The following is a 57,671-nucleotide window of genomic DNA, read 5'->3' on the forward strand; positions in this document are numbered from 1 at the left end:
GTACAAGGGGTATTCTATTCAGCCCATCCTAGTATAGAAGGGTGGGCTGTAGTGCTTTAAAAGGCTTAATATGACTGAGAAGCAAGTCGTAACCAAGTTCGATCTTTTAATTTTTCTAAAAGAACAGGAGCCTCAAAAAAGTCAGAAAGATTATCATTGGTTAAAACTGCACTTGTTTTTCCAGAAGAATGAACTTCTCCTCGGCGCAATAATAGGGTATGACTGAAAATCGGTAGGATTTCCTCTGTACGATGGGTTACATAAATCAATGTAGGAGCATTTTTTTCCTGACTGAGGTTTTCGATGATAGAAAGCAACTGTTCTTTAGCAAAAATATCTAGTCCTGTACAGGGTTCGTCTAGGATTAATAAGCGTGGTGAGGACATGAGTGCCCTTGCAATAAGTACCTTCTGCTTCTCCCCTTGGGATAGAGACGCATAGGAGCGTTTTGCTAGATGGCTGCAATTTAAGCGTTGTAGTAAATCTTTAGCTAAGTCTTTGTCTTCTTGTTTTGGTTCATCATATAAACCTATTAAAGCAAATTTACCGCTTATAACGATCTCTTCCGCAGACTCCTTAACATAGAGCCTTTCTTGCAAAGCTGTACTCACCCAGCCAATAGACTTTCTTAACTTTCTTAGATCAGACTCTCCAAAGGTACTGTTAAGAACTTGCATTTCTCCCTTAGAAGGAAATATGTATCCATTCACCATATTTAAAAGGCTTGTTTTACCTGAACCATTTAATCCTAAAATAGCCCAATGTTGACCTGATGATACAGACCAGTTAATTTCCTTTAGGATATAATTTGAATTTCTTATAAGTGAAACCTGTTTTGCTTCAATAACCAAGTTGATTCTCTCCTTTTCATAGCTTCGTTTGCTAAAACGAATGTGCTATGGTTATTTCTTTATTTTTTTATATTATAATAAATTTTCTGAACAAAGTCATCCCATTCCTTTTTAAAAATAACAAGTTACTCGCTTATACAATTTTTCTTGTTATTAAGAAGAAAATTAAAGATATTGCGTACCAAAATTTTAAAGGATGGTAATACCTCTTAAGGATTGGTAGTAAATAATCCTTTGAAAAATTTGCATATTTGAAGGTAGAAATTTGCAAATTATAGGATTTTTTCACTGGAAAGAACTTTGGTCTTATCAATCTTTGAAATGCAATAAGTGGGCATATTTGATTTTCACCACCGCAGTAAATCATTATATAGCACAAATAAACTGGCTTTACAGTCATGCTGGAGAAGGGTGTGTAGAGAACATGAAGGTTGAAATTACATGGTAAAAGTGGTAAAATTAAACTAATAATTTTCAGACTTTTCGTTAAATTAATGCAACCTTTAAATATTCGCAGGAAAAAATGATAATTACTTAGGAAGGGTAGGATGAATCATGATGTGGAAAGAGAAATATAAAATTGGCGTACCGCTTGTTGACCAGCAGCATGAAGAACTCTTTAAACGTGTATCAGAGTTTATTCAGACGGTTCAAAAAAAGGGTATATGGACAGAAAAACTAGATAAGGTTAAAGAAACCATGGCTTTTATGCAGGAATATGTAGTGGTTCATTTTCATGATGAAGAAGTATATCAAGAGGAAGTTGAATATCCTGAACGAGAGAGCCATAAGCAGGATCATACTCAGTTTAAAGAAGCAGTAGGAAATTATGTGAATCGATTTAAAGAAGAAGGTTATAGTGAAGAACTTGTTCAGGAATTTAGTGGTAAACTTGTGGCTTGGTTGATTATGCATGTTGCCGCAAAAGATCAAAAAATCGGAGAGTATGTAGATGCTCAAGAGAGAGGAGAATTATAATGAAGGCAGAAAGTGTAAACTCCTTTTTTCAAGCAACAAAGGATGTGTTTCAATTAATGTTGGATATCGGTATTGAACAAGGAAAACTAGGGATGGTAGAAAATATGATTCCTAGTAAAGATGCTAACGTTGTTCTAGGCGTAACGGGAGACCTTAGTGGGACAATCTTATTTAGCTTTCCCCAAAAGATGATTTTAGAAATGGTGAAGATTATGTGTGGTATGGAAATGGATGAAATTGACAGCTTTGTCTCCTCTGCTCTTGGAGAAGTAGCTAATATTATCGGTGGTAATGCAGCCACAATGCTGGCAGCAAACAATTATAAATGCGATATTGTGCCACCACAGATTTTTGTGGGAGAGTACAAGTCTTTTTCTATGGCCAATGAAAAAGCTTTGTTATTGCCGCTAAAAACTTCAATAGGAGAGTTCGATATTAATATTTTCTTGAAGGAAAAATAATTTATCTAGTCAAAGCAGGAGATGAAATTTTACTAAATCAAATACTATATCTGAATTGTAAAGTTTTTGCTGGATTTAATAAGGTTTGATAAGAGGAGCAATAGAATGAAGATAAAAAAGGTTATTTTACTATTTGCTTTTTTTAACATAGCATTATTCAGTACCTTTAGGTATTCCTATGCTGACGCATCTATAGGCTTGGCAATAAAAAAAACAGCAGCGATATCAGCGGGAGAGATAATTATTGTAGGAGATGACATAGACTATCCACCCTATAGTTTTCTAGATAAAAAAGGTAATCCTGCTGGTTTTAATATTGAATTGGCACAAGCTGCGTTAGAGACGATGGGATTAAAAGCTGAATTCAGGTTGGGCAGTTGGAAAGAAGTAAGAAGACAACTGACAGCAGGGGAAATTCATATGATTTCCGGCATGTTTTATTCGCCGGAGAGGGAAAAAGCCTATGATTTTACTACAAGGCATACAGTTACTAGCGGGGATATTTTTACTAGAGAGAAGAAGAAAATCTCTGATATAAAGGAACTAGAGGGACAAACTGTAGTAGTACAGGAGGATGACATCATCTATGAACATTTAGTAAACCAAAATCTTAATATAGCGTTTGTTTCAGTTCCAACTGTTGCAGAAGCTTTGAGGTTAGTTTCTGTAGGAAAGTACGATTATGCAGCAGTACTAAAGGTTCCAGGACATTATATTATTGATGATCTTGGGTTTTGGAATTTGAGGGCAAATGACGTAGATATTCTTCAAAATGATTACTGCATGGCTGTAAGGAAGTATAATGACGACTTACTTTTTGCACTAAATGGAGGATTAAAGATTCTAAAGGCTACAGGTCAATACCAAGAAATTTATGATAAATGGTTAGGGGTATATGAAGATAAAAGTTTTTGGGAAGAAGTTAAAGAGTATGCTTGGCTTATAGGTTTTATAATGACAAGTTTAATTTTACTAATTTTTGTGGTTCTTATTTTAAGAAGAATGGTAGCCATAAGAACGAAGGAGCTTGAAGAGGCCAACAGAACCCTGAATAAAAATCAAAAAGAACTAAATGCTTATAATCAGGAAGTGACAATGGCCTATCAACAACTAACAGCTTCAGAAGAGGAGTTAAGGGCGCAATATGACGAAATACAAAGTTATATTGAGAAATTAGAAAATCTTAAACAAAAATATCAGATAGCCATTCAAGGTACCAACAGTGTAGTGTGGGAATATGATTTAGAAGATAAAACCATCTATTTATCAGAAGAGTTTAAAAGTACCTATGGTGTAAAGCTAAATGAAAAAGAAAAAATAGAAATAGTTTTTAATGAGCTTTTTAGAGTGGAGGAAAAAGAAAAACTAATAAAGGAATTTATTGACTATAAAGAAGGAAAAAAAGAAGAAATATATAGTCAAGTGAAAATTAGAGACAAAGACAATCAGCAGCAATGGATTTTAGTCCGAGGAAAAGGCGTTCTTGATGAAAATCGAGAATTAAAGGTGATTAACGGAATTATTCTTGACATAACAAAATTAAAAGAGCAGGAAGAATATATAAAACATCTTGCTTATCATGATCCTGTGACCAATCTACCCAATCGCATCATGTTTATGGAAGAGTTAGAAAGAGAGATAAGTGAAAATCAATGCGGGGCTGTAATGTTATTGGATCTCGATAATTTTAAAGGTGTTAATGATACTTTAGGGCACGTATATGGCGATAAATTATTAAAGCGAGTTGCAGAAGAACTTTTAAACATTAAGGATGAAAAGCTATTTATATCAAGATTTGGAGGGGATGAATTTCAAATTCTGGTAAAAAGAGAAACAGAAGCAACTGAAATTGAAAATTATGCTAAGCGGATAAGTAAGATATTTGAAGAAAGACTGATGATTAAGGAAGAAACTTATGTAAGCTGTAGCATAGGAATTACCCTTTATCCTTTTGATAGCAACGATGTTACGCAACTGATTATGAATGCAGATATTGCTATGTATGATGCAAAAAACTCAGGAAAAAGCAACTATAAGTTTTTCAATCAAAAGATGACGGATAAATTAAAGGAAAAAATACAGATAGAAACGACTTTAAGAGAAGCGATAAAGAAAGAGGAATTAAAACTATTATATCAGCCTCAAGTATGTGGTCTTACAGGAAAGGTGGTAGGTTTTGAAGCTCTTTTAAGGCTAAAATTTCATCCTATATCTCCAGCTATTTTTATACCGGTAGCAGAAGAGGCTGGTATTATCATTGACATGGGAAGATGGGTAACAAAAGAAGTAATTAAGCAAATCGCTGTGTGGAAAGAAAAGGGCATAAATACAAAGCCAGTAGCTATTAATTTCTCTGCAAAGCAGTTAAATGATTTTAAGTATATCGATTTCTTAGAAGATCTACTTAAAAAGAATAATGTAACTCCAAAAGATATAGAAATAGAAATTACTGAAAGTATCTTTTTAGAAAACAAACAAGAAACAATGATATTTCTGAATAACTTAAAGGCATTAGGAATAAAAATTGCATTAGATGACTTTGGCACAGGTTATTCTTCCCTTAGCTATCTAACTTTTTTACCGGTAGATAAAATAAAGTTGGATAAATCTCTCAACGATAAATTCCTGCAGTTAGAGAATATCGCAGTTATGGAGAGCATTATTTCCCTTGCGCATAGCTTAAACTTAAAGGTTGTAGCAGAAGGTATTGAAGATATAGAGCAGCATGAGCGGTTAAAGCTAGTGAAATGCGACTATATCCAAGGATATCTTTTTAGCAAACCATTGGAAGTGGAAGAAGCAGAAAATATCCATGATTATCGTTTTTTATTATAGAAGAATAAATAGATATGTTGCAACCGAAGATCAACTACCTTGAAGCAGTTATAAAAACATGTTACTATAGATATACACTTATGAATTAAGTCGCGTTGTATATAAAATTTTAATTGTTTTTACTTGTTGCAGCAAAAAGTGAGGAGAATTATGGATATATATAGACAGCTAAAAACATATTTTGGCTATGATAGGTTTAAAAAAGGTCAAGAAAAATTAATCGCAGGAATATTAAAGGGAATAGATGTATTGGGAATTATGCCTACAGGTGGAGGTAAGTCTCTTTGTTATCAACTTCCGGCGGTGACTTTAGAGGGTGTTACCATCGTTGTTTCCCCTCTTATATCTCTTATGAAGGATCAAGTAGATGCGTTATATGAAATGGGTATTAAGGCCGCCTGTATTAACAGTACCCTTCAGACCAGCGAATTAATAGAAATTACCAAGGAAATAAAGGCAAACCAATATAAAATCGTATTTGTAGCACCAGAGCGGCTAAATAGCAGTAGTTTTATGGATATGATAAAGCATATAAAAATCTCTTTAGTGGCTATTGATGAGGCCCACTGTATTAGTCAGTGGGGTCATGACTTTCGCCCAAGCTATCTTGAAATTCCTAGATTTATTGGCAGGTTTAGAAATAGACCTGTAGTAGCGGCTTTCACGGCAACAGCTACAAAGGAAATTATTGCAGAAATAAAAGCACTAATAGGGTTGCAGGATCCACTAGAGGTTACTACAGGATTCGATAGGCCTAATTTGTTTTATCAGGTAACGAAAGCAGGAAATAAGTTTGCTTATCTATGCGACTATTTAGAGAATAACTTTCAAGAGGAGTCAGGGATCATCTATTGTTCAACAAGAAAAACAGTTGAGGCACTGGTGAAAAAACTAAAGGAAAGAGGAATTTCTATCAATGGTTATCACGGTGGGATGCAAACGGAGTTACGGCAGAAAAATCAAGAGGATTTTATGTTTAACAGGGTTAGAATCATTGTAGCCACCAATGCATTTGGCATGGGGATAGACAAACCAGATGTTAGATTTGTAATACACTACAATATGCCTAAAAACATGGAAGCTTATTATCAAGAGGCAGGCAGGGGTGGTAGAGATGGAGAAGAAAGCCATTGTATTCTAATGTACTCTCCTTCTGACGTTGTAAAACAAAAGCTGATGATAGCCAATGAAGAAATTGCACCTGAACGAGAAGCATTGCAGTATAAAAATCTACAATATCTTATTGATTTTTGTCATACCAATGATTGTCTTAGAAATAAAATATTAAGTTACTTTGGAGAAGAGGTAATTAGTGACAATTGCGGTAAATGTAGCAACTGTTTAGATCAGTCGGAAATGGTAGATATTACCGTTGAATCTCAAAAGGTGTTGTCCTGTATCTATAGAGTTAATCAAAAATATGGTGTAAATACTGTGATTCAGGTTTTGAGGGGATCAAAAAATAGAAGAATCTTGGAACAAGGTTTAAATCAAGTATCCACCTATAATATTATGAAGGACTATAGTGAAAAAGCAATTAGAGAAATTATTATGACTTTATCTGCTAGAGAGTATATTCATATTACAACGGATAAGTTTCCTGTGTTAAAACTAACCTCCAAATGTAGGGAAGTGCTGCAGGGAAAAGTAAAGGTATATCATAAAAAGGATTTGATTGAAAACAAACCATCGGAGAATAAAAAAGAGGGATTAGATAAAAGGGCAATGGATGATGCTTTTGATGAAGAACTATTGAGGAAATTAAAGGAGTTAAGGTATACGATAGCGGCGGAACATGAATTACCTCCCTTTATGATCTTTCATGATAGAACTTTGAAGGAAATGGCATCTTGCTTTCCTCAGGACAAAGAGGCTTTTCTGAAAATAAATGGTGTAGGAGAGAAAAAGTTTGAAAATTATGGTGAGAAATTTATTCTTCTTATTAAAGACTATTGTATTGATAAAAAAATAGATACAGCTTTAGAGGAGAATGAACTGGATCAAGAAGCAGCATATGATAGATATCAATTAACCTATCATTGGTATCTAGAAGAATTATCTATAGAGAAAATTGCTGATAAAAGAACCTTAAAACCAGCCACCATTATTCAGCACTTGAAAAGGTGTCAGGAGAATGGCCTTGTTGTTGATTGGGAAAGATTTATGTGTGATGCAGAAAAAGAAAAAGTAGTTATGGAGGCAGTGAAAAAAATAGGTTCCCAAAGGCTGAAGCCTATAAAAGATGCTTTGCCTGAGGACATTAGTTATGAGGATATTCGTATAGTAATTATAAAAAATGCACTTTAAGATCAATGATGTCTGCTAAAAATCCCATGATACTCAACGTAATATCATGGGATTTTTAGCGCTTTGATAGCTATATTCCAGTGAATGGAGTCTTTATCGATTTCTTGTTTAATCTATTTAAACTAAGGTCAACGACACGGGTGGAAATGAATAAAATAATCAGCATAAATACTGCAGATAAGACAAATATCCATTCTATGCCGACTTTTTCTAAAACGATACCATTGACATAAGTACCAACAGCACCACCTACAAATAAGTTAAAAGATACCAGTGACATAACTGTTCCTCTGAGTTTAGGCATAAGACCTTGCGCTGTAGTGACTAACGTGGAATGGATAGATACAAAGGCATAGCCAAAACCAAATAATGAAATAGAAAGCAAAATTGGTGAATGAGAAAAAGATAAGGATACTAAAGATATTGCTCCTAAAATTGCAGCATAAGGAACAAATTTAGTATCTAGTATTTCCCTTAGCGTACTTGCTTTTCTCCCTCCCAACACTGTAGCAGCGCCAAAAAAGGTAAGAATCAAGCCTACCTTGAGAATATTATAGCCGGTATTGTTTTGAATAAATCGGCCTGAATAGGTAAAGGTTCCAAAAATACTAAAACCAATTAGAAATATGGTTCCTACAACTTGAATAAGTTCTCTATTGCTAAAGGCTTCTTGGTAAACCTTCCGAAGGTCTAACTGTTGCAGTACACCAGGTTTTTTTTCCAAGGTTTTGAGCATGATAAATGCCATAACTAATTCTAACACACCATAAATAAAATAGACTGCCCGCCATGAAGCAAAATATGCGATAGCACCTCCTATTGCGGTTGCTGAAGCACTTCCTAAAAACATCATGCCGAAGAATTTACCAAGCATTTTTTGTCTATTAGCATCCTGAGAGCTTTCTCCTATAAAAGCAATTGAAACAGGAAAAATCCCCGCTCCAAAAGCACCATTACAGGCACGAAAAATAATTAAAGAAGTTAGATTAAAAGAAAAAGCGCCTAAAATACTAAAAATTGCAGTACCAAAGGCTGCTATATTGATGACCCTTGTCTTGCCGTAACGATCTCCTAGAGGGCCAAAAAAAATCGTAAAAAATCCAAAACAAAGCATGTATGATGTCACAGAAAGAGCTGTTTTAGCAATAGGGATTCCTAGGTCACTAGAGATGTTGATCAATAACGGGGCAACAGCATAATTATCGCCATTGGCCAAAAAACCCATGATGCCCAATACAATTAGCATTTGAGCAAATTTTTTTGAGTCATTTTCCAAAATACTCGCCTCCATATCAATAATTTCATAAAATTTCCAACAACTTAAGCATAAATAATAATAAAGATGCTGTCAACACATTTAATGGGATATTTAACAAATTATTTTAAGGCTTTTCTATAATAAAATTGACTACTAAATTAATTTATGATAAACTAAATCCGACTATTCATATGTGAAATACATAGTATTAATAAAGAATGGAGGATGGTTCTATGGAGATACAAGAAAAATTTCATAAACTCCAAGAGATTATAAGAGGGCTTGAAAGTGCTGCTATTGCTTTTTCTGGTGGAGTAGATAGTACTTTTTTATTAAAGGTAACACAGAATGTATTGGGAAAAGATGTAATTGCAGTGACTGCTAGATCCTCTACATTTCCAGAAAGAGAATTTAAGGAAGCTAAAGCATATGCAGAAAGTATAGGGGTAAAACATATTGTTATTGTATCAGAGGAGCTGGACATAGAAGGGTTTTCTAAAAATCCCACCAATAGATGTTATTACTGTAAACATGAACTTTTTTCAAAAATACAGGAGGTAGCTTTAGATCATAATGTAAAGGTTGTTTTAGATGGTTCAAACTACGATGATATAGGGGATTATCGTCCTGGAATGCAGGCAGCAAAAGAGCTTAAAGTAGTTAGTCCTTTAAAGCAAGCAGCTTTGACAAAAGAGGATATACGCATCCTTTCTAAAGAAATGGATATACCTACATGGAATAAACCCTCCTTTGCTTGTCTTTCTTCAAGGTTTCCCTATGGACATGAAATCAATAGAGAAAAGCTGAAAATGGTGGAATTAGCAGAACAATTCTTGCTAGATAAAGGTTTTAGACAGGTAAGGGTAAGGCATCATGGAGAAATTGCTAGGATAGAAGTAGAGAAAAAAGAAAGAGAAAAGATTTTTGATTTGCAGTTGATGGATGAGATTGGCAACAAACTAAAAGAAATAGGTTTTCATTATGTTACAATAGATGCTTTGGGCTATAGAACAGGCAGTATGAATGAAGTGTTGACAGAAGGAGATAAAGTATAAGAATCCCCCCATTTTCTTACGAGATACATTAAGGAAGTGGGGGGATTGTCATAAGCCTAAATTATGTTAGAAAAGAGGGGATCATCTCCTTTAATTTTCAGTTGTGACAGGCGTAGCAATTTCTTTTTTTGGAGCAATAATGAAGAAAGCGTATCTTATCAAAACATAAAGAACCATAAGGATAGACCAAAATTCTAAAAATTTTACTAAATAATTTAACATTTCTATTTCTTTTCCGTTATTCATTAATAAGTTGTTTGTTCCCTTCATAGCAATGCCGCTGATGACAAAGGGGAAAGTAAAGGCGGAATAACTAGGATAAAATTTCAATTTCAATATTTTAGGCATATATAATAGCACAAAAAACAGCATTAATAAGGCTAGAGAGGCTAAAAAAACGATCATCATCATATTTTTTTCTGAGAATGCATTTAAATAACCAGCTAAACAGAGACTAGCAGGAGCTGCAAAAATTACCATGGTCGGTAGAGCAGCTTCAGGAATTTCTTTGATGATGAAAACCCGATAAAGTACCAAAGGTAATAGCACTAAGTAAGAAATAAAACCAAACCAAAAGATAAGTTGTCCTAAACTAGTAAAACCATAGACTGGAGCTGTTACACTTCCAACGACAATCCCAACGTATACAACAAAATAGCTTGGAAAAACTTTTTTGATATTAAATTTTAAAAGATATTTCTTCGTGAAATGAAGCATTAAACAGATATGAATCAATAAACCTAGAATCCAAACGCCAAGGGCTATTGAAGGTAAATAGGTTCTGATATAGGTAGATAAAATCATTAATCCCATGGAAAAAGTAGGGCTTACACTGGCTATAACAGGATTTTCGAAGGCTTCAGTGAAGGACTCAGGCTGAGCTGAAACCTTTATCGTAAGGGCGCCAAGTATCATTATAGATATTAAACCAAAAATATTTCGATAGATGTTACCATAGGATAAAACTAAGTTTCCTGTTGCTGCTAAAGCCAACATCAATCCTGCTATAGGAATGGGTATTTTCTTAATTACCTTATTCATGTCTTCACCCCGCTAGTCATCAATATTTACAAGCTGTAGTTCTCTTACCACCATACAGGCCAGCTTTTCAGCGATTTCTCCTGTAAAGGCTACACATTGGTTTTTGTGTTCGCCTGATGCCATATCCATACCATGGGTTAGAATCTTACAGCATAAGTGTTTATGATTATCTTTGAAGCTTTGCTGCAATTCATTGGCTAATTCCAGAGTTTTTTGAACCTTTGAATCGCCGCCTTTTGTTCTCCCAAAAAAATAGCCTAGCATCATGATACCGCCGGAAACGGCACCGCAGACACATTTTGATTTTCCTATACCTACAGGAAAGCCTGAAGCCATAGCGATGATTTCTTCTGGCATATCAATTTCAAAATTGCTTTTAATGGAGCTAACGATAGCTTCTGAACAGAAAAAGTCTCCTTTTCTATAAAGTTCTTCTGCATCACTTTTAATTTTTTTAATACTCACTTCCTTTTTCATTAGTAAAGACCTCCTTGAATTAAAAAATAATTGTTTTCTAGTGAGAAAAATAGTGTATAAATAAGAAATATCATCTAAAGTATATCATAAAAAAAATTAAATACGAATCGAATTGTTTGATACTACTTATCAGGAGGATTATAATAATCTATAGTTATTTATTGGAAGTTTCTGAGGGGAAATGTGTATACCAACAGCGAATGAAAATTAAAACAACCTCTATACTATATTCCATAGTATAGAGGTTGTTTTAATGCATTTAATGCATATGATTATGTACACCTGCTAAGAAGGCTTTAGAAGCTAATTCATATTCTTCATCACTTTCAATATTATTTAGCTCTGGATTTCCCTCTCTTTCCACCAGTCTGTAGAGTAATGCTGTTTCTGAGCTTTGAGGCAGTACAGCAATATACTTCTGATCGTTGACTTCAAAAATATCCAGTACATCACATTCTATTTCTGTATTATCCACAAGCGTTAAATGAATTTTTTTATGCTGTAGATGTTTGGTAGATAGATGATCACAATCACAATTATTCAAACAATTTCCCATAAATTTTTTCTCCTTTTTCAAATTTTTTTAGATTATTGCCACAATGGAAGAAAATTATAACTTGAGTTGTGCAATGATTTAATGTAATAGTGAAAATTAAATATATACGCTTATTTCGTTTAACGCTAAAACGTCTTCCAGTAAAAGGTCCTAAAATTTACACCTTGATTAATCTTTAAACATGCAAATTTTTTAACTATTAGCAAAAGTAATTTCATAATAGTGGAACTTATGGAAAAATATGATTTGCCAAAAAAAATAATTCAGCGTATAATTTTATATAAAATTATTTTACATAGAAAGGAATAGGACGATTCGATGACTGTGTTTCTATTTATCTTGGTTAATAATATTATACCCATTTTTTCACTAATAGCGCTAGGTTATTTTTTAAGTAAAAAATTTGATTTAGATATAAACACATTAACCAAATTAAATTTTTACGCTTTTCTGCCTTGTTTTACTTTTGCAAGCCTATATACCACGAAGATTCCTTCGGATATGGTAAAAGTACTGATGGTTACCCTTCTTCTTATATTGGTGAACATGTTGGTGGTTAGATTTATTTCACAAATATGTCATTATGATGAGGGGATGAAAAGTGCCTTCACCAATTCTGTTTTGTTTTATAATACAGGAAATATAGGGGTGCCTTTGGTGACGCTGGTGTTTAGTAGTCCTCCCTTTGTGGTGAACGGTGAAACCCCCTATTTAAGCATTGCTCTTACTGCACAAATTATGGTTTTAGTGGTTCAAAATATCACTACCAATACCTTTGGTTTTTTGAATGCCGGTCGGGTCTCTGCTGATTGGAAAGTATGTATTTATAAGGTTCTAAAAATGCCAACCATCTATGCGATTCCTTTAGCATTCTTATTAAAAGCTATACCCTATGATGTGACACAAACACCTGTCTGGCCTGCCTTTGAATATGCTAAAAATGCGCTAGTACCTATTGCACTTATTACCTTAGGTGTGCAGCTTTCACGCACTGCCTTTGAATTTAAAAACAAAGATGTATATCTTGCCACAGCCATAAGGCTGATTGTAGGGCCGTTGTTGGCTTTGCTGTTTATTTATCTATTTGATATGGAGGGTATTGTTGCGCAGGTAGTTATGATTTCATCGGCATTACCTACTGGAGTAAATGTTGCTCTTATTGCAGTAGAATGTAACAATCTGCCTGATTTTTCCTCTCAGACGGTAATGATCACCACATTATCTAGTGCAGTTAGTCTTGCTGGGGTAATTTATATGGCGAGAATTTTCTTTCCAGTATAAGGGCGGTGTAAGGAAGGGATATAGGGTGATAATATGGCAATGATTCCAAATATTAAGAAGCGTATTTGAATAGTGCAAAAAATTACTATCTAGTAAAAAATACTTAATATTCCTATCAAATTGTAGTTGATAGGAATATCTGATATGTTCGGAAACTAAGGGGGGGATCCGAAACACATGGAGTCAAGTGTTGCCAGCTACAGCAAGCGAAGCACTAATAATCATTGCCATGAATATCCTAAGAAAAGATATAAAAATAAAAAAGTCGGTTTTTTCAGTAGAAATAGAAAAAAGCCGACTTAGTTAAAGCCTATAGTACTTGTACTTTTTTCACCTTTCCACAATAGGAGGCATAACCGTTTCCAGTGATACCCATTGGTCAAAAGTTCATCGCTTTAAAAGCTACAGAACCTTTGACTCGGAGAAATAAATTATGCATATTTAATTAATAGAGTTTGTTAAAAATTTAATAATGTATCTATAGACAATATTTTACTATAACTTTATCCTTTTGTCAATTCTTGTAGAAGAAATTTTCTATCATCTGCTCTCGATTAACCTGAGTTGCTCACTTTTAGATTCTATAAAATTCGGCTACAATTCAGAGGGAGTTTTTACTTGGAGGATGTAGTGCTTGGTCTCCCACTTGCATAAGTAGATAGCCTGAATTTTTGATTTGGTGTTAGTCACTTAGCTAAGTGCTAAATCATCGCACAACGCAAGTAACTAAGTTTCTGCAATGATATCTCCGGTTTCTTTTAAATCATATCCTCCAATTCCAGAAAGCTCCATTTTGAAATCTTGTGAATTCAATATTTCCAAGACGGCTCTAAAAGGAGGTTGACCTATGTCTTCTTTTCTTGCTACAAGTTCATACCTTTCCTGCTGCAACGGGATAAAATCAACTTCATGGACCTGAAGACCTGTCTTTTCATTTCCTAAAGCTAAATCAGCACCTCCTCGTGCCACCGTACTTGCCACAGCTAAGTGAGAAGAACTCTCTCTGTTGTACCCTTTGATACGCTGACGATCAATTCCCATTAGTTTTAAATGTTCGTCAAGAAGAACTCTGGTACCACTTCCTTTTTCGCGATTAATGATGGTGACATCGCTACGCCTTAAGTCTTCCCAGCCTGTAATGTTTTTGGGGTTTCCTTTAGCCACATAAAATCCCTGCATACGGCAGGCAAGATGAATAATAACAGCAGGTGTTCCCGGTAACATTTTTTTTACATAAGAAATATTATATTGATTTGTTTCTCCATCCCATAGGTGAGCAGTAGCTAATTGCACTTTTCCTTGATACAGAGCGTACAGACCGTTGTAGCTTCCTACGTAGGAGCGAAGGGCATGCGTACCTTCTGGGTGTACTTGAAGATAACGGGATAATATATCTAACAGCGCATCTTGACCAGAAATTACAAAGCCTCTTGAGGGATAGGATGCCTCATCACAAAGCAAAGAAGAAGGCTTAGAAAGCGTTGGTTGTATTAAGCTTGGATTATTTATAGAACTATCTTTTTGGCTTTTCGTTCTATTTTTATAGTCTTCTACATCTTTTGGATCAATTCGGACTTTGCGTCCTACTCTGTAGGCGTTCATTTCACCCCGTTTTATCAATTCATATACTGTATTTTTGGCGATTTGTAAGATATCAGCTACTTCTTGTGGTGTCAAAGATCTATCTTCTTTCATGAAAATTCCTCCTGGTAGGTATGCTTAAACCTTTGTTTATTTTAATATAGCAAGAATAAAGAGCTTTTACAAGGGATTAATGGTGCAGTTTCGCTAGAGCCCCAAAATTGAAATAATTTTCAAAAAATATTTCTTGCTATTAAATATTTTTACCTTTATAATAATTATCATAACATAACGTAACATAACTAAGTATAATAAATCGTGAATAAGCTTATAGATAGATTGTGTTTTGTTATATTTAGTTATGTTGTGATATATTAATTAAATGTAGGGGGTAATTGTATGCGATGGATTCTAAAAGTATTGGCGGTTGTATTGATAGCTGTTTTGTTAGTGGGGTGCAGGACTTCAGGCAATGATATTGTAGAAACTATTTCTGGGCAACTTTCTTCTCAAGAAGTAAAAGCAACTTTAGTAATATCTGCTGCCGCAAGCTTAAAAGACGCTATGGAGGATATAAAACAGATTTATACCGAAGAAAACCCTAATGTTACGCTTACTTATAACTTTGGTTCATCTGGTTCTTTACAGCAGCAAATTGAACAGGGTGCACCTGCAGATATTTTTCTTTCGGCAGCCACCAAGCAGATGAATGCATTGAAGGAAAAAGGACTTATCTTAGAAGAAACCCATAAAGATCTATTGGAGAATAAGGTTGTACTTATTACATCAACGGGAAATTCGCAGGTGATTGGCTTTGAAAGCCTCAGTGATGTGCTGGTTAAAAAAATAGCTTTGGGAGAACCCAACAGTGTTCCTGCAGGACAGTATGCTGAGGAGGTTTTGAATAACTTAAATGTGAAAGAGGTTATATTACCGAAAGCTGTTTATGCAAAAGATGTTAGAGAAGTACTGGCTTGGGTAGAGACAGAAAATGTAGATGCAGGCATGGTATATGAAACAGATGCAAAAATTTCTGATAAAGTCAAAATTGTTGCTACAGCACCTGAAGGTTCACATAAGCCGATTATCTATCCAGTGGCAGTGATAAAAGACAGCAAAAATACTGATGTTGCAAAAACATTTATAGAGTTTTTATCTACTGAAAAGGTAAAGTCAATATTTGAAAAGTATGGCTTTAATGTTATTTAAGGTATTTATGGATTGAAGGAACAGACGAGGAGGTGGCAGAATGGTATTTGATTTATCTCCCTTATGGATATCAGCTAAAACAGCATTTGTAGCGACTTTCTTTACATTTGTTTTAGGTATTGCTGCTGCAAAATGGATGATGGGTTATCAAGGAAGAATCAAAGGATTTATAGACGGTGTTTTTACTTTGCCTCTTGTATTACCACCAACAGTAGTAGGTTTTTTTCTACTGCTGGTATTTGGTAAAAATGGTGTAATAGGAAAGCTATTATTAAGATTTGGAACAACTATTATTTTTTCCTGGCCGGCTACAGTCATTGCAGCAGTGGTTGTAGCTTTTCCCCTAATGTATAAAACCACTCGAGGAGCCCTTGAGCAAATAGATAAAAACCTTATTTATGCGGCCCGTACGCTAGGGGTATCTGAGTGGGAGATTTTCTGGAGAATCATGTTGCCGCTTGCTTGGCCCGGAATAGCTGCGGGAAGTATTCTTGCTTTTGCCCGTGCACTAGGAGAGTTTGGAGCAACGCTAATGATTGCTGGCAATATACCAGGAAGGACACAAACCATTCCGTTAGCGATATTTTTTGCAGCACAGGGGGGAGATATGGAACAAGCATTGATATGGGTACTTTTAATTGTAACAATCTCCCTTGCTATTGTTTTTTTTATGAATTTTTGGTCAGAGAAACAATATAAGTTTATAAATGGTTTTAGGGGGAAAGCGTGATGAAACTGTCGGTAAATATACATAAAGAATTAACAGGCTTTACACTAAAAACTTCTTTTGAAACGATGGAGGGGAGCCCCCTTGGACTGCTGGGTGCTTCTGGTTCTGGAAAAAGTATGATATTACGTTGTATAGCAGGTCTGGAGACCCCCACCAATGGGAGGATTGTTTTAAATGAACGTGTTCTTTTTGATTCTGAAGAGAAGATTGATATACCAAGCCGTAAGAGAAAAGTGGGTTTTTTGTTTCAAAATTATGCTCTTTTTCCCCACATGACAATAGCTGAGAATATTGCCTTTGCCTTAGGAGATTTAACAAAGAAGCAGCGGTCAGAAAAGGTAAAAGAATATATTACCATGATGAAACTACAAGGTTTAGAGGAACGATATCCATCTCAACTTTCTGGGGGCCAGCAACAGCGGGTAGCTATTGCAAGGGCACTGGCTATTGAACCAGAAGTACTTCTTTTGGATGAACCTTTTTCAGCTTTAGATAACCATTTGAAAGGACAGATAGAAAAACAACTGATAGAAACACTGGCAAGCTATAAAGGAACTTCTATATTCGTTTCCCATAATATGGAGGAAGTTTATCGGATATGTGATAATGTGATTATTTTATCGGAGGGCAAAGTAGAAGCATATGGAAAAAAAGGAGAAATTTTTGAAAATCCTCCAACCATAAAAGTAGCTCAATTAACAGGATGCAGCAATTTTTCCAGAATACAGCCTGTCGCTACTGGAGTTTTTGAAGCTGTTGACTGGGGTTGTCGGTTGAAGGTAGAAAAACCGGTACCTGAATCGGTAACATATGTGGGGATAAAGCCAAGTAATATTGATCTGAGAAGAAATGTACAAGGCGATAATGTTTTTGAAGGTAGCGTGGTGGGATTAAATGAGGGCTTACAGACTGTAACAGTTTATTTAAGTCTTAAAAAATTTGATGGTAAATCTTCTAGTCACTATTTACAATGGGAAGTCTCAAAAGAAAAGTGGGCTAGAGTGGAAAAGCAAACAACGTCATGGTTCATTTGCTTAGATGAAGGAAAGTTATTTTTTATGGAATAAATATATATAAAAAATCAAAAAAATTGCAAACATTACCATGTTGTAGAAATCAATATTTTTGGAAAAATAGATTTCTAAATATTGAAAAAATTTAAAAAAATTCAAAAAAAAACTATTGAAAAGCAATTTATTCTATGATATATTATTAAAAACAAAGAAAGAGCAAAACAATATAGCTTAAATCAAATAAAATTTAACTTCTATCAATAAAAATAAGATAAGTGACAGCGCTTGAACTAGTGAGTTGAAATATATTTGTAGGAATGAACGAAGTGATACCGATGGTGGTATAGGCGAGTTTAGTAAGATATATTTTCTTAAGTTAGTTCTTAAAACAAAAAAATTTTTTCTACCAATGGAGGTATACTGCATACAACAGTATACCTCTTATTTTTTTCATAGCATCAGGTATACAATATACGAAGAGCAAAAAAGTGTTTTTATTTTTGGTGGCAATCTAATACCACCGAATCAATATAAAACTAATTTAAAAAGGGGGAAATATTATGAGACAAATTGCGATTTATGGAAAAGGTGGAATTGGAAAATCAACCACAACACAAAACTTGACATCAGCGTTAGCAGAAGCAGGAAAAAAAATCATGATAGTAGGATGTGACCCAAAGGCAGACTCTACTAGGCTTGTTCTGGGAGGTTTATCTCAAAAAACAGTTATGGATACCCTAAGAGAGGAAGGAGAAGATATTGATTTAGAGGATATCTTACTATCTGGTTTCTCAGGGATCAAATGTGTAGAGTCTGGTGGACCAGAGCCAGGGGTAGGATGTGCTGGTAGAGGTATTATTACTTCTATTAATATGTTGGAAAGTTTAGGGGCTTATGAAGCTGATTTGGATTATGTTTTTTACGATGTATTAGGAGACGTTGTTTGTGGAGGATTTGCGATGCCAATTCGTGAAGGAAAGGCACAAGAAATCTACATTGTTGCCAGCGGTGAGTTAATGGCTTTATACGCTGCTAATAATATTTCAAAGGGTATTCAAAAATATGCTAAATCTGGTGGTACGCGTTTAGGCGGTATTATATGTAACAGTCGTAAGGTTGACAATGAATATGAATTATTAAATGCCTTTGCAAAAGAAATTGGCAGTCAGTTGATTCACTTTGTACCAAGAGATAACATTGTGCAAAGAGCAGAAATCAACAAAAAGACAGTCATTGAGTTTGATGCCAAATGTGATCAAGCGGATGAATATAGAACATTAGCAAGAAACATTGATGGCAATGACATGTTTGTAGTTCCAAAGCCAATGCATACAGATAGACTAGAAGAACTTATGATGGAATTTGGTATTTTAGGGTAGTGGGGATCTGAATAGGGTCTCACCCCTACCTGAACTTAAGGGATGAAGGATTTATGTTTAGAAGTCTTAATCATGATGAAATTTTAATTATTATTAAAACATAAATTGTTTTTCTAAAAGTAAAAGGCGTATAAAAAATAAAAATCTTATGTATCGGAGGGAATATAGATGAAATTAATTAGAGCGATTATTCGGCCAGAAAAGGTAGCTGGTGTACTTGCAGAATTAAGTGATGCGGGATTTCCAGCTGTAACGAAAGCAGAAGTAGTGGGGCGCGGGAAACAAAGAGGGATCAAAGTAGGTGATATCTCTTATGACGAGATTCCCAAAAATCTATTAATGTTTGTTTGTGAGGATGAGTATAAAGATCATGTGTTGGAGGTTATAAAACGAAAAGCTAAAACAGGAGAAAAAGGTGCTTTTGGTGATGGTAAAATCTTTGTCAGTGAAGTAGAAGACGTCTACACCATCAGTAGTGGAGAAAGAAAACTATAGAGGGGAGGCATCTTAAATGAAGGAAATTATGTCGATTATTCGTATGAGTATGGTAAATAAAACAAAAGCTGCTTTAGCGGCAGAAGGATTTCCTGCATTTACCTGTGCGAAGGTTTCAGGTAGAGGAAAAAAACAAATGCACTATCAAGTGATTGAGGAAGGTTTCTTAACAGGAGAGAATATCTCTACAGCAGTTGCAGAATCTATTTCGGAAGAACACAGATTGTTACCTAAACGATGGATATCTATTACAGTGCCGGATGAAGATGTTGCTAGAGTGGTGGATGTTATTATCAATGTTAATCAAACAGGACATCCAGGGGATGGAAAAATATTTGTTTTACCGATGGAAGAAGCAATTCGAATAAGAACTGGTGAAGCAGGAGATCCAGCAATACTTTAAAGTGAAGGAGTGATTAAGAGATGGCGATATCTAAGAAAAAAATGGATAGTATTTTAGAAAAGTACCCTCCGAAGGTTAAGAAAAACCGTAGTAAGCATATTTTGTTAAAGGATTCTAGGGAGCAGCAAGAAATTCAAGCCAACACCCGTACTGTTCCCGGAATTATCACTAATAGAGGATGTTGTTTTGCAGGATGTAAAGGGGTTGTGCTGGGACCTCTTAGAGATGTAGTTCATATTGTGCACGGTCCAATAGGTTGCTCCTACTATACATGGGGAACTAGAAGACATAAGGGGCGATCAGAAAAGGGAGAAGATAACTTTTTAAGCTACTGTTTCTCAACAGATATGCAAGAAAGTGATATTGTTTTTGGCGGTGAGAAAAGATTAAAACAAGCTGTAAAAGAAGCTTATGAAATTTTCAAACCGGAGGCTATTACGATCTCCTCCACTTGTCCTGTCGGTCTTATCGGCGATGATATTCATGCTGTCGCTAAGGCAGCGCAAGAAGAATTTGGTATTCAAGTATTGGCATTTGATTGTGAAGGTTATAAGGGTGTTAGTCAGTCTGCTGGTCACCATATTGCAAACAACGTGCTGATGAAGGATGTTATCGGTACGGGAGATGCAGAAACGAAACCATATGCTATCAATATCATGGGTGAGTATAATATCGGTGGAGATGGTTGGGAAATTTCCAGAATATTGGGAAAAATAGGTTATCATATTGTTTCTGTTATGACAGGGGATGGTACCTATAAAGAGTTAAAAAGTGCCCATAAAGCTGATTTGAACTTAGTACAATGTCACCGTTCCATCAACTATATTGCAGAAATGATTGAAATTAAATATGGTACACCTTGGTTAAAAGTAAACTTTATAGGCATTCAAGGTACCATTGATAGTTTAAGAAATATGGCAAAGTACTTTGATGATGAAGCACTGATTAAGAAAACAGAAGAAGTTATTGTAGAAGAGTTAGAAGCTCTTCAAGAAGCTTTAGAAGTTTACAAGAAGATGTGTGAAGGAAAAACAGCGCTATTATTTGTAGGTGGTTCAAGAGCCCATCATTATCAAGGGCTATTAAAGGAATTAGGCATAGAGACTGTAATGGCAGGCTATGAGTTTGGTCATAGAGATGACTATGAGGGTAGAGATGTAATTCCTTACATCAAAATGGATGCTGACAGCAGAAATATTCCAGAGATTCATGTAGAGAAGGATGAAAGTAGTTATAAATTATATCTATCCCCTGAGAAATTAGAGGAATTGAAGAAGGAAATGCCTTTAAATAGATATGACGGTATGATTAAAGAAATGAAGGATGGCAGCTTTGTTATTGATGATTTAAACCATTTTGAAACAGAAGAACTATTAAAAAGCATCAAACCCAACTTATTCTGTTCTGGTATCAAGGATAAATATGTAGCACAAAAAATGGGAATATTCTCAAAACAACTTCATTCCTATGATTACAGTGGACCTTATGCAGGATTCAGAGGAGCGGTAATCTTTGCAAAAGACGTTTCAATGGGTATGAATACACCAACCTGGGGCTTTATTACACCCCCCTGGAAAAATGAGCCTCTATTAGAGGGAAAAGTTATAGAGGAGGTGGCAACATGTTAGATCATACAAAGAAGGAAATTCATGAAAGAAAAGCGTTGGTTATCAATCCAGCGAAGACATGTCAACCGATAGGAGCAATGTATGCAGCTTTGGGAATTCATAATTGTTTACCTCATAGTCATGGTTCTCAAGGATGTTGTTCCTTCCATAGAATGCATTTGACAAGACACTTTAGAGATCCCATTGTTGCTTCTACCAGTTCTTTTACAGAAGGGGCTTCAGTCTTTGGGGGAGGAGCAAACTTAAAAACTTCTATTAAAAATGTATTTGCTATCTATAATCCTGATGTTATTGCTGTAAACACCACATGTCTTTCTGAGACCATTGGGGATGATATACCTACCACTATTAAGGATTCAGAAGTGCCAAAGGGAAAATATGTGTTTCATGCCAATACCCCTAGTTATGCTGGGTCTCATGTTACTGGTTTTTCCAATATGGTAAAGGCAATGGTAAGTTATTTTTCTGAGGGCAAAGGAGACGGCAGTAATAAAAAGGTCAATATTATTCCAGGTTATACAGAACCGGGAGATATGAGGGAATTAAAGCGAATTGCTAAGTTATTAGATATTTCAAATATTCTTTTTCCAGATACAAGTGGTGTAGTAGATTCTCCTATGACAGGAAAATATAGAATGTACCCAAAGGGTGGTACAAAGGTAGGGGAATTGATAGATACTGGTAATTCTATGGCAACAGTGGCATTAGGCAGATATGCTTCAGAGGCGGCAGCAAATGAACTGGAGAAAAAATGCAAAGTGGATGCCCATGTGTTAAATCTACCGATTGGTGTAAAGGCTACGGATGAATTTATCATGGAACTTATAAAGATCACTGGTAAAGATGTTCCCTATGAATTAGAGGAGGAAAGGGGACAATTGGTAGACATCATGACAGATACCCATCATCACTACCATGGGAAAAAGGTGGCTATCTTTGGAGATCCAGATCATGTGATCGCCATGACGGAATTTACCTTAAGCCTTGGTATGAAACCTATTTATGTAGTTACAGGAACACCTGGGGGCACTTTTGAAAAGCAAGTGAAGGCTATGTTAGAAAGTTCTAATGTGAAGGGTATTGTAAAAAGTGCAGGAGACTTATTTGCGTTGCATCAGTGGATTAAAAATGAACCTGTAGACCTTTTAATTGGAAACACTTATGGTAAATATATCGCCAGAGCAGAAGATATTCCTCTAGTAAGGTTTGGTTTCCCTAACCTAGATCGTACTGTACACAGCTATTTCCCAATCGTAGGCTATAAGGGAGCTATGCGTTTGATTGAAATGATTGGAAATGCTTTACTAGATCGTATCGATAGGGATGCACTAGATGAAGACTTTGAATTGGTACTTTAATAATTGGATTGAGGTGGGATGTGGTTGGATACAGCTACATTCCCCTTAGATAAATGGAGTGATTGTCTATGGAAGCGAAAAAATGCTTAGGAGCATTGGAGGAAAGAAATAATTCTATATTAGAAAAATCAAACAATGACAAACAGCAAAAAATCCGCTGTGATCAAAACAGCGTAGCGGGAGCTGTTAGTCAGCGGGCTTGTGTTTATTGTGGCGCAAGGGTTGTACTAAACCCTATTACAGATGCTTATCATATTGTACATGGGCCAATTGGATGTGCCAGCTATACCTTTGACATTCGGGGCAGCTTAAGCAGTGGAGAGGAAATTTATCGCAATAGTTTTTCCACTGATTTAAGAGAGCGGGATATTATTTTTGGAGGAGAAAGAAAGCTTGCAGCTGCCATTGATGAAATTGTGGAACAGCATGATCCGAATCTAATATTTATTTACTCTACCTGTGTCGTGGGGGTTATTGGAGATGACTTAGAGGGCGTAGCCAGGGAGGCAGAAAAAAAATATAAGATTCCTGTGATTCCTATACAATCCTCAGGATTTGCCGGTAACAAAAATGCAGGTTATAAAGCAGCTTGTCATGCTCTACTGGACCTAATGGGAAAAGAAACCCAAGATAAAGAAGAGGGCATTAATTTCTTAGGTGACTTCAACCTTGCAGGAGAAATGTGGATCAACCAATCCTACTTTAAAAGGATGGGTATATCTTTGATTTCAAAGATGACAGGGGATGCCTCCTATAGGGAACTGAAAAAAGCACCTAGGGCAAAGCTCAATATTGTACAATGTGCCGGTTCTATGACCTACTTGGCTAAGCAAATGCAAGAATGCTATGACATTCCTTTTATCAATGTTAGTTTTTATGGTTTAGAAGATACTGTAGTATCCCTTAGAAAAATTGCCAATGCGCTAAAGGATCAGCAGGTACTTTGTAGGACAGAAGCCTTAATCGAAAGCGAGTTGAAGAAAACCCACGAAGCGTTAGATTATTACCGAAGAAAACTAAAGGGAAAGAAGGCAGCTATCTACGTTGGGGGAGGATTTAAGGCGATTTCTTTGATAAAACAGTTTCGGGATCTAGGAATGGAGACGGTGATGGTAGGTACACAAACTGGAAGAGCGGAGGAATATGAAGTCATTCGCGATTTAGCACAAGAAGGAACTGTAATTTTAGATGATAGCAATCCTACAGAGCTAGAAAAGTTTATGAAGGAAAAGGGAGCAGATATTTTGGTAGGAGGTGTGAAGGAAAGGCCTCTAGCCTATAAGCTAGGCGTAGCCTTCTGTGACCACAACCATGAACGAAAACATCCCTTGAATGGGTTTGAAGGAGCAATTAACTTTGCTAAGGAAATACATGCTTCTATCAATAGTCCTGTATGGCAAATTATTCAAAGAGAGCAGGGGGGATGGAGATGAAAACTAGAAATTTTGTTAACTTAAATGTGAATCCCTGTAAGTGCTGTATGCCAATGGGAGCTTCCATCGCCTTTAAAGGTATTGAAAGTACCATGGTATTACTTCACGGTTCTCAGGGCTGTAGTACCTATATTCGTAGACATATGGCAGGGCATTATAATGAACCTATTGATATCGCATCTTCTTCTTTGAACGAAAAGGAAACAATTCATGGTGGGGCTGAAAATTTAAAGAAGGGTTTAAAAAATACACTTCGCCTCTACAACCCCAGGATGGTAGGGATTTCTACTACTTGTTTAGCGGAAACCATCGGAGAAGATTTGCAAAGGATTATTACAGAATTTAAGGAAGAGGAACCTCACTATCGGGATGTTTTATTTGTACCGGTATCAACACCGGGCTATGGTGGTACGAATTATGAGGGTTTTTACTACACTTTAAAAAAAATCGTAGAAACTATTGCGGTAGATACAACCCCTATAAATAGCATCAATATCATTGCAGGCAACTTAACTCCTGCGGATATTCGAAGCATCAAAGAGATAATAGCTCTTTTTCATATAAACTATACAATACTACCAGATGTCAGTAAAACCTTAGATGCTCCCTTTACGAAGGATTTTCAAAAGTTATCCCCGGAGGGAACAAAAATAAGCGATATAGAAAAAATGGCAGGTGCTTCTGCTACGATAGAAATGGGCATGTTGATCTCTGAGGATCTTTCGCCAGGGAAGTATTTGGAAGAAACCTTTGGTGTACCCCTTTATCGATGTCCTTTGCCAATTGGATTAAAGAATACCGACAGCTTTATTGAAGTTCTTCAGAGGATTACTGGAGAAGAAATGGCGGAAAAACTAAAGGAAGATAGAGGAAGAATGTTGGATGGCATGATTGATTCCCATAAGTATAATGCAGAAGGTCGTGCCGCTATTTTCGGTGAACCAGATATCGTATACGCTGTGACAAAGCTATGTTTAGAGAATGGTATACAACCACTGGTAATTTCAACTGGATCAAAGACAACGAAATTGAAAAGATTATTGGAGCTAGACTTAAAAAAATTGGATGAAAGCTGCATGATTATTGATGATACGGATTTAGAAACCATACGGGACTATGTTAGGGAACTGGGGGTTAATGTTTTAATAGGAACCTCTGAAGGAAAGTTTATTACAGAAAAAGATGGTGTGCCTCTGGTTCGTATTGGTTTTCCAGTACATGATCGTGTAGGAGCACAAAGAAGGACTTATACTGGTTATGAAGGTTCAATGCAATTTTTAGATGAAATTACCAACACCCTCTTAGAGGAAAAGTATCGTTATTATCGTGAAAATCTATATAAAAAATATTACCAAAAAGGCTAGTAAAAGTTATTTTAAAATTTTGTAAGGGAGGGATCATGATGGAGGAAAAATGGACCACTGAAGTCAGGGAAAAAACAGAGAAGCACCCCTGCTACTGTGATACCGCCCATAAATATGCTAGAATGCATATTCCAGTTGCACCAAAATGCAACATTCAGTGTAACTACTGTAATCGTAAATATGATTGCTTAAATGAAAGTCGTCCAGGCGTTACCAGTGAAATTTTAAAGCCGGAGGAGGCGCTGGAAAAATATAAAATGGTAAAAGAAAAAATAGAAAATTTGATGGTGGTAGGAATTGCAGGACCTGGAGATGCCTTGGCTAATTTTCAAGAGACAAAAAGATCGATTGAACTCATTAAAGAATATGATCCAAATGTAACTTTTTGTTTATCTACCAATGGTCTAATGCTGCCAGAGTATGCAGAAGAAATTTATCAGCTAGGCATTACGCATATTACTGTTACCATTAACGCTATTGACCCTAAAATTGCCGCTAAAATCTATAGTAAGATTTGCTATGAAGATAAAATTTATACGGGGGAAGAAGCGGGTAAGTTACTCATTGAAAAGCAGTTAATTGGCTTAAAACTGATGCAGGAGAAGGGGATTGTCTGCAAGGTGAATATGGTAATGATCAAGGGGATTAATGAAAACCATATTGAAAAAGTGGTGAAAAAAGTTAGGGAGCTAGGGGTTTATATGAGCAATATCATGCCATTGATTCCTGCTGCAGGAAGCAAATTCGAAGATATGAAACTGGTAAGCAACGGAGAATTAAATGCTTTAAGAAAAAAATGTTCTATTGATTTAAAACAAATGTATCACTGCAGACAGTGTAGGGCGGATGCTATTGGCATGTTAGGAGAAGATGTTTCTTTGGATTTCAGAAAGGGAGGATGTGGTTATAAAATGGATCAACCAGTAACACAACAGGAATATACCGTTGCAGTTGCTTCTAAAACCGGGAGATTGATTGATCAACATTTTGGCCATGTGAAGGAATTTTTGATTTATAAATACAGTAATGATGAAATCAAGTTCATAGAAAAGCGCCCTGTGGATCAATATTGTAGGGGTATAGAGGATTGTGAGGATACAGAAAATAAAATAGAAAAAATCATGAAGGTCATTGGCGATTGCAATCTTGTACTATGCCTTCGCATCGGCAACGCACCAAAAAAAAATTTGGAAGACAAAAACATGTATATTATAGAGACGTATGAAGAAATTGAAAAGGGTATTCTTAAGGCAGTGAATGAATTGAAGGCTGCTTCATAAATAGAAAAGGGGTGTAAAGGAAATGCATAAACCTAAGTTTCATATTTTTGTCTGTTCTAGTTCTCGAATCAATGGAGAACAAAAGGGATTTTGTCTTCAAAAAGGCGCTGTAGAAATTGTTAATAACTTTATGGAGGAAATTCAAGAGCGTGAATTAGACGGAGAGGTGATGGTAACAAATACCGGGTGTTTTGGTATTTGTAGTAAAGGACCTATTGTAGTGGTTTATCCTGAAGGGGTTTGGTATGGCAGTGTAACACCGGAGGATGTGGAAGAAATTATGGATTCACATATAGAAGGAGGAAACATTGTATCACGCTTAGCTCTATAACAAAAAAGTTTTAGGAGGAAATTCCTTGAAGGCAGAAGGTTATGACAAAGATTGCACCAGCTAAATCAAAGACTGGTGTAATCTTTATATAACACATAGGATGACGACAGAAAATTTTAAAATGTTTGTAGAAACTACGATGGGGGAAGGCATAAACAATTGAAAAAAATTTTTTCTTAAGTTTTATTGCAATTATAATTTTATTTTTATTTGGTTGAGGAGAACAACAGTCTAGTCTTTTTTCAAAAGAAGAAAAGCAAGTAATAGTAGATACTAAAATTTGCAAATACCTAACACACAGTCAGTAATGACAGCCTAGCATAATGAAGCTGTGTTAAGTAGATATGCAAATTTTTTTATGCATTCATTTTTTTTAGTAAATTTAAAATTTAACTATAATATAGTTATAAAAAATAACATAAAATTCTACACAAATTAATAACGCAGTGGTATAATGACTGATATGGCAAAAAATACAAGTATAGGGGGATACCAATGAAGAGCATAAGAATAAAGATATTATTAGCTTTTTTAATTCCTTGCTTTGTTCTCACATCAGCTTTAGGCTTCTACAATGTGATGAATCTTATTAGGCTAAATGAAAAGGAAATAACTGCAATTCAGGAATTGCTTTTTAGCGATTATGATAAAAATATTGTGCAACAGGTGGAAACAGCTACAAGTATAGTTGGCCTATATCATGAAATGTATGAAAAAGGTGAAATTTCTGAAGAAGAAGCTCAAGAAAATGCGAAAAAAGCAGTAAAGGCTCTTCGCTATGGGGAAGAAGGATACTTTTGGATTGATGATTCAGAAGGTAATTTGATAGCTCACCCAATGATTCCTCAGGAGGAGGGTACAAATAGAATAAATATTCAGGACCCCAATGGCGTAGCTTTAATAAAAGAAGTGATTACTGCCGCCAAAGATAATCAAAACAATGGGTTTACAAACTTTATGTGGGAAAAACCTCAAGATGTTGAAACTGGTAAACTATCGCCTAAAAGGGCTTATTCTCAGCTTTTTAATCCTTGGGGATGGGTGATAAGTACAGGAAATTATGTGGATCACTTACATAATATGGTGGATGAAAAAAGCACGGAATTAAGTAAAAATCTCCATAAAAATATAGGGGCTTTAGGGGGATTTATGGTAATATCCTTAGTACTTTTTGCTATGATAGCTATATTTATTAGTAGGACGATAGCTAACCCTATTCTAAAAATTGTTAAGTCCTTTGAGAAGGATGAAGATGGAAAAATACATATTCAAGAAATAGAAGTGAAGGTGAAGGATGAAGTCGGTGTTTTAGCAAATACCCTTAATGAGTTTGCACTACAGGTTAGAGATTTTATCAATGGTGCTATGATCAGCGTAGAGGATTTATCTAGCAGTGTAGATGGGTTAAACGCTTTAACAGCGAAGGTAGAGGGAAATATTGAAGTAACTGCTGCTAATACTTCTGATGTAACGCAGCATATGGAATATATTTCTGATTCAACAAATGAAATTACTGCTACTATGGAAGAAATTGATCAAGCTATAAGTTCTATTGCCCAAAGAACAGAAGAAGGCGCTGCCTCATCTAGTGAGGTAAGTAATAGAGCAAAGACCCTGAAGGAATACTCTATCGCCTCTAAGGAAAGAACACAAAAAATGTATACTGAGGCTAAATCAAATGTGGAAGAGGCCATACAAGAGGTAAAAAAAGTAGAGGATATCGTTAAACTTTTACATCAAATCAATGAAATAGCGGAACACACAAATTTATTAGCTTTAAATGCTGCCATTGAAAGTGCAAGGGCTGGTGAGGCAGGTAGAGGGTTTGCGGTAGTGGCGGAGGAAATAAGAAAGTTATCTGAGAATACTTCTTACACCGTGAGCAATATTCAGTCCATATCTGATCTTATTGTAACTTCTGTCGACAACTTGGTAAACAACACAAGAGATGTTTTAAACTTTATTGATGAAGATGTACTCACCAATTATGATAGCCTAGTACAGGCGGGAGAACAGTATTTTAACGATGCACAGCAAATAAATAGTATTATGACGGAATTGAGTGCTACTTCTGAAGAGATCGGTGCTTCTACCAATGAGATAACCAATAGAGCAGGCCAGGTGGCAGAACTGATTGATAAAAGCGTTGATAGCATAGAAGGGGTAATGCAGCAGACCTCAACCGTGCTAGAGAATATTACAGAGATTAAAAATAATGCTTCTAATAATTTAAAGAATGCAGAAGGCTTAAAGCTATTTGTAAGCAAGTTCAAGGTATAATTTTAAACCACATTAGTTAATCGACTAATGTGGTTTTTATAGCACAGTGCAGGCAGGAGACTTATTTTTTAGTATATAGATATAGCTCTAAAAATTTTCATACACCAAGGGCTGCAAATATAGCTTTTAATCATGTGTTTTACCCAAGGGGAAGTTATAGCGTGCATTTGTACTGGATTGTACAATGGAAAAAAATTGAAGGAGGGACTGAAAATGTTTAGAAAACGAAGTACTGAAGGGTATGCATCAAAGCTAAAAGATACTGAGCAAAAGACGCTGGTGTACGGTGAGAAAACTTTAATGGTTGAATTTAAGCTAAAAAAAGGAAGTATATTGCCTAGACACAGCCATCCTTATGAGCAGACAGGATATTTGATCAGTGGTCATATTATCTTATCTATAGGAGAAACGAAATATGATGTTTATCCAGGAGATAGTTGGTGTATACTTAGTGAACTTGAGCATAGCGCAGAAATAATAGAAGATGCAGTTGCTATAGAAATATTTTCACCAGCAAGAGAGGATTACTTAGTAGAAGTTAGCGATGAGGAGATGATAAGATGAAGTATTCACAAGCAAGCATAGGCAGGGTATTTATTTTGCGTTTAGAACAAGGGGATCGGCTGCCAGATACGATTGAAGAATTTGCTTTTCAGCACAAAATCCAATCTGCTACTGTATTTTTTCTTGGTGGGGCTGAAAAGGACAGTAAAGTTGTAGTTGGGCCTAAAGAGGGAGAGGAGGAAAAAATTGTTCCAACCGTTACAAACTTATCGGGAATAAGTGAATCAGTAGGGGTTGGTACACTATTTATTAACGAGGAAAAACTTCCTAAGCTTCATTTACATGCAGCATTTGGCCGAGGAAGTGATACTATAACAGGTTGTACAAGAGAAGGTGTACAGATTTGGCATATTGGAGAAGTAATTATTTTAGAACTAATCAACCACATTGCTGAGAGAAAAGTCGATCCTCAGACTGGCTTTGAGCTGCTAGAGGTATAAAATGAAGACAAAAAAACTGCCCTATAGGGCAGTTTATTTACTATAATTTTACAACGTTTTCAGCTTGAGGTCCACGGTTTCCTTGAACAACATCAAATTGAACACTTTGACCTTCTTCTAAAGTTTTAAAGCCTTCACCTGTGATTGCAGTGAAATGAACAAATACGTCATCTCCACCTTCTACTTCGATAAATCCAAATCCTTTTTCAGCGTTAAACCATTTAACTTTTCCTGTTTTCATTTAAAAAAAACCTCCAAATAAATTATTATAATTTTTCTCATATGTAAGGAGAAAAAAATTCGCATATTATAAAGAGTGATCTTTCTTGGTGAAGTGATAACTCTTTATAATATGCGAATTATAGACTCCATCTACACAATCAACTAATTATACCATTTTTTTATAAATACTGTCAATAGAAAAAATAAAATATTTTTATTTTTTCTATTGACAGGTCTTTATCAATAAGATCGATAAGCGTTTTACAGTGCCAAATAAAACAGAATACCTAAGTAGTGTACGATGCTTCCGCCTAAAACAAACAAATGCCATATTCCATGATTAAAGGGGATTTTTTTACATGCATAAAATATTACTCCTGAGGTATAAATCAATCCTCCTGTCAGTAACCATAGAAACAATCCTGGAGGAGCCATAGTTAACATAGGTTTAACAGCTATGATGATTAACCATCCCATGACGACATAGATCAAGGTCGACAAATATTTTATTTTGTTTATTGAAAGAATCTTTAAAATGATCCCAATAATGGCTAAAGACCAAATGACACCAAAAATGCTCCAACCCCAAGCACCTCTCATAGATACAAGTGCAATAGGTGTATAACTCCCGGCAATTAACAAATAGATAGAAACATGGTCAAGGATTCTTAATACTTTTTTGCTTTTTTCGTGAAAAATACTATGATAAAGGGTTGAAGACATATAAAGAAAAAACAGCGTAAATCCATATATACTAAAACTAACGATTCTCCAGACATCTCCACGAATACTGCCAAAGGCAACAAGTATTACCAATGCTGCAATACTAAGTAATGCACCAATACCATGAGTTATACTATTGAAAATTTCTTCTTTAACAGTGTATCTGCTTGTTAACTTATCATAGGCCATATTCTTACATCCACCCCTCTCTTTATTAAAATTATAGCCATAAAATTCTTTAGCTAAACTTACGCCGCCTACGTAATTTTTCATTGAAAAGAATTTAAACGCTGTCAATACTTGAAACTAAATATGCTTTTAGTAATATTATATACTATTTACAAGCTAAAAAACAAAAATAAATAAAAAATTTTTCATACTTATAAAAAACTCTGCTAAATTCTACTGAAGGATAAATGATGCAATCTCAAAGCCCTAGATAGAATTACAAAAATATTAAAAGTATGTTATGATAATGTTAAAAGATAAAAAGGAAGAGGCGGAATGTATCGAGATACTATGAACTTATTAAAAAAACTAAATATTGATTATAAAGAAATTGAACATGAAGTAGTTTTTGATGATTATAAAATAAAAAAAATTAAGGAAATATTTAAATTAGAGGGAATTGAAAGTAAAACTCTATTTCTGAAAACAAAAACACAGAATTTTTTTGCATTTATTATGATAGAGTCAAAAAAGTTGCAACCAAGAGTGATAAGAGAATTACTAGACCAAAAGATTACCATGGCTTCTTCAGAGGAAACATTGATACACACTGGGTGTTTTCCGGGTTGTGTCGCTCCCTTTGGTTATGCAGAGGAAGTTTCTTTAATTGTAGATAGTGAGATATTTTTATATAATAAGTTGATATTTTCACCAGGGGTACCAATGAAAACAGTGGAAATGACAACACGGGACTTCAAAGTATTGCTAAAGGAAATAAATAACAAGGTGATTTATTACAAAGATTGACAAAAATAAGGAACTTTTTTTGTCGTAAAGCATCTATATATTATATACATCATGTATTTAATAAAAAAATGTATCTGTGTAGGTTCTGAAATGTATTTCTTTAGTTTTCTTATTTGGTTTTGTGAAGCTAAGATATACCCCTATAAACTTTAGTATACTAAGGGCTATCAAAGCTCATGGATATTAAAACTATAAGTACAAAGAGACATATCAATGATAAATATTCAATCTAGGAGGAGAAAGTGATGGAAATAAGATGTGTATCTAAAAGAAATCAATATCATCTTATTATCTTATTTAGTGTAAGCATATTGATTAAAATTTTTATACTGCATTATTTTATGAAAATAGAAGGAAACTTTTTAGCTATAACTATGAATAATTTTTTTGTGGTTTTGGGAATTTATTGTTTAGCCAGCCTTACACAGGATAAAAAAAGGATGAAAGTTTTTTTATCTATTCATCTTTTGCTATCCATATTGTTTTTTATCGATATGATGTATTTTAGTCATTTTTTTGCATTAATTCCTATTCATAGCATTTATCAAGTAGGACAACTAGGGCCTGTCTCAAATAGTGTTGCTTCTTTAATGAAGCCTAAGTATTTTTTGTTTTTTATAGATACCTTTTTTTTATGGATTTATTGCAAAAAAGGAGATAAAAAACTTTTAACATTAGACAAAAAACAAAAACTTTCTTTAGTTATGACGTTTTTCATTTTGTTTTTCTCAGTAGTAACGATGATTTATAAAATTGGCGGTGATACAGAAGGAAATTATACGCCCTACAATCTAGGCGTTATTAACTATCATTTATATGATACAGGAAACTTTTTTATGAGGAGTCCTTTGGATATAGATCGTGTAGAAGCGGTGATTCAAACTATTGGGCATGAAAATAATCCTAGCCAGGGATTTGGTGTGGGTGAGAATAAGAATGTTATCGTCATACAAGCAGAGTCTTTACAAAATTTTGTTATCAACAGAGAAATAGGGGGACAAGTAATTACCCCTGTGTTAAATGAATTAATAAAGAATGATAGTATTTATTTTAGTCAATATTATGAGCAGGTGGGGTGGGGAAATACCTCGGATGCAGAATTTATATCTCATAATAGTTTTTATCCTTCTAGGAAGACCTTCAGCTATAAGGCTTTTGAAGAAAATGACTTTATGACTTTACCACTAATGCTAAAAGAAAAGGGATATAGTACCATTGCTTTTCATGGAAATCAAGCTAGCTTTTGGAATAGAGATAATATTTATCAATCTCAAGGGCTAGACCGTTTTATTAGTTTGGAAAATTTTCAGCAGGATGATCTTATCGGCATTGGTTTAAGTGATGCTTCTCTTTTTAGGCAATCTATTGATTATCTAAAAAAACAGCCCCAACCTTTTTACTCTTTTTTTATAACCTTAACTTCTCATCATCCCTTTACTTTAGAGGAAAGTCAGAAACGGTTAGATATACAGGACGCCTATAAAGATACATTATTAGAGGATTATCTACAAACAGTTCATTATTTAGATCATGAGATAGGGGTTTTCATTGAAAGATTAAAAGAGGCGGGTTTATATGATAACGCTATGATTGTAATTTATGGAGATCATAGGGGATTAGATATGAGAAAAGAAGAAACAAATGAGCTTTTGTCTTCCTTTTTAGAGAAACCTTATGAGGAAGATGAGATGGCCCGTGTTCCTTTGATTATCCATATTCCTGAAGGAAATATAGAAAAAGAAATAACTATTGCTGGGGGACAAATAGACTTTTTCCCAACCATGGCCAACCTTTTGGGCTTAGAGATAAAACCAAATAAAATACTAGGAAAAGACTTGTTGAATACTACTGAAGGGTTTGTAGCAAAGCAGGTGCATGTAGCTCAGGGATCCTTTGTAGATAATGAAAAAATATTTATCATGTCGAATGATGGTATTTTTGAAAACAGTAGGGCGTGGAACCTTCATACCCAAGAGGCTGTTGACATTGAGGAATGTAGAGAAGGCTATGAGAGAGCTTTAGCAGAAGTTAATTTATCGGAATATATATTGCAAAATAATTTAGTGCCTCTCGTGAAGAAAAATGGACTAGAGTATATTTTAGAGTATGATTTATAATCCGTGCTTACCTAGGCCCCGAAGAGGGCCCCGAAGAGGTTAGTAGAAATTTAAAATTCTGCTAACCTTTTGCTTGTCGTTTTTCTTCAATTGCTGCTTCAAGCAAGCATTTCTTGTAGTTTACCATACAATCTTTTTCCTTCCCATAGCCCAAAACGATGTCCTCTGCCAAGGCACGACAAGAGGGAGAACCGCAGGCACCGCAGTCAATTCGCGGAAGGGTTTTTAGAACTTCCTCGATTTTTTCTAACTTTTCTATAGCTTTAGAGAGATCCAAATCCAATTTGTTTGAGTAGAGAGGATGAATTTTTTCAGTAAATAAAAACTTCTCAATATCTAACTTCTCGATATTTTCTGTATGGAAAGAGGGCGGACAAGAATCAAACTCTTGTAACAATTGTCGAATACGGTAACCTGCTAAAAAGGAATTTTCTACAGTAAGACAACCTCCGACACATCCAGTGGTACAGGCTTGGCACTCTAAAAAAACTAAGTCATTCATTTTACGATTTACAATTTCATCTAGTACCTTCATAACATTTTCTATTCCATCAACGGCTAGGTATTTTTCTATGTTTAAGGCTTTGCTTTGTCCCCCTACTTTAGCCCAAGCTATACCCTTGCCAGAAGGGCAGAAGGCGTCAGTGTTTTCTAATTTAGACAAATTCTTACTAATCATTAAAAATAAAGATTTCACGGAAATAGCGCCGTCCACACAGGTAGATTGAATACCTAGAGGCTCTTTAAAGCTATAGATCTTTGCAGTACAGGGGGAAATAAAAAATATTCCTATTTCTTCTCTAGGGATGTTCAACTCCTTCATGGTTCTATTAAGAACAATGGAAGCAGTGACTTCAACAGGTGAATTAATAGGTAGTATATGTTTAATAAGCTCATGAAAACGAAGTTGAATCAACCTTATAATTGAAGGACATGATGAAGAAATAATGGGAAGGCAATGACTATTACGAATATATTCTTTTGTATAATTAGAAATTAATTCTGAGCCAATAGATGTTTCGTAAACATCGTTAAAACCATAATTTTTGATACCGGCGATGACTTGAGATGGTGTGACTTTTTTACTAAACTGACCATATAGTACAGGATCAATCAAAGCAATTCTATAGGGGTATTGAAAAATAGTCTGCAAGCTATCTGTAATGCCACTAAAGGCATGAAAAGGACAGATTTGAATACAAGTACCACAGTTAATGCACTTATCTTTGATAATCTTTGCTTTCCTATTTTTTACCCTAATTGCTTCAGTAGGACAATGTTTCATACAGTTGGTACATCCTGTACATTTTGAAGGATCTAAAGCTATTGCATGAATGAGAGAATGCATAATAATTCCTCCTAAGGATACACTAGATATTAGCTCGTAGTATTTTAGCTTAATTACATTTCGCTATTATACTTTATACATATTATTATACAACGAAAAAAGACTTTTTTCCAATATATTGTAGTTTAGATATAATTAGGAACTTTAAAAAGTCAATAAAAAACTTTCACAAAGGAGTGTTTTTGATGAAAAAATTAGGTTTATTGCCAAAGCTAATTATTGGTATTATACTTGGTATACTTATTGGGTCTACCAGAATTGAATTCTTAACAAGGCTGTTGGTAACCTTTAGTGGAATTTTTGGCAACTTTCTAGGTTACGTTATTCCATTACTTATCATTGGTTTTGTAGCGCCGGGGATAGCAGAGTTAGGCGGTAAAGCAGGAAGATTGTTAGGGATAACAGCAGGTATAGCCTACATATCGACAGTAATAGCTGGAATATTAGCCTTCCTAACAGGGGCCTTTGTTTTACCCAACATTATTGCAGCAGGAGGCGAAGCTGCAGCAGAAGGATTGGTAGCTAATCCTTACTTTGAGATCCAAATGCCTGCTATTATGGGCGTAATGACAGCCCTCGTGACAGCCTTTCTTTTGGGACTAGGTATGGCGGCAATAAAAGGAGACACTATGCTGCACTTTATGCAGGAATTTCAAGAGATTATTCAAAAGGTTATTGAAAACATCATTATTCCATTATTGCCAATACATATAGCTGGTATATTCGCAAGAATGGCTTATTCAGGGGAAGTAGCAGAAACCTTGGCCGTATTCGGTAGAGTTTTTATATTAGTTATTGCTGTGCATATTGTTTATATTATCATACAGTATTTAATTGCTGGATCTATTACAAAAGTAAATCCCTTCAGAGGAATTAAAAATATGTTGCCGGCTTATTTTACTGCTATTGGTACACAATCTTCAGCAGCAACAATCCCTGTTACTGTTAGAAGTACAAAAAATAATGATGTATCAGATGAAGTGGCAGAGTTTGCAATACCTCTATGTGCCACCATACATTTAGCTGGAAGTACCATTACACTAACGATATGTGCCATCGCAGTAATGGCATTAGAAGGCATGACATTAACCTTTGGGCAAGTGTTTCCATTTATTCTAATGCTAGGGGTAACAATGGTAGCAGCCCCCGGCGTTCCTGGAGGAGCCATTATGGCGGCACTAGGATTGTTAGAAACGATGTTAGGGTTTACAGATGGACAGTTAGCTTTAATGATGGCATTATATATCGCTCAGGATAGCTTTGGAACTGCTGCTAATGTAACTGGTGATGGTGCTATTGCACTGATTGTAAATAAGTTTGCAAGAAGCTAAAAAAACTATAAAAACCCCTCTTCGATGAGCGCTGAACTGTTCTCTGCCAAGTCGAAGGGGGGTTACTATATTATAAGAATTTATTAATAACTCTACCCCAAAAATTATAATCTCCTAAACGTAGTAGTTTTATATCTAGTTCAGATAGTTGCAATACTACTTCTGAAATTCCTGCACATCTATGTTCCGTGCCGTCACTAACGATAACGATAGAATCTTCAAACCTATACTCTGGATTTACCTTAATAACAGTTTGTGAGGGAAAAATAACACTAGAAGTAAAAGAACGATAGGCATTCGTATTAATAGGGGCCAAAGGTGTAACCTGCACTACATTTAATTTAGGATCAACAAGACTTCCTCCTATGGAATAATTATAGGCAGTACTACCTGTAGATGTAGCTACCAGTATGCCGTCTCCGCTGAAACGCTGTATAAGATGGTTATTGACGAAGATATCTAAATGAACTGTCCTGGATTTATCTCCTTTAATGACAATCTCATTAATACCCCTTGTTTCGATGCAATTGCTTCTAGTACATATTGTAGCCTCAAGAGGGTTAATTTCTTCAATAAAGTAGTCTCCAGCAGTATATTTATCTAGAAAATTATCAATTTCATCTGGATTTACCTCCGCAAAGAAGCCCAAATGACCAGTGTTAATACCTATTATTGGAATGTCGGGAAAATCGTATTGATGGATAGCCCTTAGAAAAGATCCATCTCCACCAATACAGATAATTAACTCCGCTTCAAAATCAAAACTTTTTGGAACACTGTAGCCAAGCTTAAGAAGCTTTTGTTTTAAATATTTTGCAGTATCCATAGAAAAACTTGTGTCACTATGTAAAATATTAATAACTTTTTTAGTACTCATAACACATTCTCCTTTTAATAAATATGTACCATGCATTTTAGGAAGCCTAGAATTATTATGGAAATTTTTAAAATAAACTTTTGTTTAATGTATCAAAAAAATTTATTAAGTTCAATAAAAAATATCTAACATACATGTATTATACTATACTTTAGTAATGATAATATAGATATGTGATGATAAAACTCAATTTTTAAGCACTAAATATATCTATTAGTAATATTTTTTTAAAAGTATCGTTGATAATAAATTTATATTACCTCTATTTTAGAATATATATTCGTAATTTAAAACCCTGTCGATGAAAATTCACTTGATACTTCATTATGCATCGAATATAATATTCGTGGCTAAGGAAAAAAGATAAGTAGGTGAGCGTATGATTGTAGAAGGAGAACAAAGAGAAGATACTATTGTCTATGAAGTTGAAAAAAAAGATGATGGAGAGAGCATGAAAGAAGTTTTGAAAAAAAGGTTACAGGTATCAAGCCGTTTGCTGACAAAGTTAAAAAAGAAGGAGTCTATATTTTTAAATAATCATTATGTAAAATATCATGAGTCAGTAAAACAAGGAGATATCATTAAGATTTCTATGGTAGAGGAGCCAAGTCAATTTGAAAAAGAAGCGATTCCTTTTTCAGTAATCTATGAAGATGTAGATGTTATTATTGTCAATAAACAGCCAGGGATTGTCACACATCCCACCAAAAGTCATCCAATAGGCACCATTGCAAATGCGGCACAGTACTATTTAAGCAAGAAGAATATACATTCTAGAATAAGATTTGTAAATCGTTTAGACATGGATACCTCTGGCCTGTTGATTATCGCTAAAAATCCCTATGCACATCATATATTGTCGGAGCAAATGCAGCAGGATCAAGTAGAAAAAAGGTATATTGCTTTTATAGAAGGTGTAATGGAGAAGGACTTTGATACTGTCATTGAACCCATATATAGACCTACCTTTGATTCCATTAAACGGGTAGTGGATGAAAGAGGGCAAAAGTCTATTACAAAGTACAGCGTACTGGAAAGATATAAGAAGGCTACTATGATAGAAGTACAGTTATTAACCGGTAGAACTCACCAAATTCGGGTACATATGGCTCACCTAGGACATCCTTTAATAGGGGATAGTCTTTATGGTAGTAGCTCGTCTTTGATCCATCGACAAGCATTGCATGCTAGTTATTTAAAATTTCTTCAACCTAGGTATAGAGAAATTGTTGAGATAAGAGGAGATTTGCCAGAGGATTTAAAACAATTACAACATCAACTTTAAAAATAAAAGCAATCTGTGATTTCACAGGTTGCTTTTATTTTTAAATGCGTAACATATAAATATTCGGGGAATATACTAGAATTGCCAAAGGAGGGGGATTGTAATGTATGATTATTGTAGTAGTTATGAAACAGATCATATCCATCGATACGAAGGAGTTACAACTTATGATGACGGACATACCCATAGGTATTATGGATATACAGGTCCAACTATACCGGTAACTGGAGGACATATTCACTATATGAGAGGTCGAACAACGTTTATAGATCGACATGATCATAGGTATGAAAATGATACTTCGCTTCAAATATTTTTCTATGCTAGATAATAAAAAGGTTTTGTTTTACGTGGATAAAATGTAAGATTATAGTGACAACTTGACGGTCTGGAAAATGCAAAAAAATATAAAATGCCGAAAAAAAAAGGAAACCGCTGAAAGCATTGATTTCAGCGGTTTCCTTTTTTTGGTGGAGATAAGGGGATTCGAACCCCTGGCCTCTTGACTGCCAGTCAAGCGCGCTCCCAGCTGCGCCATACCCCCTTGTATATTTTGATATATAACATAAATAGTATACAATAAAAAATAGGTTTTGTAAATATTTTTTAAACAAATTTATATTCATCGCTATGAATTCCAAATTATCTCTTTAAAGGATAAGACTTAATGTGGATACACTATTTACTAATATACAAAATTTAGTGAATAATGATAAAATATTAAAAAATAGTATATCCACAAATCTAAAGAGGTGGGAAAATGAAAGGTATATGGAAATTTTTATCGATCAAATGGAAAGCGCCAGATAAAAACAAAGAAAAAGAAGAGCTAGGTCACCGATTATTAGCAACCCATATGAGAATCATTACCACCACTAGAGGTAATTGGTCTTTAATGCGGTAAAGGTTAAACAAAAAAATATATAGTGATAAAAAAACCTTCCAGGCCCTGAAATAGAATGCTTTGGAAGGAATTTTTTTCGCCTTTAATAGATTTATTTTAAGTTTTTTTAAGGACAATGTAAAATTGTGGTGTTAAAATATTGACAATAATCAACAAATTATGTAATATTAGAATAAATAAATATCTCCGAGTTGATAATCCTAAGAATTTATTTATGGAGGATCAACCGTTGGGTATTATTGGAAACGATAATGCCTCCCATTGTGGAAAGGAGCGATTGATAGCCGATAAAGTTGTGCGGCTATGTAGCCTATACCTTCCTTGAGAAGGTTTTTTTATAAGCTATTTTAATCCTCTTATCATAATGGGTAAGGGGATTTTTATATGTTACAAGTCTTAAAGGAGTGTGATAATGCTATTAAAGAGGACAAAAAAATATCTCCGAGTTTATTTTCCTAAGAATCTATTTATGGAGGATAGACCGTTAGGTATTATTGGAAACGATAATGCCCCCCATTGCGGAAAGGAGTAATACATGATGGATGCAACTAAGCTTATAGTGACACATCATATACCTTCCTTGAGAAGGTTTTTTTATGTGCTATTATAGGTAATTCTGTTCACTAAATTTAGGTGAGAGAAGGGTTTGTCTGTAATGTTCTCTAGCCGTATAAGGGGGGTGATTTTATTTATAAAGCTGATGGTGGTAACGAATAGAAAAATGAAGGGAGGTTGAATAAAGTTGAATAGAGTTTTAAAGGGGAAGTGGAAAGCAGCGATTCTATTAGTCAGTATGCTATGTATACACTTTTTAGCAACAGGGTCTTTGGCTTTTGCTGAGGGTTCTATTATAAGGATTTCAGGTGATGGCGTGCTTCAAGAAACAAGCTTTACAATGGAGGCATTGAAAAGCATCACAGATGGCAAGGTAAAAAAGATGTATACGATGCAGACTCTGGTAGAACCTCATAGCGGCGAATATGAAGGTGTGGATCTTTATGATTTGCTGAAGAATACTGTGGGTTTAAAAGAAGAAGCCAGCACTGTAAAAATCATTTCCTCAGACGGTGTTAGCATGGATTTTACCATGGAAGAAGTGAAGAAAAAGGACTATGTAAACGATATAGATGATAGCAAACTCCCTATCATTCTTGCCTATGAGAAAGAGGGACATCCACTGGTTGTGGATAAAAATTCAGCTGGGTTTTTGGATAAAATAGGGAATGATGGAGGACCGCTTCGCTTGATGGTGGGACAAACTGTCAAGGGAGAGAGGAACTCACCAAAATGCCTAAAGCATGTATCCGAAGTTATTGTAACAGCGGAGGAAAAAAAGATACAGTTTACTGATGTGGGACAGTTTTACATATGGGCAAAGGATGGGATTGAAGCCTTAGCAGAACAAGGGATTATCAAGGGCATTGGTGAAAACAAATTTGCCCCTGAAAAACAGCTTACAAGAGCAGAATTTGCTGTTATTCTTGTAAAAGCTTTAGACCTTGATGTTTCAGAGGAATTCAAAGGCAGCTTTGTAGATGTTTTTAGAAATGACTGGCATGCAGCTTATGTGGAGGCGGCAGCCAAATATGGCCTAATCAAAGGTTATCCTGATGGTAGCTTTGGTCCCAATAAGGAGGTCAATCGGCAGGAGATGACCGTGATGGTGATACAGGCGATGGGACTAAAAGAAGAAGCTAAAGTAAGGGAAGGAAAAAACATTACTTATCGGGACAAAGAAAAAATACCAGCTTGGGTTATAGGAAGCGTAGAAATAGCCCAAGAAAAAGGCTTATTGGAGAATATTGTAGTAGGATACTTTAATGGAGAGAAACCAGTAAACCGCGCAGAGGCGGCAGTAATGGTTTACCGTATGCTTCAATAAAAAAATAAAGTAGGGGGGCTATTCCATGAAGCAAAGGAAATATAAAAAACCACTGAGCAAATTTCTAGCATTTATCATGATTTTGCTAACGGTTTTTGGACAAATTGGTTTTGGCAGCAACACTTTTCCAGTAGAAGCAGCAGAAAAACCTGTTTTAATGATAACAGGAACAGGATTAGAAGAAGATGTGGTACTTTATGAATCAGACTTTAATAAGTACCAAATGGTGGAGAAGTATTTTTCATCCAATAATTCACAAGATTTTCATAAGATTACAAAAGTAAAGGGTTATGATTTTTTTAACTTAATTGGAGAAGAAAATTTAAAGACAGACCAAAATTATAATATAGTTTTTACGGCATCTGATGGGTTTTCGGTCACTAAAAGTGTCTATGAACTGCAGTCTACTTATTACTATCCAGACTTCATAGAAGCTAATGGAGAATTGATTAGTCCGATAATTGCATTCTACAAAAATGAGCTTATTTCTATAGGAGAGGATGCCTTTAACCCTCCTATTACATGGGCAGACGAAGCGTTAACAGAAGCAGATAAGTTAAGCACCCCCCAGCTTCTATTTGGGCAAACCAATATTAATGACAAGAATCAGAGCAAATGGGTTAGCAAACTTACAAAAATTCAAGTAGGAAACGAACGTCCCCAAGAGGAAACGGTGCTTAGCATTAAGGGGAATGCGATATCAGCGACAAAGAATTTAACCATTTCCCAGTTGAAGGCGATGCCGGCACAGTATCAAATCGATGAAGATTATCAATACAACTCAAAAGGTGGGCTAAAAACGGTAGCCGTTAAAGGGGTAGATTTATGGTATGTGTTAAATACCGTAGTAGGGATAACAGATCCTACCGCCAAGGTACAATTTGTTGCCAGTGATGGCTACCCCGTTGATCCTCAATTACAAGCAGATATCGCTAATCCATCTTTAAAATATGTGCTGGCTTACGAGATAGATGGGGCAGCTGTTAATGATGATGATGGTAAGGCTAAGTTAAGAATTTACCGTAAGCAAAAAGAGGAAATAGAATTTGGTACAGTATTTCAAGCGATTCATGAAATCGAAATAAACAATGAAGAAAATACTAACCAGCCTATTGATTTTATCAATAGCCCTTATAAGCATATCGGTTATGATGGTGCCCCCTATAACATAGACTCTATAACAGGAGCTACCTTGACGATAGAAGGACCGGGGGTTGAGTCTTATCGTGCAATTTCTGTAAGGCAGATTCAAGAATCCAATGCGGGACTTTTCCGTGGTACCTATGAAGAAAAAATAGGAGGACAGGAACTGCAAAACAGCTATGAAGGGATTACGGTAGATTATTTACTGGATAATTTTGTAACTTTAAGAAGCAATGCAGGAAAAGTTATCTTCAAAAATAAGTCTCGTCAAGTAATAGGTGAATATTCCTTAGAAGACATTAGAAAAACAGATTACCGTAATAATGTCAGTGGTGAAAACAACCTAAGAATGATAGTGGCCTATGGTGTCAATGAAGTACCACTTATGTATTTAAATACTGACTTAGGTTATATACCAAGTAAATACAATGACGATGGTTGTTTAAAGTTGGTTATGGGGCAAAAAACAGCATCTGATCCCGTCACAAAGTTTTCTAATGTAGCCTATATCTATGTGACAGAAAAGGATGCTCCGGGGGTCTATGAGCATGCACATCCTCCCTACAATGATCCAAAGTATACCAACTATGTACTAACCCTGACGGGTACAGGTATAGGTAAAGAAGTAAATTATACAGTAAAAGATATTGAAGCGATGACAGATCTTCACCTTGAGAAAGAGTATAGTTTGTCCAATAGTCAGTCTTATTGGTATTACAATACTTATAAAGGTGTACCTTTATGGGAGTTATTGATTAGAGCAGGGTTAGATCCCAATATTGATGAAAACACAAGGGTGCAAATGATTGCAGCGGATAATTATAATTTCCCAGCTATGACCATCAGAGAAATAAAAAATCAAGCTTTGTATGGGTATTATGAAAAAGATCCCAACGACCTGGGGGATGGCAGCTTCAATGGCAGCGGTGTTGAACCTCTAGAAACAGGATACTCACCTTTGGTGGCCTATGGATACAACGGCTATCCTTATGTGATCAGACCTTCTGATGCAGGATACAATTCTGGGCTAGGAAATGATGGAGGACCTTTACGAATTATTTTCGGTAAAAAATCCTATGGTCATACTAATGGTTCTGAGCAGGTACAGTTTGCCAAGAAAATCATTATAGGAGAGGATCAAAGCTATACAACCCATACTTATGCTCCTTATGATACCTTAGCAAACAATCGTGTTGAGATAGAAGTGATTGGTGATGGCAGCACAGTATTATCCAGCCAAAGTTTTACTGTGCAGGATATTGAGAAGATGGTTTACAACGTTTCTGCTGCTGAAAGAGATAAGGCTTTATTCAAGAACTACTATTTTACTAAGCTTCATCAAAATGACAAGATTTCTGATTTGTATGAAGGTGTGAGTTTAAAATATCTGCTTTTAGAGAAGATTGGCTTCCCGGGAACCACAGGCAGTGTAACCTTTGAAAATGCCAATGGTGATACATTAACTGTGCCACTGGACAATGTAACAAAGGAAAATTATTATAACGAAGTAACGGGTGCCAACAATCTAAAGGCTATACTGGCTTATGCAAAAAATGGTCACCCTATGGTGGTGGGAAAACAACAGGAGGAAGGTTATGTTTCGTCTGCCTATAACAACGGAGGACCATTGATGGTTGTTATGGGACAAAAGGAAAATGGTGTTCCAGGTGATAGTATCTCCAATGTCGTCAAAATTACAGTGAATATTGAGAAGGATGGATGGGCACATTTATACCCTCCTTTTGACAGCTATGCCTCCAGCACACTAAAAATCAGTGGAAATGGTGCAAAGAAACAACAAACAGTTACAGTAGGACAATTAGAAGCTCTACAAAATTATATTATTATTGATGAATATTGTTTGGTGAAAAACACAGAAGAAAAATATGTAGATACCTATCGTGGGATTGATTTTTATGAATACCTACGAAAAGAAATCGGTCTTCAGGCCAGTGCTGTCACGGTAAAAATTGTTGACTCAGATGGCTACAGCAGAACTTTTACCATGGAGGAAATTGCTAAAACCAACTATATAAACGAAGTTAGTGGTGCCAATAATTTAAGGGTTATGTTAGCCTATGGTAAAAATGGAAAACCTTTGGTGGCGAGTACGAATTCAGAAGGTTATGATGCAGAAGCTAAAAATAATGGGGGACCTCTAAGATTTGTGATAGGACAAACCCAAACAGGGGATTTAAACAATGCTAAATCTGTTAGTGATGTAGCAGAAATTGTTATTGAGGCAGCGGAGGGAGATAGCTGGAAACATGATTTTGGTGTGTATACCCAATATCAAGATAAGGCAGTGCTGCGGGTAACAGGATCTCAAGTGAAGGAGCCCCGCACCTTCAGTTTAAAACAGTTGGAGGATATGAATGCCATTATTGTTCGTAACACCTATACGGGGGATGGCACGCCTGAATTAGAAGGGATCATTTTATGGGACTTAATTAAAGATGTAGTAGGTTTAAAAGACGATGTAACAATTCCTAGTGCTATAACAGCATTTGAAGGTGCTGCTTACAATAGAGGTGTGGACTTGAATTGGGTGATGAATGGAGTCAAAAATAGCTCAGGTGAAAATAGAGAAATCATATTAGCTTATGCTCGCAATGGCTATCCTTTAGTACCTAATGAAAGCAGTCCAGGATATGATAACAATAATGCTTATGGCCCTCTAAGATTAATCGTAGAAGCGAAAAAGGATATGTGGATTAAAAATACTGACTGTATTGTTGTAGGAACAGGAAATTACGAGGCGCCAAAAGAAGAGGATATAATTCACGATGAAGAACCGCCAACACCAATAACATCTCCAATCACATTAAATTGGACTATCTATAGCAATGACGGTGGTAGTGGATTACCTTGGGCTGCTGTCCGTTGTGTTACTGCTGATGAGCAAGGTGGACTTTGGGTGGGTACCAATGGTGGTGGTGTAGCCTATAAAAATGCAGAAGGAAATTGGACTGTTTACAATAAAGATAACAGCCCGCTACCTCATAATACTGTCTACAGTATTGCAGTAGATGACAGCAATGGTGTTTGGTTTGTGGGGGGAAGCCCTGAAGATGGTATGGGGGCTGTATACAAAAAAGAAGATGCATGGACCATCTATACCAAAGATAACAGCCCACTGCCAGCTAACTTTGCCCAGTCAGTTGTGTTGGATAAGCAGGGAGGCGTTTGGTTCGGTACCTCAGAAGGTGCTGCCTATAGGGATAAAAACCATCAATGGACTGTTTATAATAAATCCCATGGTTTTCCTGCTGATTCTGTAACCCAAATTCTTTTAGATAATAAGGGGGGTGTTTGGGTAGGATTTTATCCTCCTACACAAAGCTCTAGTGGAGGGGGTTATGCCTATATCGATCCCCAGGGACAGGTAACTACTTATACCGATGATTCTGCAAAATGGGTAAGATCTATTTCCTTTGACAAGGATGGTGGTGTTTGGGTAGCTCGTTTTGGAAAGGTAGATTATATTAGCCCTAGTGGAGAAAGAACGATTTATACTGACAAAGAGCTAGTGCCATCGCTGGCTGAAGGAAATTCTATTCGTGTTGCTATTGCTGAAGCCAATGGCGGTTTGTGGATTGGTACCACAACAGGTGGACTATTGTACAGAGATGCGGCAGGAAATATCGCTGTTTATGATTACACGAATACCTGGCCTACATCACAGTTTAATAGTATATGGTACTTAAATATCAACGATCAAGGAGACTTCTGGGTAGGCACCAATGGCGGTGTTGCCTATAATAAATTAAGTGGTTATGATACCATAGTGCCACCGAACCCCGGTGACGATACACAGGACCCAGGAGATGGTGGAGGTAATTCAGGTGGCGACGGTACAACCCCAGTAACACCACCTATCGGTAACTGGTCTTTAGAGATTACAGGTCCAGGGATGAATGAAGCCCAATACTTTACTGTGGAGGATCTTAAAAGCAAGGGTGGAAGCGTAAGTGCTAATTATTTCTTCTTGAACCAATATGGTACGCAAGGATACGTACGTTATAGGGGTATTTCCCTAGCATACTTGTTGGATGAAGTTGTAGGCGTCAATTCCTCTGCTAGAAGCGTTAGTATTACTGCACAGGATGGATATAGGAGACAATATAACCTATCGGATGTGAGAAGAGACTATATCGATCAAAATAAGTCCAGTGCTAGATTACAGATGATTCTAGCATGGGAGGAGGACGGAAGGACATTAACAGGTCAATATCCATTGAAATTAGTCATGGGTCAAACAGAGGCTGGAGATGTTAATAAACCTAATTGGGTATCTAATGTAAAGACCATTAGTGTAAATACTGAAAGTGTTACTTCTGGTGGAGGTTCATCACCAAACTATTCAGGATCTTCACCATCAAAAGAAGAAGAGGTTGACGAAGAGATAAACACAACAGAAGATGTAAAACATGAAATAAGCACCGATGAAAATGGTAGAGTGATTGAGGAAATCATATGGAGTGCAAAGGATAATGATCTCCTTCTAAACAAAGAAGATGGCAGTTCTCTAATCCTTCAGTCTCAAGGAGATAGTGATTGCATAAGGGTACAATTACCAGCTTCAGTTCTCAATGTCCTAAGGGATAAAAAGATGGAGCTTGCTATAAAAAGTGATGTAGCAAACTACTATCTACCGATAGAAGCGCTTTTAGCTTCATTAGGGGAAGAGCTATTAGAAGTAGATTTAGAGGACATGAGTTTAACGATTGAGATCAATAAAGTAACAGAAGAGGTAGAAGAAGCCATTCTAGCTTCTTTAGCAGAAGATCAAGAACTGTTATCTGGGGCTGTGGAATTCAAAATCTTCCTTACTGCAAATGATAAAAAACAGGAAATCACTTCTTTTGGAAACACCTATGTAAAAAGAGAAATACTGACTTCCTCCAATATCAACACAAACCAAGCTACCGGTGTTGTATGGAACGAAGCCACTAGGAAGTTTGAATATGTGCCTACAGTATTTACTGTAGAGGAAAATGGAACCTATGCTACTATTTTTAGTCGCTCAAATAGTATCTATACTGTTATAGAAAGTGATAAAACCTTTAGAGATATTGAAGGTCATTGGGCTAAAAAACATATAGAGACTTTGACTTCAAAAAACATTGTTTCAGGCAAAGGAGAGACAACCTTCGATCCTGATGCAGCGATTACTCGGGCTGAATTTGCTGCTTTACTAGTAAAAGCAATGGGATTGGGAGAAAAACAGTTAAACCAAAATACCTTTAATGATATCACTAATAATGAATGGTATAGCAAATATGTTGCAACAGCAGCAGCTGAAGGCATTGTATCAGGATATACAGATTATACCTTCCGCCCCTACAATGTGATTACCCGTGAAGAAATGGTAGTGATGTTGACGAAAGCGCTAAAAGTAGTGAATCAATATCAAGTGCTTGATAACAGTTCTATAGATCAACAGCTTTCTAAGTTCGAGGATGAAGAGCACATTTCAGCATGGGCAAGAGAAGCGGTTGCTATAGCAAATCAAGCAGGTATTGCAACAGGTGTAGGAAATAATACCTTTGATCCTCAAGCAAATGCAAGTCGTGCTGAAACTGTTGTAATGTTAAGAAAGTTTTTAACCTATATTGATTTTATGAACGAATAGTTTACTTAAGAGAGAAACGGATATAGTGTCCGCTTCTCTCCTTTTAGGAGGGAGGATGGTATGATGAAAAGAAAATTACAAGGGCTTATTTGTATAGTAATATTCATTCTTTTTATCACAACAGGGTGTAATAAAGAGACAAAGGTAGCAGAAGACTTACAAGAAACACCAAAGGATGAAGTACAGATACAAGAAGAATTACAAATAGATCAAGAAGCGTTGCAAATAGATACGAATAGGATAGAAGAAGATGTAAAAGAAGAAAAGTCAGCCGAAGTGTTGCCAACAGAGAATATACCACCTGCTGAAGCAGAGAAACAAAAAGAAGAGCAGAAAATCCCAGAATTAAAACCAGAAGTAAAACAAGAAGAACAATCAAAAATTCCAGAGGGACCAGCTTTACACTTTGAAGGCAGTGCTCTTAATCAAGAAACCTATATAAGCCTAGAAGCATTGAAAAAGATGGAGGCAGCAGTTATAGAGGATGAGTATTTTGCTCTTAACAGTTATGGAACAAGAGAATATTTTCACTTTAAAGGTGTTGCTATTGGTTATCTTATAGAAAATGTTATTAAACCTTCAAAAGAAGCTAAAACCGTTACTTTTATTGCGGAGGATGGTTATGCTAAGGCTTATACAATTCAAGAAGTAAAAAGAACAGATTATATAGATGAACAAAATCCTGATAAAACCTACAAGATGATGATTGCTTGGGAGGAGAATCATCAACAGTATGATAGTAAAAAAGGAAGCCCCTTTAGGTTAGTCGTTGGTCAAAAAGAAGAAGGAGATGTAAATAAACCTAATTGGGTGCAAAACATAAAGACGATTCAAATCGATTAGTGGGTAAAGGAGAATAGAAAAATGAAAAATAAGAAAGTAGGACTGGGTTTTGTATTTATACTGGTACTGATCATGCTAGGGATTACCTTCTATCATACAGAAGATCGTGGGGTTCAGGAGGTAGCTGGTAAACTATTTCCTTCAGAGATGAAGATGAAGGATATAACAAAGCAAACAAAAGATCGCTATGTAGAAGAAAATTTTCCAGCGGTGGAAGAAATCTATAGGGTTGAAGATGCTGAGGGACAGCATACAGGAAATGTTTTTGTAGTTACGCCAGTGGGTTATGAAGGTGTTATACAGCTTGCAGTAGGGATCGATAAAACCACTGGTACAACTACAGGCATTCACATTATAGAGCATCAAGAAACCCCTAGCTATGGAGGAATTTTAACGGAAAATTGGTTTATGGAGAGATTCTCAGGAAAAAGTGCTGCGTCTTTTTTGAATTTGGTTAAGTTAGAAGAACAAACCCCTCAAGATATCCTCCAAATTACTGGAGCTACCATGACGAGCCAAGCTGTGGTCAATGGTGTAAATGCAGCTATAGGTACTTTTAACTATCTAGAATCAGGAGAGCTGATGTCTGCTGTACCTAAAGAAATGGAGAGAAACCTCAGAGAAGAAGAAGCTGGTATCTTTTACATTCATGGTGGTAAAAAAGGTCCTATAAAAATTACCATGGAGGAATTAAAGCAGTTTCCTACAGTTGAAAGTCATACTACTTTGAGAAAAAGCACTGGTACAGAAATCTCAATAACCGTGGAGGGACCAACACTAGATGTTGTATTAGCACATTTTGGAGAAAATTTAAAGGATTATAATGGTATAGGGGTTACTGCAAGAGATGGCTACTATGCTCTGGTACCTAAAGAAATCATGGACACGCGACAAGTGATTTTAGGTTATATTTTTGATGGTGAAGAAATCGCTGATAATGAAAAACCTATTCGTGTCATTATTCCTGATGAATTTGGTGTCTATTGGGTAAAAATGGTTTACACCATTGATTTATATAATCATATCTCTGAAAAAGATATTTTATCCGTGAAAATGTTTGATGCGCTAACGAGAGATATCACCCCCTATATGTACGAGTATTATGGAAGTAAGGATGCTTCTATAGAAGTGGGAGAAATTTTAGCGAAGCTAGAGGAGGTGGACTCCAAAGGATTTTTTACAATGGTATCCTCTGATGGCCTATTAAAAAATGAGACAATTGCCATGGTTTCATCACGATATTATATCAAGACAGAAGGGGAAAATGCTCCTATGAATATAGGTCCCGCTTTTAAATTAGGTATGAACGTGAAGAATATGGCTTATTTCTCAACCACTAAAGATGCTGTAGTTTTCCCACAGGAAATCGCACTTTTAACAGGTACATCACAGGTGGAAGAATATGAAGGAATACCTTTAAAAAAGCTTTTGGAGGAAGTGGGCTTTGCTGATGTGGAAAACAAAAGTTTTCAATTGGTAGCGGTTGAAGGTGAAGAAGTTATGTTGATGGGGGAAGACACCGAAAACTGTATCTTACTTTATGATGAAAATAAGACTGTGACATCTGTATACAAAACTTCAAAAGGAATAGAAATGATAAAAGATGTATTAGAAATTAATGTGAAGTAAACAAAATTTTTTGGCAGTATATCATAAATTGAAAATAAATTTTCTAAAAAATCAAGCTATTGAAAGATATCTTCAACAGCTTGATTTTTCTATCAAGCCCATAAATGTATCTATTAAATTTAAAATTAATTTTGAAAACTAGAAGGATTTTCTTGGTTTTTATAGAATACTAGAAAAACAGGAAATAATTAACAAAGTCCTTATGACCTTTATTAAGGAAAATTCAAGCTTAAAGACATTCAAATTAATCGTACGCCATACAATGACCAAAACTGAAGATTTCAACACTACTTTTCATATACAGCTTCGTTGAATGAGATGAAGATCATAGAAATATGACAAATTAGGAGGAGATGAATGGTGAATAAGCAACGACAGTATAAAGAGGAGGATTTAAAAACCATTGAACTAGATTTAGAATCACTATCTATTCAGTTAATTGACATACTAAAACAATATAAAGCGAAAGGAATTATTGATGATCACCAATATCAACAACATGTAGAGGTAAAAGAAAAGTTTTTAAACTACTTGCAAAATAAAAGAAAAAATCAATAATTAGTGGCATGAAAACCCTAATGTATCATATTATATAGATAAAGGGGGAAGAATATGATATCTGAAGGGTTTGATTTAATTGAGGCTGATTATCTAATGAGCTTTGCAGGAGCAGTTATAGCCACCAATGTCATTACACACTTTATAAAAGATTATATGCCTGAATTTTTAGATAAAAAAATTGTAACACTGTTTGTAGCGGCTTTTATTATGTTCACCAACCAATGTATTTTTGGAACAATTACTTTAAAGACAATGTATTTAAGCTTTTTAAACTCCTTTGTAGTAGCTGCTGCTGCCATGGGGAATTATGAAATTCTTACGACGAAGACAAAAAAAAGAGTAACAAAAGACTTACAAAACCAAGCATCCAAAAAGTCAACAAATGAAAAAACAGACGAATAAATGATCATTCTTCTTATATTTTCTACTATGTTAGCGTTCAAGCATTTTAAAAGGAAGGCTTTTTTATTTTATTAGGAACTTTACTTTTGACAAAAGATATGGTAAAATATTATGTAAACCTCTGGATACATACCAATTTTTCAGTATATAGATAGGGGAGGTTTTACACATGAAAAAAATAAGTAGAAAAAAGCTAATGATAGCGATAGGTATGTTCGTTGTTATATTGTCTATAGTATCCTTTGGAATTTATAGACAATATTTTTATTCAGAAAAACCGGTAGAAGTACCTTATGGAGAATTTTTAGAAAAAATTGAAGAAAATCAAGTGAATAAGGTGTTTTTAGTGGATAGTCCTAAAATTAAGGGAGAATTTAAGGATGGGCAAGAATTCATTACGGATCATCCTAGAACAGATAATTTAAAAGAAATGCTTTTAACAGCAGATATCATCGTAGAAGAGGTAGGAGAACAACACTCTGTTGTTCAGATTATCACTTTTATTGTATTGATTGGAGCTTTTGCTGGAATTGGTTTTATGCTTTCTAAGCAAGGTTCAAAACAAGCTTCAAGGGAATATGATAAAATGTCCTCCGTAGAGTTTTCAACCCAAAAAGAGTCAACAATTACCTTTGCTAATATTGCAGGAAATGAAGAAGCAAAGGAAAATGTCATGGAATTGGTAGATTTTCTAAAGAATCCTCAAAAATATCAACGTTATGGTGCTAGGATGCCTAAAGGGGTAATTCTCTATGGTCCTCCTGGTACAGGTAAGACCTTGATGGCAAAGGCATTAGCAAGTGAAGCTGGTGTTGATTTTCTAGCTGTTTCAGGCTCTGACTTTGTGCAGGTTTATGCAGGTCTTGGGGCTGGGAGAATTAGAAATCTTTTTAAAAATGCTAGAGAAAAAGGAAAGTGTGTTATTTTCATTGATGAGATAGATGCTATAGGAAAAAAACGAGACCGTGGTGGTCTAGGGGGTAGTGATGAATCCGATAGAACTTTAAATGCCTTACTAACAGAAATGTCAGGGTTTAAAGGAAGTGAAGGGATTATTATCATGGCTGCTACTAACCGACTAGATATTTTAGATGAGGCGCTTTTAAGACCCGGGCGTTTCGACAGACAAATAGAAGTAGGATTACCAGATTTAAAGGCAAGACAAGATATCTTGAAGTTGTATACACAAAATAGGCCTATAGCAAATACCATTAGTATTGAAAGCATTGCACAGCAGACTGTTTATTTCAGTGGGGCAAAGTTGGAAAATCTGATGAATGAGGCAGCAATTTATGCAGCTAGAGAAAACGCAAGTTTTATCTCAGAAAAACATATTGATAGAGCCTTTTATACAGTAATTGCTGGTGAGGAGAAAAAAGATAGAAGTAATATCAAAGAAGAAGAACGAAGGATTACAGCCTATCATGAAGCAGGTCATACGATTGCCACAAAATTGTTGTGCCCTGAAAATAAGGTGACAAAGGTAACGATTATACCAAGCACCAAGGGGGCAGGTGGATTCAGTATGAATATTCCTCCTGACAGCATGTATCATAGGAAGAAAGATATGTTTCATAGCATTAAAGTTGCTCTTGCTGGTCGAATTGTAGAAGAGACTATTTTTGGAAAGGAAAATATAACCACAGGGGCAAGTAATGATATTCAAAAAGCTACAGAGATCTTAGTAGCTATGACAAAACAATTTGGTATGAACGAAGAAGTAGGTATGATTAATTATGATATCCTGCTGGGACAATCCGGAGGGGTTGACCAACGATTAGCAGAGATATGTAATAAAGAAATGAAGAAACTATATGCAGAAACAAAAGAGCTTATAGAAGAAAATATTCATTTAGTGCATGCCATTGCAGAGGAATTGATGGTAAAGGAAACACTCAAAGAGGATGAAATCAATAAAATTATCAGTAATTTTAAGGTAGCTTAGGCTACCTTTTTTTATATAAAAATAAAAAATGGTAATAAATATATCATAGGTATATGTTTAATAAATTTAATAAATAAAGCCTACGAATGTAGTTCTTAGATATTAAAATTTAAGGTAGTGGCAAGTGTTTGCATATTATGAGATAAAGGTAGGTAAATTCCAATGACCATAAAAGTAAATTTTAAAAAATCCGATAAAATTGTTGAGGTATTCTCAGGGAGGAGCTTATTAAGTATTGCTAGGGAGAGTAATGTTTTCATCCCTTCTCCCTGTGGGGGCAATGCCCGTTGTGGTGGATGTAGGGTGAAGATATTAGAGGGAAATGACTTAGAAGATATCAGTGCAGAAGAATATTTAAGGTTAAAGGATGAGGAAATAGAAAAAGGGTTTCGTTTAGCCTGCTCCTATATCGTGAAAGAGGATATTGAAGTGGAAGTATAGAAAAATGTCAAGCGAAGAGGGCAGTCAAAAAACAAAGCTATAAAGAACTAATGGAAAAAGCAATTAGTTCTTAGGTAATAATAAAACATTTTGACAAAAAATACATTTTATATTTTACTTATTTTGTTGTATAATGAGTTTAAAGATCATCGAAGGTGCTCGTTGACCCTTGCGAAATTCAACCGACAAATAACATCCGGGAGAACATATTTTTATTCCTATGACATGCCACTTTAGGTGGACTTCAGAAGAATAAAATGTGTCACCCACCTTGAGTGAGTGGCGGGTGTGAATTTTGCAGTTAACGACATCTTGGATATAAAGCCTCTAAGAAAATCTTAGGGGTTTTTATTTTTTTCAGTGATTTCTAAAAACTTGAACAATTTCTGAAAGTATGGTACGATAAAAACAAATTTAAGTGAGTAAAATACCTGCTTGTCAAATTTTCGAGTGAAATAATCTAAGGTTGTTTAAACTAAGATTTTTTACCAATGGGTGAATAAAGAAATTTATTTGCCTCCCACTTCGGAAAGGAAATTTGTCTTAACAAATAAGCCAATCCAAGCAGATTGGCTATTGTTTATTGTAGCCTTATTAAATACTACGTTTATGCGAAGGGGAAAGGACCATGGAACTATTAAGTACATTAACGATGAAGGAAGCCCGTGAGAAGCTAAAGGAGGTTTTTGCAGAATTAGCTTTGCCGGTAGAAGAAATATCTATTTTAAAAGCTTTAAGCTGCATTGTTCATGAAGATATTAAAGCAACCATCAATGTTCCTGAGTTTAATAGATCGACGGTTGATGGTTATGCTGTCATTGCAAAGGATACTTATGGAGCTAGTGAAGCTTTACCCAGTTTTTTAAAAAGTATTGGTGAAGTAGCTATGGGTAAGTCTACAGAACTTGCTCTTCAATCTGGTGAATGTTGCTACGTGCCTACAGGAGGGATGATCCCTAAAAACAGTGATGGCGTAGTGATGATAGAATATACAGAGGTGCTGGAGGACAATACGGTATGTATTCAAAATGCTGTTGCTCCTAAGGAAAATATTTTGCAATTTGGAGAGGATATTAGTAAGGGACAAGTAATTTTTAAAAAGGGGCATAAGTTAAGACCACAGGACATAGGAGTTTTAGCAGGAATGGGTATTACTAGAGTAAAAGTCTACAAGAAACCTAGAGTCAGTATTATTTCTACAGGAGATGAAATTGTTGCACCGGAGGAAGAGGTAAAGCTAGGACAGATTAAAGATATGAATACGTATAGCCTAGCTACTGCCGCCCTACAGGATCGTTGCGATGTCATGGGAATGGCGGTTGTGAAGGACGACTTAGGAGCACTGAAGAAAAAAATAGAGGATTTTTTAGAAACCAGTGATATTGTATTGGTTTCTGGGGGAAGCTCTATGGGAACAAAAGATGTTACAAAGGATGCCATCAATGCTATTGGAGACCCTGGGGTGTTTATTCATGGTCTGGCTGTAAAGCCAGGAAAACCTACGATTATAGGGAAAGTAAAAAACAAAGCAGTTTTTGGATTGCCCGGACAACCTGTATCGGCTCTGGTAGTTTATCAAACACTAGTAACCTACTTAATTAAAAATCTTTATGGAGATGAAAGTCCTGTTCCTTATATAACAGGAGAATTAACCGTCAATATTGCATCTGCTCCTGGAAGAGAACATTATGTTATGGTAAAAATTTCTGAGGATGATAAGAAAATAGTTGTATCTCCTGTTCATGGAAAATCGGGGATGTTAACCATGATGACAAAATCTATGGGATATGTAAAAATTGATACAAATCAAGAGGGACTTCTTAAAGGGGAAAACGTTAAGGTTTATTTATTCTAATGAATGGGGTGCAAATATGGGAAAAGATACAAGAAATATTTATTTAACAAATATTCCTTTAGAGGAAGCACAGAAACAGTATTTTACACATTTTGAAGTAAATAAGACTTTTGTCAAAACTGAAGTGATACCAGTAATGGAGGCGTTAGACCGTGTGACGGTCTATCCATTGTTTGCAAAAAAGTCTTCCCCCAGTTATAATGCCGCTGCTATGGACGGGGTAGCTGTGATTGCAGAAAAAACCTATGGTGCCACTGAGAGTAATCCGATGCAATTAAAATTGGGGGAAGGTTTTGTTTTTACCAATACAGGGGGATGTTTAAAAGATCCCTATGATGCGGTAATTATGATTGAAGATATTGTGGAAATAGATAAAAATACCATTGAAATATATAGCGCTGCAAAGCCTTGGCAGCATGTTCGTCCTATAGGAGAAGATATTGTTGAAGGTGAAATGATTCTTTCAGCAAATCACAAGATTAGGCCTATGGATATTGGCGCTCTTCTAGCTGGACAAGTTCAAAGTGTTGAAGTATATCAACAGCCTAAGGTAGGGATTATACCTACTGGATCAGAAATTATAGAAGTATCAGAAGAGCTTCAAATAGGAAAAATTATAGAGTCTAATTCTAGAATGTTTGCTGCTATGGTACAGCAGTATGGGGGTTCTCCTAACAGATATTCTATTGTAAAGGATGACTATAACCTCATTAAAGAAACGATTTGCAGAGCTGCGAAGGAAAATGACATTGTTATTATTAATGCTGGCTCCTCTGCCGGTTCGGAGGACTACACAGTAAATGTTCTCAGAGAAATCGGTGAAGTGGTGATCCATGGGGTAGCTACAAAACCAGGGAAGCCGGTTATTTTAGCTATTGTGGAAGGAAAACCAGTGATAGGGATTCCTGGTTATCCAGTATCTGCCTACTTTGTTTTCGAATTTTTCTTAAAGCCTTTACTTTTTA

Annotated in this window: 48 protein-coding genes, 1 tRNA gene, 1 other RNA gene and 4 riboswitches (1 of these 54 cut by a window edge); of the genes, 39 read left to right on the top strand and 11 right to left on the bottom strand. The window is 35.6% G+C overall.

Annotation, left to right across the window (positions count from 1 at the left end; genetic code table 11):
* Positions 1–65: 65 nt before the first annotated feature.
* Complete coding sequence (locus BJL90_RS12380; RefSeq protein WP_070968401.1) at positions 66–851, bottom strand: ABC transporter ATP-binding protein; 786 nt, start codon at positions 849–851, stop codon at positions 66–68.
* A gap of 265 nt (positions 852–1,116) precedes the next feature.
* Between BJL90_RS12380 and BJL90_RS22400 the strand changes: the two genes are divergently transcribed.
* The 5 genes from BJL90_RS22400 (at position 1,117) to recQ (ending at position 7,432) form a co-directional block, all read left to right on the top strand.
* Complete coding sequence (locus BJL90_RS22400) at positions 1,117–1,299, top strand: hypothetical protein (protein WP_070968404.1); 183 nt, start codon at positions 1,117–1,119, stop codon at positions 1,297–1,299.
* 110 nt (positions 1,300–1,409) lie between these two features.
* Complete coding sequence (locus BJL90_RS12390; RefSeq protein ID WP_472234727.1) at positions 1,410–1,829, top strand: bacteriohemerythrin; 420 nt, start codon at positions 1,410–1,412, stop codon at positions 1,827–1,829.
* A complete protein-coding gene (locus BJL90_RS12395; protein WP_070968409.1) occupies positions 1,829–2,290 on the top strand; it encodes a chemotaxis protein CheX in 462 nt (153 codons plus the stop codon). The genes BJL90_RS12390 and BJL90_RS12395 overlap by 1 nt, the downstream gene beginning before the upstream one ends.
* Before the next feature lie 105 nt (positions 2,291–2,395).
* A complete protein-coding gene (locus tag BJL90_RS12400) occupies positions 2,396–5,125 on the top strand; it encodes an EAL domain-containing protein (protein WP_070968412.1) in 2,730 nt (909 codons plus the stop codon).
* 150 nt (positions 5,126–5,275) lie between these two features.
* The gene (gene recQ, locus BJL90_RS12405) at positions 5,276–7,432 is read left to right on the top strand and encodes a DNA helicase RecQ (protein WP_070968415.1); all 2,157 of its coding nucleotides are present in this window, start codon (positions 5,276–5,278) and stop codon (positions 7,430–7,432) included.
* A gap of 70 nt (positions 7,433–7,502) precedes the next feature.
* Here the strand turns inward: recQ and BJL90_RS12410 are convergent, their stop codons facing one another.
* Complete coding sequence (locus tag BJL90_RS12410; protein WP_169824215.1) at positions 7,503–8,708, bottom strand: MFS transporter; 1,206 nt, start codon at positions 8,706–8,708, stop codon at positions 7,503–7,505.
* Between the two features lie 215 nt (positions 8,709–8,923).
* On the opposite strand from BJL90_RS12410, the gene larE reads away from it, so the two are divergent.
* On the top strand, positions 8,924–9,745 hold the full coding sequence (gene larE, locus BJL90_RS12415) for an ATP-dependent sacrificial sulfur transferase LarE (protein ID WP_070968421.1): 822 nt from the start codon (positions 8,924–8,926) through the stop codon (positions 9,743–9,745).
* Positions 9,746–9,835: 90 nt separating this feature from the next.
* On the opposite strand, the gene BJL90_RS12420 is transcribed toward larE, so the two are convergent.
* The 3 genes from BJL90_RS12420 to BJL90_RS12430 all read right to left on the bottom strand — a co-directional run bounded on the left by BJL90_RS12420 (position 9,836) and on the right by BJL90_RS12430 (position 11,819).
* The gene (locus BJL90_RS12420) at positions 9,836–10,786 is read right to left on the bottom strand and encodes a TDT family transporter (RefSeq protein ID WP_070968423.1); all 951 of its coding nucleotides are present in this window, start codon (positions 10,784–10,786) and stop codon (positions 9,836–9,838) included.
* Positions 10,787–10,798: 12 nt separating this feature from the next.
* Positions 10,799–11,263: a C-GCAxxG-C-C family (seleno)protein gene (locus BJL90_RS12425; RefSeq protein WP_070968426.1), complete on the bottom strand. Its 465-nt coding sequence runs from the start codon at positions 11,261–11,263 to the stop codon at positions 10,799–10,801.
* A gap of 259 nt (positions 11,264–11,522) precedes the next feature.
* Entirely contained in the window at positions 11,523–11,819 is a 297-nt protein-coding gene (locus tag BJL90_RS12430; RefSeq protein WP_081561976.1) for a DUF1292 domain-containing protein, read from the bottom strand.
* 318 nt (positions 11,820–12,137) lie between these two features.
* Here BJL90_RS12430 and BJL90_RS12435 point away from each other — a divergent pair, with 318 nt between their 5' ends.
* Positions 12,138–13,100, top strand: coding sequence for an AEC family transporter (locus BJL90_RS12435; RefSeq protein ID WP_070968429.1), 963 nt, complete (start codon positions 12,138–12,140; stop codon positions 13,098–13,100).
* 315 nt (positions 13,101–13,415) lie between these two features.
* A riboswitch (molybdenum cofactor riboswitch) is annotated at positions 13,416–13,536 on the bottom strand.
* A gap of 290 nt (positions 13,537–13,826) precedes the next feature.
* Here the strand turns inward: BJL90_RS12435 and BJL90_RS12440 are convergent.
* Positions 13,827–14,795: a substrate-binding domain-containing protein gene (locus BJL90_RS12440; protein ID WP_070968431.1), complete on the bottom strand. Its 969-nt coding sequence runs from the start codon at positions 14,793–14,795 to the stop codon at positions 13,827–13,829.
* A gap of 285 nt (positions 14,796–15,080) precedes the next feature.
* Here BJL90_RS12440 and modA point away from each other — a divergent pair, with 285 nt between their 5' ends.
* The 15 genes from modA to BJL90_RS12515 all read left to right on the top strand — a co-directional run bounded on the left by modA (position 15,081) and on the right by BJL90_RS12515 (position 30,588).
* Positions 15,081–15,890, top strand: a complete 810-nt coding sequence (gene modA / locus BJL90_RS12445) for a molybdate ABC transporter substrate-binding protein (RefSeq protein WP_070968434.1) — start codon at positions 15,081–15,083, stop codon at positions 15,888–15,890.
* A 40-nt stretch (positions 15,891–15,930) separates the two neighbouring features.
* Positions 15,931–16,620, top strand: coding sequence for a molybdate ABC transporter permease subunit (gene modB, locus BJL90_RS12450; RefSeq protein WP_070968436.1), 690 nt, complete (start codon positions 15,931–15,933; stop codon positions 16,618–16,620).
* Entirely contained in the window at positions 16,620–17,687 is a 1,068-nt protein-coding gene (locus BJL90_RS12455; protein ID WP_070968439.1) for a sulfate/molybdate ABC transporter ATP-binding protein, read from the top strand. The genes modB and BJL90_RS12455 overlap by 1 nt, the downstream gene beginning before the upstream one ends.
* A gap of 506 nt (positions 17,688–18,193) precedes the next feature.
* Positions 18,194–19,012 (top strand): nitrogenase iron protein, encoded by an 819-nt coding sequence (gene nifH, locus BJL90_RS12460; RefSeq protein ID WP_070968442.1) that lies wholly within the window; start codon positions 18,194–18,196, stop codon positions 19,010–19,012.
* 168 nt (positions 19,013–19,180) lie between these two features.
* Positions 19,181–19,507 carry a P-II family nitrogen regulator gene (locus BJL90_RS12465; RefSeq protein ID WP_070968444.1) on the top strand — a complete coding sequence of 109 codons (327 nt, stop codon included), beginning with the start codon at positions 19,181–19,183 and terminating at the stop codon, positions 19,505–19,507.
* Between the two features lie 16 nt (positions 19,508–19,523).
* Positions 19,524–19,910 carry a P-II family nitrogen regulator gene (locus BJL90_RS12470; RefSeq protein ID WP_070968448.1) on the top strand — a complete coding sequence of 129 codons (387 nt, stop codon included), beginning with the start codon at positions 19,524–19,526 and terminating at the stop codon, positions 19,908–19,910.
* Positions 19,911–19,930: 20 nt separating this feature from the next.
* Positions 19,931–21,538, top strand: a complete 1,608-nt coding sequence (gene nifD / locus BJL90_RS12475; RefSeq protein WP_070968450.1) for a nitrogenase molybdenum-iron protein alpha chain — start codon at positions 19,931–19,933, stop codon at positions 21,536–21,538.
* Complete coding sequence (nifK, locus tag BJL90_RS12480; protein ID WP_070968452.1) at positions 21,532–22,896, top strand: nitrogenase molybdenum-iron protein subunit beta; 1,365 nt, start codon at positions 21,532–21,534, stop codon at positions 22,894–22,896. The genes nifD and nifK overlap by 7 nt, the downstream gene beginning before the upstream one ends.
* Positions 22,897–22,964: 68 nt before the next feature.
* Positions 22,965–24,329, top strand: a complete 1,365-nt coding sequence (nifE, locus tag BJL90_RS12485; protein ID WP_070968457.1) for a nitrogenase iron-molybdenum cofactor biosynthesis protein NifE — start codon at positions 22,965–22,967, stop codon at positions 24,327–24,329.
* The gene (locus BJL90_RS22405) at positions 24,326–25,693 is read left to right on the top strand and encodes a nitrogenase component 1 (protein ID WP_070968460.1); all 1,368 of its coding nucleotides are present in this window, start codon (positions 24,326–24,328) and stop codon (positions 25,691–25,693) included. Before nifE ends, BJL90_RS22405 begins: the two co-directional genes overlap by 4 nt.
* A 38-nt stretch (positions 25,694–25,731) precedes the next feature.
* The gene (gene nifB, locus BJL90_RS22410) at positions 25,732–26,973 is read left to right on the top strand and encodes a nitrogenase cofactor biosynthesis protein NifB (protein ID WP_236904910.1); all 1,242 of its coding nucleotides are present in this window, start codon (positions 25,732–25,734) and stop codon (positions 26,971–26,973) included.
* 22 nt (positions 26,974–26,995) lie between these two features.
* A complete protein-coding gene (locus BJL90_RS12500; RefSeq protein ID WP_070968465.1) occupies positions 26,996–27,304 on the top strand; it encodes a 2Fe-2S ferredoxin in 309 nt (102 codons plus the stop codon).
* A 495-nt stretch (positions 27,305–27,799) separates the two neighbouring features.
* A complete protein-coding gene (locus BJL90_RS12505) occupies positions 27,800–29,584 on the top strand; it encodes a methyl-accepting chemotaxis protein (protein ID WP_070968468.1) in 1,785 nt (594 codons plus the stop codon).
* A gap of 213 nt (positions 29,585–29,797) precedes the next feature.
* Positions 29,798–30,148, top strand: coding sequence for a cupin domain-containing protein (locus tag BJL90_RS12510; RefSeq protein ID WP_070968471.1), 351 nt, complete (start codon positions 29,798–29,800; stop codon positions 30,146–30,148).
* Entirely contained in the window at positions 30,145–30,588 is a 444-nt protein-coding gene (locus BJL90_RS12515) for a PPC domain-containing DNA-binding protein (protein ID WP_070968474.1), read from the top strand. The genes BJL90_RS12510 and BJL90_RS12515 overlap by 4 nt, the downstream gene beginning before the upstream one ends.
* Before the next feature lie 40 nt (positions 30,589–30,628).
* Here BJL90_RS12515 and cspD read toward each other — a convergent pair whose 3' ends face one another.
* The gene (cspD, locus tag BJL90_RS12520) at positions 30,629–30,829 is read right to left on the bottom strand and encodes a cold-shock protein CspD (RefSeq protein ID WP_070968477.1); all 201 of its coding nucleotides are present in this window, start codon (positions 30,827–30,829) and stop codon (positions 30,629–30,631) included.
* A gap of 242 nt (positions 30,830–31,071) precedes the next feature.
* Complete coding sequence (gene trhA, locus BJL90_RS12525; RefSeq protein ID WP_472234728.1) at positions 31,072–31,806, bottom strand: PAQR family membrane homeostasis protein TrhA; 735 nt, start codon at positions 31,804–31,806, stop codon at positions 31,072–31,074.
* 246 nt (positions 31,807–32,052) lie between these two features.
* Between trhA and BJL90_RS12530 the strand changes: the two genes are divergently transcribed.
* Complete coding sequence (locus tag BJL90_RS12530) at positions 32,053–32,508, top strand: YbaK/EbsC family protein (RefSeq protein ID WP_169824216.1); 456 nt, start codon at positions 32,053–32,055, stop codon at positions 32,506–32,508.
* Positions 32,509–32,753: 245 nt separating this feature from the next.
* Positions 32,754–34,625, top strand: a complete 1,872-nt coding sequence (locus BJL90_RS12535) for an LTA synthase family protein (RefSeq protein ID WP_070968485.1) — start codon at positions 32,754–32,756, stop codon at positions 34,623–34,625.
* A gap of 61 nt (positions 34,626–34,686) precedes the next feature.
* Here BJL90_RS12535 and BJL90_RS12540 read toward each other — a convergent pair whose 3' ends face one another.
* Entirely contained in the window at positions 34,687–35,973 is a 1,287-nt protein-coding gene (locus BJL90_RS12540) for a [Fe-Fe] hydrogenase large subunit C-terminal domain-containing protein (protein ID WP_070968488.1), read from the bottom strand.
* 185 nt (positions 35,974–36,158) lie between these two features.
* On the opposite strand from BJL90_RS12540, the gene BJL90_RS12545 reads away from it, so the two are divergent.
* On the top strand, positions 36,159–37,304 hold the full coding sequence (locus BJL90_RS12545; protein ID WP_070968490.1) for a dicarboxylate/amino acid:cation symporter: 1,146 nt from the start codon (positions 36,159–36,161) through the stop codon (positions 37,302–37,304).
* A gap of 70 nt (positions 37,305–37,374) precedes the next feature.
* Here BJL90_RS12545 and BJL90_RS12550 read toward each other — a convergent pair whose 3' ends face one another.
* Positions 37,375–38,181, bottom strand: a complete 807-nt coding sequence (locus BJL90_RS12550) for an NAD(+)/NADH kinase (protein ID WP_070968493.1) — start codon at positions 38,179–38,181, stop codon at positions 37,375–37,377.
* Positions 38,182–38,560: 379 nt separating this feature from the next.
* On the opposite strand from BJL90_RS12550, the gene BJL90_RS12555 reads away from it, so the two are divergent.
* A complete protein-coding gene (locus tag BJL90_RS12555; RefSeq protein ID WP_070968497.1) occupies positions 38,561–39,466 on the top strand; it encodes an RluA family pseudouridine synthase in 906 nt (301 codons plus the stop codon).
* A 103-nt stretch (positions 39,467–39,569) separates the two neighbouring features.
* Positions 39,570–39,797, top strand: coding sequence for a YmaF family protein (locus BJL90_RS21500; RefSeq protein WP_081561977.1), 228 nt, complete (start codon positions 39,570–39,572; stop codon positions 39,795–39,797).
* Positions 39,798–39,934: 137 nt separating this feature from the next.
* Here BJL90_RS21500 and BJL90_RS12560 read toward each other — a convergent pair.
* Positions 39,935–40,010 (bottom strand) — tRNA-Ala (locus tag BJL90_RS12560).
* 216 nt (positions 40,011–40,226) lie between these two features.
* Between BJL90_RS12560 and BJL90_RS21955 the strand changes: the two genes are divergently transcribed.
* The 12 genes from BJL90_RS21955 to BJL90_RS12615 all read left to right on the top strand — a co-directional run.
* A complete protein-coding gene (locus BJL90_RS21955) occupies positions 40,227–40,370 on the top strand; it encodes a hypothetical protein (protein WP_156778777.1) in 144 nt (47 codons plus the stop codon).
* 172 nt (positions 40,371–40,542) lie between these two features.
* Positions 40,543–40,660: riboswitch (molybdenum cofactor riboswitch) on the top strand.
* A gap of 137 nt (positions 40,661–40,797) precedes the next feature.
* Positions 40,798–40,916: riboswitch (molybdenum cofactor riboswitch) on the top strand.
* 196 nt (positions 40,917–41,112) lie between these two features.
* Positions 41,113–42,252: an S-layer homology domain-containing protein gene (locus tag BJL90_RS12565; protein ID WP_070968500.1), complete on the top strand. Its 1,140-nt coding sequence runs from the start codon at positions 41,113–41,115 to the stop codon at positions 42,250–42,252.
* Positions 42,253–42,277: 25 nt separating this feature from the next.
* Entirely contained in the window at positions 42,278–49,030 is a 6,753-nt protein-coding gene (locus tag BJL90_RS12570) for an S-layer homology domain-containing protein (protein WP_070968502.1), read from the top strand.
* Between the two features lie 63 nt (positions 49,031–49,093).
* Positions 49,094–49,873 carry a molybdopterin-dependent oxidoreductase gene (locus BJL90_RS12575; RefSeq protein ID WP_205684239.1) on the top strand — a complete coding sequence of 260 codons (780 nt, stop codon included), beginning with the start codon at positions 49,094–49,096 and terminating at the stop codon, positions 49,871–49,873.
* 21 nt (positions 49,874–49,894) lie between these two features.
* A complete protein-coding gene (locus BJL90_RS12580; protein WP_070968508.1) occupies positions 49,895–51,502 on the top strand; it encodes an FMN-binding protein in 1,608 nt (535 codons plus the stop codon).
* Positions 51,503–51,859: 357 nt separating this feature from the next.
* Entirely contained in the window at positions 51,860–52,060 is a 201-nt protein-coding gene (locus BJL90_RS12585) for a hypothetical protein (RefSeq protein ID WP_070968511.1), read from the top strand.
* A gap of 54 nt (positions 52,061–52,114) precedes the next feature.
* Positions 52,115–52,465, top strand: coding sequence for a hypothetical protein (locus BJL90_RS12590; RefSeq protein WP_070968514.1), 351 nt, complete (start codon positions 52,115–52,117; stop codon positions 52,463–52,465).
* 169 nt (positions 52,466–52,634) lie between these two features.
* Positions 52,635–54,410: an ATP-dependent metallopeptidase FtsH/Yme1/Tma family protein gene (locus tag BJL90_RS12595; protein WP_070968517.1), complete on the top strand. Its 1,776-nt coding sequence runs from the start codon at positions 52,635–52,637 to the stop codon at positions 54,408–54,410.
* A gap of 162 nt (positions 54,411–54,572) precedes the next feature.
* Positions 54,573–54,851, top strand: a complete 279-nt coding sequence (locus BJL90_RS12600) for a 2Fe-2S iron-sulfur cluster-binding protein (protein ID WP_070968519.1) — start codon at positions 54,573–54,575, stop codon at positions 54,849–54,851.
* 144 nt (positions 54,852–54,995) lie between these two features.
* Positions 54,996–55,174: non-coding RNA, 6S RNA (gene ssrS, locus BJL90_RS12605), on the top strand.
* A gap of 109 nt (positions 55,175–55,283) precedes the next feature.
* A riboswitch (molybdenum cofactor riboswitch) is annotated at positions 55,284–55,403 on the top strand.
* A 76-nt stretch (positions 55,404–55,479) separates the two neighbouring features.
* Positions 55,480–56,706, top strand: a complete 1,227-nt coding sequence (locus tag BJL90_RS12610; RefSeq protein ID WP_070968521.1) for a molybdopterin molybdotransferase MoeA — start codon at positions 55,480–55,482, stop codon at positions 56,704–56,706.
* A gap of 16 nt (positions 56,707–56,722) precedes the next feature.
* A protein-coding gene (locus tag BJL90_RS12615; RefSeq protein ID WP_070968524.1) for a molybdopterin biosynthesis protein crosses the window boundary here: on the top strand, positions 56,723–57,671 show its start. 974 nt of this gene lie beyond the right edge of the window; only the first 949 of its 1,923 coding nucleotides appear in the window; its start codon is at positions 56,723–56,725; its stop codon lies beyond the right edge, outside the window.

It is taken from the genome of Clostridium formicaceticum (assembly GCF_001854185.1).
Lineage (GTDB): Bacteria > Bacillota > Clostridia > Peptostreptococcales > Natronincolaceae > Andreesenella > Andreesenella formicacetica.

Coding starts and splice junctions, on each gene's coding strand:
- BJL90_RS22405 (WP_070968460.1), top strand. CDS start 24,326: ATGAAAACTAGAAATTTTGTTAACTTAAATGTGAATCCCTGTAAGTGC.
- nifD (WP_070968450.1), top strand. CDS start 19,931: ATGGCGATATCTAAGAAAAAAATGGATAGTATTTTAGAAAAGTACCCT.
- BJL90_RS12595 (WP_070968517.1), top strand. CDS start 52,635: ATGAAAAAAATAAGTAGAAAAAAGCTAATGATAGCGATAGGTATGTTC.
- BJL90_RS12510 (WP_070968471.1), top strand. CDS start 29,798: ATGTTTAGAAAACGAAGTACTGAAGGGTATGCATCAAAGCTAAAAGAT.
- modB (WP_070968436.1), top strand. CDS start 15,931: ATGGTATTTGATTTATCTCCCTTATGGATATCAGCTAAAACAGCATTT.
- BJL90_RS12435 (WP_070968429.1), top strand. CDS start 12,138: ATGACTGTGTTTCTATTTATCTTGGTTAATAATATTATACCCATTTTT.
- modA (WP_070968434.1), top strand. CDS start 15,081: ATGCGATGGATTCTAAAAGTATTGGCGGTTGTATTGATAGCTGTTTTG.
- larE (WP_070968421.1), top strand. CDS start 8,924: ATGGAGATACAAGAAAAATTTCATAAACTCCAAGAGATTATAAGAGGG.
- nifK (WP_070968452.1), top strand. CDS start 21,532: ATGTTAGATCATACAAAGAAGGAAATTCATGAAAGAAAAGCGTTGGTT.
- BJL90_RS12600 (WP_070968519.1), top strand. CDS start 54,573: ATGACCATAAAAGTAAATTTTAAAAAATCCGATAAAATTGTTGAGGTA.
- BJL90_RS12590 (WP_070968514.1), top strand. CDS start 52,115: ATGATATCTGAAGGGTTTGATTTAATTGAGGCTGATTATCTAATGAGC.
- BJL90_RS12505 (WP_070968468.1), top strand. CDS start 27,800: ATGAAGAGCATAAGAATAAAGATATTATTAGCTTTTTTAATTCCTTGC.
- BJL90_RS12580 (WP_070968508.1), top strand. CDS start 49,895: ATGAAAAATAAGAAAGTAGGACTGGGTTTTGTATTTATACTGGTACTG.
- BJL90_RS12455 (WP_070968439.1), top strand. CDS start 16,620: ATGAAACTGTCGGTAAATATACATAAAGAATTAACAGGCTTTACACTA.
- BJL90_RS21955 (WP_156778777.1), top strand. CDS start 40,227: ATGAAAGGTATATGGAAATTTTTATCGATCAAATGGAAAGCGCCAGAT.
- BJL90_RS12535 (WP_070968485.1), top strand. CDS start 32,754: ATGGAAATAAGATGTGTATCTAAAAGAAATCAATATCATCTTATTATC.
- BJL90_RS12530 (WP_169824216.1), top strand. CDS start 32,053: ATGAACTTATTAAAAAAACTAAATATTGATTATAAAGAAATTGAACAT.
- BJL90_RS12425 (WP_070968426.1), bottom strand. CDS start 11,263: ATGAAAAAGGAAGTGAGTATTAAAAAAATTAAAAGTGATGCAGAAGAA.
- nifE (WP_070968457.1), top strand. CDS start 22,965: ATGGAAGCGAAAAAATGCTTAGGAGCATTGGAGGAAAGAAATAATTCT.
- BJL90_RS12440 (WP_070968431.1), bottom strand. CDS start 14,795: ATGAAAGAAGATAGATCTTTGACACCACAAGAAGTAGCTGATATCTTA.
- BJL90_RS12430 (WP_081561976.1), bottom strand. CDS start 11,819: ATGGGAAATTGTTTGAATAATTGTGATTGTGATCATCTATCTACCAAA.
- BJL90_RS12555 (WP_070968497.1), top strand. CDS start 38,561: ATGATTGTAGAAGGAGAACAAAGAGAAGATACTATTGTCTATGAAGTT.
- BJL90_RS12395 (WP_070968409.1), top strand. CDS start 1,829: ATGAAGGCAGAAAGTGTAAACTCCTTTTTTCAAGCAACAAAGGATGTG.
- BJL90_RS12545 (WP_070968490.1), top strand. CDS start 36,159: ATGAAAAAATTAGGTTTATTGCCAAAGCTAATTATTGGTATTATACTT.
- BJL90_RS12515 (WP_070968474.1), top strand. CDS start 30,145: ATGAAGTATTCACAAGCAAGCATAGGCAGGGTATTTATTTTGCGTTTA.
- BJL90_RS12390 (WP_472234727.1), top strand. CDS start 1,410: ATGTGGAAAGAGAAATATAAAATTGGCGTACCGCTTGTTGACCAGCAG.
- BJL90_RS12570 (WP_070968502.1), top strand. CDS start 42,278: ATGAAGCAAAGGAAATATAAAAAACCACTGAGCAAATTTCTAGCATTT.
- recQ (WP_070968415.1), top strand. CDS start 5,276: ATGGATATATATAGACAGCTAAAAACATATTTTGGCTATGATAGGTTT.
- nifB (WP_236904910.1), top strand. CDS start 25,732: ATGGAGGAAAAATGGACCACTGAAGTCAGGGAAAAAACAGAGAAGCAC.
- BJL90_RS12470 (WP_070968448.1), top strand. CDS start 19,524: ATGAAGGAAATTATGTCGATTATTCGTATGAGTATGGTAAATAAAACA.
- trhA (WP_472234728.1), bottom strand. CDS start 31,806: ATGAAAAATTACGTAGGCGGCGTAAGTTTAGCTAAAGAATTTTATGGC.
- BJL90_RS12540 (WP_070968488.1), bottom strand. CDS start 35,973: ATGCATTCTCTCATTCATGCAATAGCTTTAGATCCTTCAAAATGTACA.
- BJL90_RS12550 (WP_070968493.1), bottom strand. CDS start 38,181: ATGAGTACTAAAAAAGTTATTAATATTTTACATAGTGACACAAGTTTT.
- cspD (WP_070968477.1), bottom strand. CDS start 30,829: ATGAAAACAGGAAAAGTTAAATGGTTTAACGCTGAAAAAGGATTTGGA.
- nifH (WP_070968442.1), top strand. CDS start 18,194: ATGAGACAAATTGCGATTTATGGAAAAGGTGGAATTGGAAAATCAACC.
- BJL90_RS12500 (WP_070968465.1), top strand. CDS start 26,996: ATGCATAAACCTAAGTTTCATATTTTTGTCTGTTCTAGTTCTCGAATC.
- BJL90_RS12400 (WP_070968412.1), top strand. CDS start 2,396: ATGAAGATAAAAAAGGTTATTTTACTATTTGCTTTTTTTAACATAGCA.
- BJL90_RS21500 (WP_081561977.1), top strand. CDS start 39,570: ATGTATGATTATTGTAGTAGTTATGAAACAGATCATATCCATCGATAC.
- BJL90_RS12465 (WP_070968444.1), top strand. CDS start 19,181: ATGAAATTAATTAGAGCGATTATTCGGCCAGAAAAGGTAGCTGGTGTA.
- BJL90_RS12420 (WP_070968423.1), bottom strand. CDS start 10,786: ATGAATAAGGTAATTAAGAAAATACCCATTCCTATAGCAGGATTGATG.
- BJL90_RS12585 (WP_070968511.1), top strand. CDS start 51,860: ATGGTGAATAAGCAACGACAGTATAAAGAGGAGGATTTAAAAACCATT.
- BJL90_RS12575 (WP_205684239.1), top strand. CDS start 49,094: ATGAAAAGAAAATTACAAGGGCTTATTTGTATAGTAATATTCATTCTT.
- BJL90_RS12610 (WP_070968521.1), top strand. CDS start 55,480: ATGGAACTATTAAGTACATTAACGATGAAGGAAGCCCGTGAGAAGCTA.